Annotated in this window: 55 protein-coding genes (1 of these 55 running past the window's edge); 26 read left to right on the top strand and 29 right to left on the bottom strand. The window is 42.1% G+C overall.

The genetic code is table 11. The annotated features are described in order from the left end of the window. The 8 genes from ACROAE_RS06530 to ACROAE_RS06495 form a co-directional block, all read right to left on the bottom strand. Positions 1–894: the 5' portion of a DUF1329 domain-containing protein gene (locus ACROAE_RS06530; protein WP_432400185.1), read on the bottom strand. Its footprint begins 471 nt before the window's first position; 894 of the gene's 1,365 nt are visible here — the first part of the coding sequence; its start codon is at positions 892–894; its stop codon lies off the left edge, out of view. A gap of 13 nt (positions 895–907) precedes the next feature. Next, a complete protein-coding gene (locus ACROAE_RS06525; RefSeq protein ID WP_432400184.1) occupies positions 908–2,956 on the bottom strand; it encodes a DUF1302 domain-containing protein in 2,049 nt (682 codons plus the stop codon). Positions 2,957–3,272: 316 nt separating this feature from the next. Beyond that, on the bottom strand, positions 3,273–3,488 hold the full coding sequence (locus tag ACROAE_RS06520; RefSeq protein ID WP_432400183.1) for a DUF2835 domain-containing protein: 216 nt from the start codon (positions 3,486–3,488) through the stop codon (positions 3,273–3,275). Positions 3,489–3,583: 95 nt separating this feature from the next. Further along, positions 3,584–6,142 carry an aminopeptidase N gene (gene pepN / locus ACROAE_RS06515; RefSeq protein WP_432400182.1) on the bottom strand — a complete coding sequence of 853 codons (2,559 nt, stop codon included), beginning with the start codon at positions 6,140–6,142 and terminating at the stop codon, positions 3,584–3,586. A 165-nt stretch (positions 6,143–6,307) separates the two neighbouring features. After that, a complete protein-coding gene (gene prc / locus ACROAE_RS06510) occupies positions 6,308–8,359 on the bottom strand; it encodes a carboxy terminal-processing peptidase (protein ID WP_432400181.1) in 2,052 nt (683 codons plus the stop codon). 21 nt (positions 8,360–8,380) lie between these two features. Continuing rightward, on the bottom strand, positions 8,381–9,001 hold the full coding sequence (gene proQ, locus ACROAE_RS06505; RefSeq protein ID WP_432400180.1) for an RNA chaperone ProQ: 621 nt from the start codon (positions 8,999–9,001) through the stop codon (positions 8,381–8,383). 261 nt (positions 9,002–9,262) lie between these two features. Further along, positions 9,263–9,736, bottom strand: coding sequence for a GAF domain-containing protein (locus ACROAE_RS06500; RefSeq protein WP_432400179.1), 474 nt, complete (start codon positions 9,734–9,736; stop codon positions 9,263–9,265). A 49-nt stretch (positions 9,737–9,785) separates the two neighbouring features. Further along, positions 9,786–10,079 (bottom strand): YebG family protein, encoded by a 294-nt coding sequence (locus ACROAE_RS06495; protein ID WP_432400178.1) that lies wholly within the window; start codon positions 10,077–10,079, stop codon positions 9,786–9,788. 209 nt (positions 10,080–10,288) lie between these two features. Here ACROAE_RS06495 and ACROAE_RS06490 point away from each other — a divergent pair, with 209 nt between their 5' ends. The 3 genes from ACROAE_RS06490 to ACROAE_RS06480 are packed head-to-tail and all read left to right on the top strand — an operon-like array spanning position 10,289 to position 14,226. Beyond that, positions 10,289–10,918, top strand: a complete 630-nt coding sequence (locus tag ACROAE_RS06490; protein ID WP_432400177.1) for a paraquat-inducible protein A — start codon at positions 10,289–10,291, stop codon at positions 10,916–10,918. Next, positions 10,908–11,597: a paraquat-inducible protein A gene (locus ACROAE_RS06485; protein WP_432400176.1), complete on the top strand. Its 690-nt coding sequence runs from the start codon at positions 10,908–10,910 to the stop codon at positions 11,595–11,597. Before ACROAE_RS06490 ends, ACROAE_RS06485 begins: the two co-directional genes overlap by 11 nt. Then, on the top strand, positions 11,584–14,226 hold the full coding sequence (locus ACROAE_RS06480; RefSeq protein WP_432400175.1) for an MlaD family protein: 2,643 nt from the start codon (positions 11,584–11,586) through the stop codon (positions 14,224–14,226). The genes ACROAE_RS06485 and ACROAE_RS06480 overlap by 14 nt, the downstream gene beginning before the upstream one ends. A gap of 125 nt (positions 14,227–14,351) precedes the next feature. Here the strand turns inward: ACROAE_RS06480 and ACROAE_RS06475 are convergent, their stop codons facing one another. Continuing rightward, complete coding sequence (locus ACROAE_RS06475) at positions 14,352–15,578, bottom strand: nucleoside recognition domain-containing protein (protein WP_432400174.1); 1,227 nt, start codon at positions 15,576–15,578, stop codon at positions 14,352–14,354. Between the two features lie 122 nt (positions 15,579–15,700). Between ACROAE_RS06475 and rsmF the strand changes: the two genes are divergently transcribed. After that, positions 15,701–17,155, top strand: a complete 1,455-nt coding sequence (rsmF, locus tag ACROAE_RS06470) for a 16S rRNA (cytosine(1407)-C(5))-methyltransferase RsmF (protein ID WP_432400173.1) — start codon at positions 15,701–15,703, stop codon at positions 17,153–17,155. Between the two features lie 331 nt (positions 17,156–17,486). Here the strand turns inward: rsmF and ACROAE_RS06465 are convergent, their stop codons facing one another. From ACROAE_RS06465 to apbC, 9 genes are read right to left on the bottom strand one after another with little or no spacing between them, the layout of a single operon-like run. Continuing rightward, complete coding sequence (locus tag ACROAE_RS06465; protein ID WP_432400172.1) at positions 17,487–18,275, bottom strand: TatD family hydrolase; 789 nt, start codon at positions 18,273–18,275, stop codon at positions 17,487–17,489. A 55-nt stretch (positions 18,276–18,330) separates the two neighbouring features. Then, positions 18,331–18,657 (bottom strand): PilZ domain-containing protein, encoded by a 327-nt coding sequence (locus ACROAE_RS06460; protein ID WP_432400171.1) that lies wholly within the window; start codon positions 18,655–18,657, stop codon positions 18,331–18,333. Between the two features lie 47 nt (positions 18,658–18,704). After that, on the bottom strand, positions 18,705–19,697 hold the full coding sequence (holB, locus tag ACROAE_RS06455) for a DNA polymerase III subunit delta' (protein ID WP_432400170.1): 993 nt from the start codon (positions 19,695–19,697) through the stop codon (positions 18,705–18,707). 26 nt (positions 19,698–19,723) lie between these two features. Next, a complete protein-coding gene (gene tmk, locus ACROAE_RS06450) occupies positions 19,724–20,368 on the bottom strand; it encodes a dTMP kinase (RefSeq protein ID WP_432400351.1) in 645 nt (214 codons plus the stop codon). After that, positions 20,368–21,381, bottom strand: coding sequence for an endolytic transglycosylase MltG (gene mltG, locus ACROAE_RS06445; RefSeq protein WP_432400169.1), 1,014 nt, complete (start codon positions 21,379–21,381; stop codon positions 20,368–20,370). The genes tmk and mltG overlap by 1 nt, the downstream gene beginning before the upstream one ends. Continuing rightward, complete coding sequence (gene pabC, locus ACROAE_RS06440; RefSeq protein WP_432400350.1) at positions 21,378–22,205, bottom strand: aminodeoxychorismate lyase; 828 nt, start codon at positions 22,203–22,205, stop codon at positions 21,378–21,380. The genes mltG and pabC overlap by 4 nt, the downstream gene beginning before the upstream one ends. A 5-nt stretch (positions 22,206–22,210) precedes the next feature. Next, positions 22,211–22,795 (bottom strand): dCTP deaminase, encoded by a 585-nt coding sequence (gene dcd / locus ACROAE_RS06435; RefSeq protein ID WP_432400168.1) that lies wholly within the window; start codon positions 22,793–22,795, stop codon positions 22,211–22,213. Positions 22,796–22,818: 23 nt separating this feature from the next. After that, complete coding sequence (udk, locus tag ACROAE_RS06430; RefSeq protein WP_432400167.1) at positions 22,819–23,457, bottom strand: uridine kinase; 639 nt, start codon at positions 23,455–23,457, stop codon at positions 22,819–22,821. 9 nt (positions 23,458–23,466) lie between these two features. Continuing rightward, positions 23,467–24,600, bottom strand: a complete 1,134-nt coding sequence (apbC, locus tag ACROAE_RS06425; protein ID WP_432400166.1) for an iron-sulfur cluster carrier protein ApbC — start codon at positions 24,598–24,600, stop codon at positions 23,467–23,469. Positions 24,601–24,737: 137 nt separating this feature from the next. Between apbC and metG the strand changes: the two genes are divergently transcribed. Beyond that, positions 24,738–26,774: a methionine--tRNA ligase gene (metG, locus tag ACROAE_RS06420; protein WP_432400165.1), complete on the top strand. Its 2,037-nt coding sequence runs from the start codon at positions 24,738–24,740 to the stop codon at positions 26,772–26,774. A 197-nt stretch (positions 26,775–26,971) separates the two neighbouring features. Here metG and ACROAE_RS06415 read toward each other — a convergent pair whose 3' ends face one another. Together ACROAE_RS06415 and ACROAE_RS06410 are read right to left on the bottom strand one after the other, a co-directional pair. After that, positions 26,972–28,918: a monovalent cation:proton antiporter-2 (CPA2) family protein gene (locus tag ACROAE_RS06415; RefSeq protein ID WP_432400164.1), complete on the bottom strand. Its 1,947-nt coding sequence runs from the start codon at positions 28,916–28,918 to the stop codon at positions 26,972–26,974. A gap of 58 nt (positions 28,919–28,976) precedes the next feature. Beyond that, positions 28,977–29,729, bottom strand: coding sequence for a Nif3-like dinuclear metal center hexameric protein (locus ACROAE_RS06410; RefSeq protein WP_432400349.1), 753 nt, complete (start codon positions 29,727–29,729; stop codon positions 28,977–28,979). 337 nt (positions 29,730–30,066) lie between these two features. Here ACROAE_RS06410 and ACROAE_RS06405 point away from each other — a divergent pair, with 337 nt between their 5' ends. Next, positions 30,067–30,402, top strand: coding sequence for a hypothetical protein (locus ACROAE_RS06405; RefSeq protein ID WP_432400163.1), 336 nt, complete (start codon positions 30,067–30,069; stop codon positions 30,400–30,402). Between the two features lie 139 nt (positions 30,403–30,541). Here the strand turns inward: ACROAE_RS06405 and ACROAE_RS06400 are convergent, their stop codons facing one another. Continuing rightward, a complete protein-coding gene (locus tag ACROAE_RS06400) occupies positions 30,542–31,030 on the bottom strand; it encodes a glycine zipper 2TM domain-containing protein (RefSeq protein ID WP_432400162.1) in 489 nt (162 codons plus the stop codon). 52 nt (positions 31,031–31,082) lie between these two features. On the opposite strand from ACROAE_RS06400, the gene aat reads away from it, so the two are divergent. The 3 genes from aat to infA all read left to right on the top strand — a co-directional run bounded on the left by aat (position 31,083) and on the right by infA (position 32,796). Then, on the top strand, positions 31,083–31,790 hold the full coding sequence (gene aat, locus ACROAE_RS06395; protein WP_432400161.1) for a leucyl/phenylalanyl-tRNA--protein transferase: 708 nt from the start codon (positions 31,083–31,085) through the stop codon (positions 31,788–31,790). Then, on the top strand, positions 31,780–32,499 hold the full coding sequence (locus ACROAE_RS06390) for an arginyltransferase (RefSeq protein ID WP_432400160.1): 720 nt from the start codon (positions 31,780–31,782) through the stop codon (positions 32,497–32,499). Before aat ends, ACROAE_RS06390 begins: the two co-directional genes overlap by 11 nt. A 78-nt stretch (positions 32,500–32,577) precedes the next feature. Beyond that, positions 32,578–32,796 (top strand): translation initiation factor IF-1, encoded by a 219-nt coding sequence (gene infA / locus ACROAE_RS06385; protein ID WP_011496276.1) that lies wholly within the window; start codon positions 32,578–32,580, stop codon positions 32,794–32,796. Between the two features lie 273 nt (positions 32,797–33,069). On the opposite strand, the gene clpA is transcribed toward infA, so the two are convergent. Further along, complete coding sequence (clpA, locus tag ACROAE_RS06380) at positions 33,070–35,328, bottom strand: ATP-dependent Clp protease ATP-binding subunit ClpA (RefSeq protein WP_432400159.1); 2,259 nt, start codon at positions 35,326–35,328, stop codon at positions 33,070–33,072. A gap of 43 nt (positions 35,329–35,371) precedes the next feature. Then, positions 35,372–35,680 (bottom strand): ATP-dependent Clp protease adapter ClpS, encoded by a 309-nt coding sequence (gene clpS, locus ACROAE_RS06375; protein WP_188952464.1) that lies wholly within the window; start codon positions 35,678–35,680, stop codon positions 35,372–35,374. A 196-nt stretch (positions 35,681–35,876) separates the two neighbouring features. Between clpS and cspD the strand changes: the two genes are divergently transcribed. Beyond that, positions 35,877–36,083, top strand: coding sequence for a cold shock domain-containing protein CspD (gene cspD / locus ACROAE_RS06370; RefSeq protein ID WP_011637711.1), 207 nt, complete (start codon positions 35,877–35,879; stop codon positions 36,081–36,083). Between the two features lie 161 nt (positions 36,084–36,244). Here the strand turns inward: cspD and ACROAE_RS06365 are convergent, their stop codons facing one another. Then, on the bottom strand, positions 36,245–38,470 hold the full coding sequence (locus tag ACROAE_RS06365) for an NADP-dependent isocitrate dehydrogenase (RefSeq protein WP_432400158.1): 2,226 nt from the start codon (positions 38,468–38,470) through the stop codon (positions 36,245–36,247). A gap of 393 nt (positions 38,471–38,863) precedes the next feature. Here ACROAE_RS06365 and ACROAE_RS06360 point away from each other — a divergent pair, with 393 nt between their 5' ends. The 6 genes from ACROAE_RS06360 (at position 38,864) to ACROAE_RS06335 (ending at position 44,750) form a co-directional block, all read left to right on the top strand. Further along, positions 38,864–39,529 carry an rRNA large subunit pseudouridine synthase E gene (locus ACROAE_RS06360; RefSeq protein ID WP_432400157.1) on the top strand — a complete coding sequence of 222 codons (666 nt, stop codon included), beginning with the start codon at positions 38,864–38,866 and terminating at the stop codon, positions 39,527–39,529. 46 nt (positions 39,530–39,575) lie between these two features. After that, on the top strand, positions 39,576–40,121 hold the full coding sequence (locus ACROAE_RS06355) for an NUDIX hydrolase (RefSeq protein WP_432400156.1): 546 nt from the start codon (positions 39,576–39,578) through the stop codon (positions 40,119–40,121). Positions 40,122–40,360: 239 nt separating this feature from the next. Then, positions 40,361–41,479, top strand: a complete 1,119-nt coding sequence (gene mnmA, locus ACROAE_RS06350) for a tRNA 2-thiouridine(34) synthase MnmA (RefSeq protein ID WP_432400155.1) — start codon at positions 40,361–40,363, stop codon at positions 41,477–41,479. A gap of 3 nt (positions 41,480–41,482) precedes the next feature. Then, positions 41,483–42,115: a high frequency lysogenization protein HflD gene (gene hflD / locus ACROAE_RS06345; RefSeq protein ID WP_432400154.1), complete on the top strand. Its 633-nt coding sequence runs from the start codon at positions 41,483–41,485 to the stop codon at positions 42,113–42,115. Positions 42,116–42,154: 39 nt separating this feature from the next. Continuing rightward, complete coding sequence (purB, locus tag ACROAE_RS06340) at positions 42,155–43,525, top strand: adenylosuccinate lyase (RefSeq protein ID WP_432400153.1); 1,371 nt, start codon at positions 42,155–42,157, stop codon at positions 43,523–43,525. An 85-nt stretch (positions 43,526–43,610) separates the two neighbouring features. After that, the gene (locus ACROAE_RS06335) at positions 43,611–44,750 is read left to right on the top strand and encodes a JmjC domain-containing protein (protein ID WP_432400348.1); all 1,140 of its coding nucleotides are present in this window, start codon (positions 43,611–43,613) and stop codon (positions 44,748–44,750) included. Positions 44,751–44,814: 64 nt separating this feature from the next. Here ACROAE_RS06335 and ACROAE_RS06330 read toward each other — a convergent pair whose 3' ends face one another. Continuing rightward, the gene (locus ACROAE_RS06330) at positions 44,815–45,255 is read right to left on the bottom strand and encodes a DUF4826 family protein (RefSeq protein WP_432400152.1); all 441 of its coding nucleotides are present in this window, start codon (positions 45,253–45,255) and stop codon (positions 44,815–44,817) included. 284 nt (positions 45,256–45,539) lie between these two features. On the opposite strand from ACROAE_RS06330, the gene ACROAE_RS06325 reads away from it, so the two are divergent. The 4 genes from ACROAE_RS06325 to ACROAE_RS06310 all read left to right on the top strand — a co-directional run bounded on the left by ACROAE_RS06325 (position 45,540) and on the right by ACROAE_RS06310 (position 50,056). Further along, positions 45,540–46,571, top strand: coding sequence for a Glu/Leu/Phe/Val dehydrogenase dimerization domain-containing protein (locus ACROAE_RS06325; RefSeq protein ID WP_432400151.1), 1,032 nt, complete (start codon positions 45,540–45,542; stop codon positions 46,569–46,571). Between the two features lie 386 nt (positions 46,572–46,957). Next, on the top strand, positions 46,958–48,697 hold the full coding sequence (locus tag ACROAE_RS06320; protein WP_432400150.1) for a GNAT family N-acyltransferase: 1,740 nt from the start codon (positions 46,958–46,960) through the stop codon (positions 48,695–48,697). Between the two features lie 217 nt (positions 48,698–48,914). Continuing rightward, positions 48,915–49,301, top strand: coding sequence for a CBS domain-containing protein (locus tag ACROAE_RS06315; protein WP_432400347.1), 387 nt, complete (start codon positions 48,915–48,917; stop codon positions 49,299–49,301). Positions 49,302–49,711: 410 nt separating this feature from the next. Continuing rightward, positions 49,712–50,056, top strand: a complete 345-nt coding sequence (locus tag ACROAE_RS06310) for a hypothetical protein (protein WP_188952444.1) — start codon at positions 49,712–49,714, stop codon at positions 50,054–50,056. Between the two features lie 20 nt (positions 50,057–50,076). On the opposite strand, the gene ACROAE_RS06305 is transcribed toward ACROAE_RS06310, so the two are convergent. Next, positions 50,077–51,198 (bottom strand): energy transducer TonB, encoded by a 1,122-nt coding sequence (locus ACROAE_RS06305; protein WP_432400149.1) that lies wholly within the window; start codon positions 51,196–51,198, stop codon positions 50,077–50,079. Positions 51,199–51,465: 267 nt separating this feature from the next. Between ACROAE_RS06305 and ACROAE_RS06300 the strand changes: the two genes are divergently transcribed. The 4 genes from ACROAE_RS06300 to ACROAE_RS06285 are packed head-to-tail and all read left to right on the top strand — an operon-like array spanning position 51,466 to position 53,745. Continuing rightward, entirely contained in the window at positions 51,466–52,203 is a 738-nt protein-coding gene (locus ACROAE_RS06300; protein ID WP_432400148.1) for a DUF1538 family protein, read from the top strand. 21 nt (positions 52,204–52,224) lie between these two features. Then, positions 52,225–52,992, top strand: coding sequence for a DUF1538 domain-containing protein (locus tag ACROAE_RS06295; RefSeq protein WP_432400147.1), 768 nt, complete (start codon positions 52,225–52,227; stop codon positions 52,990–52,992). A gap of 4 nt (positions 52,993–52,996) precedes the next feature. Continuing rightward, entirely contained in the window at positions 52,997–53,347 is a 351-nt protein-coding gene (locus tag ACROAE_RS06290) for a P-II family nitrogen regulator (protein ID WP_432400146.1), read from the top strand. Further along, a complete protein-coding gene (locus ACROAE_RS06285) occupies positions 53,344–53,745 on the top strand; it encodes a CBS domain-containing protein (RefSeq protein ID WP_432400145.1) in 402 nt (133 codons plus the stop codon). The genes ACROAE_RS06290 and ACROAE_RS06285 overlap by 4 nt, the downstream gene beginning before the upstream one ends. Before the next feature lie 7 nt (positions 53,746–53,752). Here the strand turns inward: ACROAE_RS06285 and ACROAE_RS06280 are convergent, their stop codons facing one another. After that, a complete protein-coding gene (locus ACROAE_RS06280) occupies positions 53,753–54,628 on the bottom strand; it encodes a LysR family transcriptional regulator (RefSeq protein WP_432400144.1) in 876 nt (291 codons plus the stop codon). A gap of 141 nt (positions 54,629–54,769) precedes the next feature. Here ACROAE_RS06280 and ACROAE_RS06275 point away from each other — a divergent pair, with 141 nt between their 5' ends. Together ACROAE_RS06275 and ACROAE_RS06270 are read left to right on the top strand one after the other, a co-directional pair. Beyond that, complete coding sequence (locus tag ACROAE_RS06275) at positions 54,770–55,084, top strand: putative quinol monooxygenase (protein WP_160052919.1); 315 nt, start codon at positions 54,770–54,772, stop codon at positions 55,082–55,084. Between the two features lie 3 nt (positions 55,085–55,087). Beyond that, positions 55,088–56,110 carry a Gfo/Idh/MocA family protein gene (locus ACROAE_RS06270; RefSeq protein ID WP_432400143.1) on the top strand — a complete coding sequence of 341 codons (1,023 nt, stop codon included), beginning with the start codon at positions 55,088–55,090 and terminating at the stop codon, positions 56,108–56,110. Here ACROAE_RS06270 and ACROAE_RS06265 read toward each other — a convergent pair. Together ACROAE_RS06265 and ACROAE_RS06260 are read right to left on the bottom strand one after the other, a co-directional pair. Beyond that, positions 56,072–56,476 (bottom strand): NUDIX hydrolase, encoded by a 405-nt coding sequence (locus ACROAE_RS06265; RefSeq protein ID WP_432400142.1) that lies wholly within the window; start codon positions 56,474–56,476, stop codon positions 56,072–56,074. The genes ACROAE_RS06270 and ACROAE_RS06265 overlap by 39 nt on opposite strands. 240 nt (positions 56,477–56,716) lie before the next feature. Further along, positions 56,717–57,373, bottom strand: coding sequence for a Bax inhibitor-1 family protein (locus tag ACROAE_RS06260; RefSeq protein WP_432400141.1), 657 nt, complete (start codon positions 57,371–57,373; stop codon positions 56,717–56,719). Between the last annotated feature and the right edge of the window lie 298 nt (positions 57,374–57,671).

Genomic DNA, 57,671 nt, shown 5'->3' with positions numbered 1-57,671 from the left:
TGAAGGAGAACCGTTAAACATATCGAAGTCATCTGTAGTTCTTAATCCATCTGATACTGTGCCTGGCGTATCAAATGCTACATTTGGCGCTTTACGAACACGGCGTTGCCCAGTGTTGTAAGTCCATGCTTGACGAGGTAATGCCTCTTGGTCCATGGTTTCTTTTACTAGCAAAGCAGTACCCGCTAAACGAGCAGGTTGTGTAACCACTTGTTTAAAATAAAACAAGGTATTGGTTTCTTTAAGTTTATCCAACGTGATGTCTGGACGAGTATACTCAAAACGAATTTCTTCAGCATTTTCAACAAGCGTATAAGAACCGCTAGACGTTGGTGCTGCTTGGCTACGATAAGTCTCTACATCCACACCACGATAACGCAAAATATGGTTCCAAATCACTTCTAAACCCGTTGCTGGAATAGGGAAAGGGACGCCAATTGTTGCACCAGAAATACCATTACCTTGTGAAACTAATTCAGCATTAACGGCATTCTTTTTGGTTGCATCGTAAACATACTGAGGTACAGATGCACTACGATGTGTTTGATACACATTCATTTTGTACGTATCAGGATAAAGCTCAAATAGCTTATTTTGGCCTGGCGTTAAAAACTCAGCATATTGCGCTTTATTCGCGTTAGAGATGGTGAATAGTATTTTATCTTCAGGAAATGGATCAGGATGATGCATTCCTTTGGTATAACCCGCAACAGGCTTAGTAATACCACCGTCCCAAGCGGGGATTGAACCATCGGCATTCGCCGCTTTTTCAGCCCCTAAAGGAGTCAAGGTTGTGCCTAATTTGTCAGCGTCAGCTTGTGATACTTTCGCCAGCGCAGCAGGTGCACCGAGTGCCATAATCACTGCTGCCGATAATATCGTCAGTTTCTTCATTATAATTATCCTTTTAAATCGAATACTTGACGTTTAAAGAGATGTAATCTCTGTCAGTCATCGCATTTGTTGTTCCTACACCACCAAAGAAGTTGTTGTAAGAAATGTCCGCGCCCCAACGACTTTGATAATCAAAGTTTAGACCTATCGCTACTGACTTTCTGTCCTCTGTAAATAAGAACATAGGATCAGGCGTGATACCCTTAACATCATGAGAGAAAATGATGCGTGGATACATGTTTACCCCAGCAAACACGTTGTTAAAGTCAGCTTTAGCCACTAGACGGTAACCCCAAGCAAAATCTGTTGGGAATGGATTCGTTTCTGGGCCATTGTGTAACGCTTCAATAATGCCCGGCATATCTGGATTACCACCAGAACGTGCCGTACCTGGGCCACTTAAACGCAACTCATCAAACCCTGGCATGTCATGGATCCAAACACCGCCCACTTCTGCTAGCATGGTTAAGTTATCTAAACCTAATGTTGGGCCAAATAAATGAGTGAACGTCATTTGTGCCTGAGTGGTATCACGAGTGATATACCCATCAACAGTTTCTCCAGGTAAAGGAACATCCATTTGAGAAATGCCGTCTAAATCTGGACGTAAACCCGCATTTGCTAGCTGTTGAGGCATTGCAGCAAACAGTAATTCGACATCATCGATTTGTAATGGTTCGTCAACACGATGCGCAATTTCACCCGCAACAGATGTGTCACCGACTAACGTGTTAAAGCTGAAACCATATAATTGAATATCTTCAGGATAAACAATTTGTGATTTAGTGAACGTTTCCATGCTCAGCAGTAAATCGCGGTCGATGTTTCCACCACTCGCGGCTAATCGACCATAATCACGACCAATCGCTTCTGCAGTAAAGTTAGAGGCTGAACCGCTGATGATTGGACGACGGCTATGGTAGTTCATGTAGTACAAACCGAACTCAGTTTCGCCTAATTCTGGAGAGTAATAACCTAATTTAATACCATATTGGCCATCATCACTTGGATCTGCAGCATCTTGCACCAACGCAACTTTAGTTGAATATGCCGTCATGTAGGCCGCATATGCAGGGTTAAACCCTGTCGCTGCTGCCGCTTCGTATAAACGAGAATATTCAGATATTAAGAAGTCTTGATTAATATCAGGGTTAGAGTTAAACCCTAACTGTGCATTTTGACTGTAGCCACCAAAACCGGCAAAGTCATTGGTTGCAAAGTTGGACCCTGGTGTAGGAACCCAAATACCCTGCCACTCATATTGATAGAAAGCTTCAACGTTGAGGTTTTCAGTTAACCCTAAAGAAGCCCATACCATCCCTTGAGGACGAAATGCTTCTTTAAGTTCTGAACCTGGTGCATTAAGGATGTTTAAATCAACCGCGTTGATTTCAGCAATACCATGAGAGATCAGTGCACTTTCACCCCATGACACTACCTGGCTACCGACGCGAACACTTAATGGATTAGCACCGTCATTTAAATCCCAGTTACCATAAACAAACGCATCTAATAAGCGAATGTCTTTACATTGCACTTCTGATGCTTCGCTATCTTCACATGGGTCAAACTTTTGGCCCGTTAACGGGTCATTAAAATCGTAAGTGCCGTCGTTTAATTTACGGTCATAAAAATACATTCCACGAAGGAATACACCGTAATTTTCGTATTTCAGTGATAACTCATGCAGACCTTTTACAATCTCAGAGGTAGTATCACCTTTGGCATATAATAAATTACTTAAATCGTTGTTGCTCGAGTATGAACCAGACTGGTCCCAAATTTGAGCCGATGTGTATTTGGTTGAACCAAACGCACCACCAAAAGCAGAATAGCCAGACCAATCAAATTGGGGTTGGTTTACCTTGCCAATTTGACCACTCCAATCGCGGTCAGATACGCGCCAACTTGCACCTGCTGTCCATGTTGAGTCAAATGTTCCTTGAACATCACCCCAATCAAACGAAACTGCTGAGGCTGAAGTGCTCATACCCAAACATAATGCCGACACCACCCCCAAAGCGAGAGCCGACTTGTTAAATCTTTTTTTAACAATATTCATTTTAGTTCATCTCCGTAACCTGTTGGATTAGTTGTTATAGGAATTAAAACCAACATCTTGTTAGCCCACAGGCAACACCATTGTTACAGCATTTAACTATATTGAGCAAGGTCAAAAAAAAGAAAATGTTTAAGAAAATGAACGATGTCCGGTTCAATAGCATCGAAAAAAACACGCTTATATTTGAATTGAGATAATAGAAATGTTTACAAAGAATGAACCACTAATGAAAAAAGTTTATTTTCATACACTTATAAATAATCATCTTATTCACTTTACCATAACATGAATCAATCAAACGTTTGGAGTATATACTCTAAATTTTATTCAGTGATTTAAAGCTCCCATCATTATTTAACAATAATTTGAACTTACCTTGTATCCCTTGAGGGGTTAGAAATGTTCTAAAATACTTACCATTGATGTGCAACACTCTTCCATGCTGATCACGCACTTCTACTTTTTCAGCAAGCCCTTGGTAGTACGGTAAAAAAGCGTCGTAACTTACATTCAAAGAAAAGTATAATTCCATTGTTTTCTCCACAAAAAAGGAGAGCAAGCTCTCCTTTCTTATTGTCTAATCTGTCATCCGTTAATCTTAATAAGATGACAGTAAAACGACAACTATTAAGCCAACGATTTAGTGACTTTTTCGTATAAATCTTTCGATAAATCGGGCAGATTTTTGAGCTCTTGCAAACACTGCTTCATTAACTCCTGCCTTTTAACGTCAAATTTAGCAAATTGGATTAACGGAGTAATCATTCGCGAGGCAACTTGTGGGTTACTTTTATTCAATTTAACTAAGATTTTAGTTAAATAGCGGTAACCTTCGCCATCTGCACGATGGAATTGATACGTATTCGCTGCTGCAAACGCACCGATTAATGAACGCACTCTATTGGGATTAGAGAAACTAAAGCTATTGTGTTTAGTTAGCTGTTTAATGTGCTCAATCACATCATCACTATTGATAAGCGCTTGCAAGGTGAGCCATTTATCCATGACTAATGGCGTAGAGTGCCATTTCGATTCAAAGTCACTTAACAAAGCAGGCAAACAAGCTAGTTGTGCGGTGGCCGCTGCCTTTAATGCACCAAGGCAATCAGTCATATTTTGCGCTGCATAATATTGTTTTTCGACCAAGCTCTCATGCACATCAGATACCTGACACAGTAAACTTAGCGCTATATTCTTAAATGCACGAGCACCTGCATCATCGATATTAGCCAGCTCGCGATAGCGTACTAATAATTCATCTTCACATGCGGTGGCTAACTCTTCGACGACAAATTCTCTGGCTTTTGCAAGGGCGTCTAAATCAACAGTATCAACTTGTTCTATTAGCGCTGAAGCAGATGGGATAGATAAGATTTCAGCTACAAGCGCTTGATCAATATTAACATCTAAAATAATACCCCTAAATGCTTCGATAACTCGACTGTCGACGGTCATCACTTGCTGCTGTTGCAACTGGGCAATGTTAGCCCAAATCGTTTGACTGACTAATTGCACCGATGCTTCCCAACGCGCAACTTCACTTGTTGCATAGCGCATTAAATGCACTAGCTTTTCAATGGTAAAGTCATAAACTAATTTAACAGGGGCTGAGAAATCCTGTAACAAAGAAGGTGTTGGTGCAGAGCTTATTTCATCGAACACAAATGTTTGAATGGATTTAGTGACATCCAATACTTTATTAACTAACGAGTTCCCTGCACTGTCTAACAACTCAATACTAAATGGGATGTGTAACGTTTGACCTTTTACCCCTTTAGAGACAACCTGTTGAGCAACCGTTAAATGATATTCACCTTTATCAGCATCAAACTTATCGGTTACCGTCACCACAGGTGTACCCGCTTGACTATACCAACGTCTAAATAGGGTTAAGTCTTTACCGCTGGCATCTTGCATAGCATTGACAAAATCATCGCAAGTGACAGCTTGACCATCATGGCGCTCAAAATAACACTTCATTCCAGCTTGAAAGCCCTCTTCGCCTAGAATGGTGTGCATCATACGGATCACTTCAGCACCTTTGTCATATACCGTTACAGTATAAAAGTTGTTCATTTCGATGACACTTTCTGGACGAATAGGGTGCGACATTGGTCCTGCATCTTCAGCAAACTGTTGGTTTTTCATGACACGAATCGCTTGAATACGGTTCACTGCGCGTGAACCAACATCTGAACTGAATTCTTGGTCACGAAATACCGTTAAACCTTCTTTTAAGCTTAATTGAAACCAGTCGCGGCAAGTGACGCGGTTACCCGTCCAATTGTGAAAATATTCATGACCCACAACCGACTCAATACCGTGATAGTCATCATCCGTGGCACTGGCTGTGTCGGCAAGGACGTATTTAGTGTTAAACACATTCAAACCTTTATTTTCCATCGCGCCCATATTGAAGAAATCAACAGCAACAATCATATAAATGTCTAAGTCATATTCTAAGCCAAAGCGTGTTTCATCCCACTTCATCGATTTTTTTAATGATGCCATTGCATGATCAGCTTTGTGCAAATTACCTTTATCAACAAAAACTTGAAGTTTAACTTCGCGCTCTGATTGCGTAGTAAAGCTGTCATTTAATACATCAAAATCGCCCGCGACAAGGGCAAACAAGTAACTCGGTTTCGGAAATGGATCATGCCATTTAACAAAATGACGTCCAGAGCGCGGCATTTCGCCTTTGTCGACCAAATTACCGTTACTTAATAAAAAAGGAAACGCTGATTTATCGGCCTCAATACGAACGGTATAAATGGCTAGCACGTCAGGGCGATCTAAAAAGTAGGTAATGCGGCGGAAACCTTCAGCTTCACATTGAGTGCAATAAGCGCCATCAGACATGTACAAACCTTCAAGGCTTGAGTTTGCTTCAGGATCTAACAAGGTAATCACTTCTAGCTCAAACTCAGCTTGATCTGTGGTAATAAATAACTGGTTATCATGCTGGCGATAATTTGCAGCCACACCGTTCAATTTAACCGAGCTTAATGATATTTGCTCACCTTCTAATACCAACTCGTGTTGGTGATCACCATTACGGATCACTTTACTTGTCGCTGTCACTTTGGTGTTTTTGCCATCTAAAATGACATTAAGATCAACATGGGTAATGGTGAATACTGGCTTGGCATAATTTTTTAGGTGTTTTTCTTGTGCTTGGCTCATACAGGATCCTTTTCGAACAAACTCATTGATGTCGCAGTGCTTATCGTACCGTTAAACAAATATAACCAGGCAGTTACACCGTTCGTTAAATTCGGTAAAACATATCGATATTAATTTTATTAAGAAAAAACGCGCCTAAGCGCGTTTTTGTCATTACGTTGTGACTTATTTAGTACTAGCGTTAGCCAGTTTTTCTGCATCAGCCATATCTAATGTGATATATGCCGTTTCATCCAAAAATGCATCAGGTAACTTACTGTCATCCGTTGTTTCAATGTCATCAAGCGATTTAACTACTGGCAAACCTTGATGAGTACGACGAGCATTCTCACGGTCTAAAGCGCGTTTATCATCAGACTCACGTGAAGCAATACGCTCACTCTCAACCAGTGAAATCGTTTTGTCATCATGATGCTTTTTAAACTCGTTAATATCTTCATAGATATAACTAAACTCTGTATCTGTACTAATACGTGCTTTATGCTTCACGTCTAAGTTACTGATTAAGTTTGGTGTAATATTACCTAGTGTGCTGTATTGCGCTACGGGTACTTTGTCCCATGGCAATGCATTTTTCTCTTCAGACTCACCATATTCACCTGGCTCTAGAGCACTAGGGAAACGAACGTCTGGCGTTACACCTTTTAACTGAGTACTGCCGCCATTAATACGGTAAAATTTAGCGATGGTATACTGTACATGGCCGATTGGCTTTTCGTACATATCATAAATTCTGCCTAAGCTTTTGTGCTGCTGGACTGTGCCTTTACCAAACGTTGACTCCCCTACAATAAGGGCTCTATCGTAATCTTGTAACGCCGCAGCAAAAATTTCAGAGGCTGAAGCACTGTAACGATCAACCATCACAGTCAACGGGCCGTTATATGCACTCTTACCATCGTTATCTCGGTTTTGATTGACACCGCCATTAGCATCACGGATCTGAACAACCGGCCCCATATCAATGAATAAACCGGTTAATAACGTGGCCTCAGTGAGGGCTCCACCGCCATTACCACGAAGGTCAATAATGATGCCTTCAACGTTGTCTTGTTCAAGTTTGGTAATTTCTTTGGCAACATCTTGCGATAAATTCATGTAAAAACCAGGAATTTGGATCACACCGACCTTGCGATTGGCATATTGGCCGTCTTTTGGTTCAACCACTTTAGAGGTTGCCGCTCGATCTTCTAAACGTATTTTGTCGCGTGTAATGGTGACTTCAAAAGGTTTAGCATTTGCGCCACCCTTTTTAGGTAAAATCTGTAATACAACTTCACTGCCCTTTGGGCCTTTAATCAAGTCGACTACATCATCTAAACGCCAGCCAATAACATCAACAATATCTTTATCTTTTTGACCGACACCGACAATTTTATCTTCAGGAGATAATTTTTCACTGTTTGCTGCAGGGCCGCCAGCGACAAGACTTTTGATGACGGTGTAGTCGTCATCCATTTGCAGCACTGCACCGATACCTTCAAGGCTTAAGTTCATTTCCATTTGGAAACGTTCAGCATTGCGAGGCGATAAATAGCTGGTGTGGGGTTCAACACTGCGAGCAAACGCATTCATCACACTTTGAAACACGTCTTCGCTTTGTGTTTGGCTTAAGCGTTTAATCGCATTGTTGTAGCGTTTTTCTAACACTTCAACAATTTCAGGCCATGTTTTACCGGTTAACTTTAGATTTAACGCATCGTACTTAACGCGTTGACGCCATAATTCATTAACTTCAGCGTCATCTTTTGGCCAAGCCGCTTCTTCGCGATCAAACTCATAGGCATCGCCTGCTTTGGTAAAATCAAACTCTTTATCTAAAAGTGTTAATGCATAAGCGAAACGTTCATAACGACGTTTTTGCACCAAATCATACATGGTGAATGCAGGGCTTATATCACCCGAAGCCACCATATTATCAAATTGATTTTTGTATTGGTCAAAACTAGCGATATCTTCTGCTGTGAGCACATTACGACGATAGTCAAGTTGCTCGAGAAAACGTCCGTAAATTTGTTCAGAAAAAGCATCGTCAAGATTAAAACGATGGTAGTGCGAGCGAGTAAATAAAGTCGTTACTCGCTTGCTAGCCACTTTGTGTTGTGGCTCTTGTGCTAGCTTGGGTAACTCGCTGATTTGAATCGTTGGTGATATTGCCCACGCCGAAAAGCCGACAAATAAGCTGGCAATCGACACGGCCAAGGTAAGTTTTCGCATCAACAAGTACTCCTTAAATTTCTATAATAGTATGTGCTCTACACGTACTTTGATGGTCAAGCCAGTGTCTAACTGAACATGCACATCTTCTTTGTTAATATCAGTTACTACACCAGGAACCGGTGTCGCGCCTAACTTAACATTCACTCGTTGCTTTTGTTTTAACTCTTCAAGCTTTGCAGGCTCAAGTTTAACAACAGGCGCAGCGACAGGTGCTGGACGTTCTTTTTTCACTGGAGCACGTTTAGGTGCGGCTTTCTTCACTGGCTTCTTTGGGGCATTTTTAGGTGCTTGAGCTTGACGCTTAGCTTTAGCCTTTTCTTGGCTTTCTTTTAGCGTCGCCTGAGCATGGTCAATATGCTCTTGCTCTAACTCACCACATTCACTGCCATCTAAATCGATACGCTTTGCACCGGTTTTAACACCTTTTAGGTAGCGCCAGCTACTTGTGTAACGACGAAGAGCAACACGTAATTGTGTTTTACTGACTTTAGAATCATCAGCTAACCGTTCAGCCAAATCTTGAAACAAACCAATCTTTAATGGCTTAGTTTCACCTTCAGCAATAAAGCATAAAGGAAAGGTTTCATATAAATACGCTAAAATTGCGTTGGTGTCGGTCAACTTGTCTGTTGATTCCATTTTTACTTCCACGTTAATAAAGGGACTGGTTCAGCGGCATTAATTGCCATGCAGTCGTTCATCTTTCGCCAAGCTTCATCGTTAAAGCTCAACGTACAAATTATCACTATCCGCCTGTTTGCTAAAGTCATTGAAACAAACCTTAACAATTTAACCGAATTGACTATCAGCTTAAATCATCGCTAACAATGAAATCCAGTACAAATGCGTGCAGCTGCGTATTATAAAGCCCGCCGCAGCGAATGCGACCATGATTTAGTCTTATTTGTTCGCTATTTGAGCAAATAGGCAAGATTCGAAACTTTTTACCATCATTTCTAGGCCAATTTGATCATCTTCATCGAAACGATTCAATAATGGGCTGTCGATGTCTAGAACGGCCACAACCTCTTCGCCGCGGCGAACCGGGATGACAATTTCTGAATTACTCGCCGAATCGCACGCAATATGACCATCAAATTGATGCACATCTGCAACACGCTGGGTTTCATTTAAAGCCGCTGCGGTTCCGCATACGCCCTTACCCATCGCAATTCGAGTACAAGCCACTTTACCTTGAAACGGGCCTAATACTAATTGGTCAGCACGCTTAATGTAAAATCCCGCCCAATTAAGGTCTGTTAAATTATCATTAAGTAATGCTGAAAAGTTAGCCATGCCCGCAATTAAATCGTCTTCGCCTTCTAACAATGCTTGGGCTTGGCGGTTTAATGTTTGGTAAAATTCGGTTTTCATTCTTGTTCCTTAACTCTGGCGCTCATGCTCACTATGGGCATTAACGTCGTTATTCCGCTGATGTATTTTTTGCAGACGCTTTTTTTACTTTTGCTGCAGGAGGGGTTTTAACCTGTACTGTGCCTTTTAGCAAGTTAGAAAGCTCATCTTTATTGTTTGCTAGATAAAATGCGAGTTGTTCGCACTTATTTTCATCAAGCCCTAAATCTGCTTGCGTTAAAAAAGGAAGTAGGTTATCGGCAATATCAAGCATCTTATCGTAGGCGTCAGCCTCCTTTTTCGATGTGAATGTCATCTTTTCCACCCCTTCTCTGACCACGACAAATTGGGTAATCACTGCCATGATATTATCCTCACTGTTTTTATATACAGTACATAGAATCTCATACTATTAACTTATGATGCAAGTGTTCTGATTATTCTGATATTATCAGGCAATGCAGATAGATTGTGTGCTGTATTTTATCAGCCGTCATTTGAGTCAAAAAGATGACCTAGCAAGTGTTTGCTTCATTTATAACACCGTGTATGACTATGGATTAAAAACTTTTGATGCATGAACTAGATGACCACGATTCCATCATCTTATGCCGGTCTTGTGATCTGGCAGTCACAAAGCGTGCATTGCCTTCAAGTGCAAGGGCTATTTGCCCGCGTTGCGATACGGTATTATATGACTCACCTTATTGCTCTATTAATGGCATGCTAGCTTTATGCCTTGCTGCATTGTTTATCTTTATCCCCGCGAATTTATTACCAGTATTGGAAATTCACTTTTTAGGCAGTATCCGCACCACCACAGTAATAGAAGCCGCCATTGCCGTATGGACACAAGGATATTGGGTGGTGGGATTAGCCGTATTAGTCGCCGCTGTGATTGCGCCTGCAGTGTTAATTTTATCAATTTTAACGCAAGTTATTATCGTAAAGTTAAAACTACAGCGATCTTTTTGGCAACGCATTTATACTACATTACTCAAAAATCAGGGGTTAATTGCACAAATGACCATGCTTGAAATTTATGTCATCAGTTTTTTAGTGTCAGCATTTCAATTATCCGATTTTTCAGATGTGTATTTTGGTATGGGCACGTTTAGCTTTACCATGTTATTTGTCATTATTTTATTTTTACAACGAGAATATAATCTTGAACACATGTGGAGTTATGTCGATGAACATTGATCAATCATCAACATCTGAGCAGCCCGTTGAGGTCGTTACACAGCAGGGGGTAACTGCACCTACACATCTACAAGGTAATCAGTTAGGGTTATGTTTATGCTCCGTGTGTAAAAAGCTCAATGTCACGAGCAATAGCCATTGCCGTCGCTGTTTTAGTCCGTTATCGACACGTAATTACGCCAGCGTACAACAAAGTTGGGCGTTGCTTGTTACCGCCACTATTTTATTAGTGCTAGCCAATATCTACCCTATTACGCTGTTAACAAACCGTGGAGTTGTGACCAATGACACCATCTTTAGCGGCATAAGCCATCTCGTCCAAACAGGCATGTTTCCGATTGCTATTATTGTGTTTACGGCCAGTATTTTAGTGCCCTGGTTAAAAATATTTGGCCTGGCGACATACTTAGCCGCTATTAGCTTTAACTTACCTATTTCAAAAAGAAAATTAATGGTTGGTTTTCATATTATTGAATGGATTGGCCGTTGGTCGATGCTCGACTTATTTGTTATTTCATTAACCGTTGCACTCGTTAATATGGGGCAATTACTTGATGCTAAACCTGCGCCTGCAGCGACGGCTTTTGCGTTAGTTATTTTACTAACACAACTGGCCGCTAAAGTGCTTGATACTCGTTTACTCTGGGACCGCTTGGAAAAAAAACATGACACAAATTGAATCACCTAAAGTTGTGAAGAAAAAATTATTCTCGCCAATCTGGTTATTGCCCGTGGTCGCGTTAATTTTAGGCGCCTGGCTTGGCGTTAAAAGCATCAAAGAGTCTGGCATTGAAATTGTAATCCATTTCCCGAGTGCAGCAGGCATCGACATTGGTAAAACCTTAGTGAAATACCAAGGGTTAACTGTGGGTAAAGTGTCTGATATCGGGATCGATGACGATTTGAAAGGTGTTAACGTTAAAGTTGTGATGGACTACCGTGCTGATCCATTTTTAAATCAAAATACTTTGTTTTGGCTTGTAAAACCTAAAGCAAGCATTACCGGTGTTGAAGGCTTAGATACCTTATTTTCAGGTAATTATATTGCTATTCAACCTGGTGATGGCCGCTCGGCTACAGAGTTTGAAGCTCAGCGCGAAGCGCCGGCAATTTTACCGGGTAGCGAAGGTATTATGATTGAGCTAAAAGCCCCAAAACTCGGCTCTATTGATGTGGGTTCACCGGTGTTCTTCCGCCAAGTGCCTGTGGGTAGTGTGGTCAGTTACCGCCTTGACGGTAATAAACAAATTATCATTAGTGCATTTGTACAAGAGCAATACACTCACTTAGTGCACAAAGACTCCCGCTTTTGGAATGTGTCTGGATTAAAGATTGATGCATCACTGGCAGGCATTAAAGTTAACACTGAGAGTATTGCTTCCATTTTAGCCGGTGGTATCAGTTTCGACAGTGGCTCAGAAACAATTAAGGCGAAGAACGGCGATACTTACCCATTATTTCAAGATGAACAAACCGCTATAGGTGGTGTTATGTTCACACTATTGACTGCTGATGCTGAAGATATTAGCGAAGGGACTGCCATCGTATACCGGGGCATCACTGTCGGTAATGTTGACAAAAAACAACTGACAAAAAACGGAGTAGAATTATCCGTTCGTGTTGATCATCACTATAAAGAACTCATTACCCCTGATAGCCGTTTTTGGTTAAGCGGAGCTGAGCTGTCGCTTAAAGGCATGAAAAATGTTGGCCGATTAATCACGGGGAGTGTCATTAGTGTATTACCGGGTACTCAACCGCAAACAGAAACAATGCAATTCACCCTTGCCTCACAAGCCCCTGACCTACTCAGTGCTGATAAACTGGCTTTAACTGTCGTGGCTTCCACTCACACAGGGGTGAGCAATGGCGCGCAAATACGTTATAAGCAATTGCCCATCGGCCAAGTGGTTAGCGTTAACTTAAGTGATGACTTTACAAGCGTTGAATATCAAATCGAGATTCTGCCTGAATTTAAGAATCTCGTCACTCAAGGCAGCTTTTTTGTGCCAGAAAGTGCATTGGCCATCAATGCCTCCCTTGATGGAGTTAATGTAACGACGCGAGACTTAACCACTATGTTAGAAGGCGCTATTAGCCTTGTTCCTGCTAAAAGTAAGGCTTTGGTTGAAGCAAACAGCACCTTAGCGTTACATGAGTCTTTAGCAACCGCGCAATCTTTATACGCGCAACAACAAATGACCCAGTTAACCTTAAACAGTATTGATGGTGCTGATTTAGTGGAAGGCTCGCCTATTTATTACAAAAAGATGCAAATTGGGGCCGTTGCTAAAATCAATTGGCAGGCTAAAACAGATAAATTCAATATCGATATTAACATCGACAAAAAGTTTGCACCGCTAATCAAAGCCAATACGGTGTTTTGGCGAAACAATGCCGTATCCATCAATGCAAGTCTTGCTGGTGTGAATATAGATGTAGCGCCACTTAAAGGTGCTATTAATGGCGGTATAACCCTTGGGCATTTAGACGGTAATACTGCAAGCGAAACCAAGACGAATTTACGCTTATACGATAACCAGTCTTTAGCGTTAATGCAGGCCAAAGTGATTGACCTCACCTTACCTGTCAGCGCGAAAGTGACACCCAAAGCGGCGATACGATACCAAGGCCATCAAATAGGTGAAATATCACACGTTAAACTTGACCCAAGCTTAACAATACTTAATGCCAAAGCTTATCTTTATGGTGATTATGCGGCTCATTTTAGTCGCGTAGACAGTGAGTTTTTTATTGTAGAGCCGCAAATATCACTTGCGGGTATCAACGCACCTGAAACCCTACTCACTGGTCCTTATATCGGGGTAATCCCAGGAAAAGAAACGTTAACCACTGATGTATTCACGGCTAAAAACCATGCTCGCTTAGATGCAAACGTACCAACTGATGCTGTGAGATTTCAGCTAGTCGATACGCAATTAGGTTCAATTAAAGTGGGCACACCTCTGTTTTTCCGTGGCATTAATGTCGGGCAGATTGATGGATATCAATTAGCGGATAGCGGTGTTGATATTACGTTATTTGCACATGTGAACGCCCAATACGCTCATCTTGTCAATAAAAGCAGTCAATTTTGGGATGCCTCTGGGATCAAATTAGATGTTGGCTTATTTTCGGGTGCACAACTAGAAACTCAATCACTTGAAACGATTCTAGCTGGCGGGATAGCCATTGCGACACGAGATGTCACTACTGATTCAAACACCTTGTCTGTCAATGACCGTATCCTCTTGCAACATAACATGCTTGAAGAATGGGCCGAGTGGCAACCGACGCAAACCAAATGATAAGTTTAGTTTGATATAAATGACAAAAAGGCCGATATCACTATCGGCCTTTTTATTTAATCGTTATTAGTAATTTAATCATTATTACTTATTAGCAATTTGTAAATTACTTACTATCGCGTTAATTAACCATAAAACCAATAACACACACCGATTGCCGCACTAATACCGGCCATATCCGCAGCAAGGCCACAACTGAGCGCATGACGTCCATTACGAATACCGGCAGAACCAAAGTATACCGCTAACACATAAAATGTGGTTTCCGTGCTTCCTTGTAAAATGGCCGCCAAACGCCCCGCAAAAGAATCAACGCCATGATGGTCCATGGTTTCTAACATCATTGCCCGCGCACCAGAACCACTAAACGGTTTCATAAACGCGGTGGGCATAGCATCAATAAAGCGTGTATCCCAGCCTAAACCACTCACCACGGATGCTAACATCTGTAGCGCATAATCTAATGCGCCAGAAGCCCTCAATACGCCAATGGCCAGTAACATTGCGATAAGGTATGGAATTAAGGTTATCGCCTGATTAAAGCCTTGTTTTGCTCCCTCGACAAACTCATCGTAAACGGCAATTTTTCGATAACCCGCCGCAAGGATAAAACTGAATATCAAGATGAGCAAAATACCATTGCCAAGCACCATCGACATTTGACCTATGGCATCTGCAGACAAGGTCACTAAATAAGCGATACCAGCCATTAATGAGCCGATAATAAGCCCTGCATACGCTAAAATAACACTGTTAAACAGTGAGATTTTTTGCACAATGGCAACGACTAATAATCCCACTATTGTTGATGCACTCGTTGCCAATAGGATTGGTAAAAACACATCTGCAGGGTTGGCCGCCCCTTGCTGGGCACGATATAAAAAAACGGTAACAGGTACCAATGTCACCGAAGACGTATTTAACACCAAAAACAAAATCTGCGCATTTGTCGCGACCGTTTTAACCGGATTTAAACTCTGTAAATCGTGCATCGCTTTTAAGCCTAAAGGCGTTGCTGCGTTGTCTAATCCTAAAATATTCGCAGTTAAATTCATGCTAATACTGCCATACGCCACGTGGCCACGAGGCACTTCTGGCATGAGTTTAGACAGCAATGGCTCAAATACACGTGCAAATAGCCCGACGACTCCGGCCTTTTCGCCAACCTGCATTAAGCCCATCCATAAAGCCAATACCCCAATTAACCCGAGTGAAATATCGGCAGCAAGCTTAGCGCTGGCAAATAATGCCGTAACCGACTCACTTAACACCTCAGTGTTGCCACCAATCAATTGAATAACAATTGAAAGTGCTGCGACAATAAAAAATAAAAGCCAAACCCTATTTAGCACACATAACTCCATGACTCAGTGGTGAGTTTTTGTTTAATATACAGTAATCATTGCGAAACGGGGGCAACAATTCCGTGGTATGATCAGGCTAATTCCGCAATAAATAATGTAACGTAGTTAATATGGCCCAATTAAACCCAAACTTTATCAGTCACATCGAAAAAGAATTGCCTGCTCATCTGTCTATGGATGATTTTATCGCCATTTGCGATATTCCACTGCGCAAATCAATCAGGGTTAATACGTTAAAAATAACGACCCCTGCATTTGTTGAGATAATGACTCAGACGGGTTGGCAATTACAGCCAATTCCATGGTGTGATGACGGTTTTTGGATTGACGGTAAAGATGATGTGCAGCTGGGTAACGCCATCGAACATATCCAAGGCTTGTTTTATATTCAAGAAGCCAGTTCGATGTTACCGCCTACAGCCTTATTTGCTGACAATACCTCTGCAGAATTAGTCTTAGATGTCGCTTCAGCACCAGGGTCTAAAACCACGCAAATAGCAGCCTTAATGCAAAATAATGGCTTATTAGTGGCTAATGAATATTCTGCAAGCCGCGTAAAAGTGCTCCATGCCAATGTACTGCGGATGGGCGCGAGCCATACTGCTCTGACTCATTTTGACGGCTGCGTATTTGGCGAATATTTATTTGAATCGTTTGACGCTATTTTATTAGATGCACCTTGCTGTGGTGAAGGTACGGTTCGTAAAGATCCACTGGCATTAAAGCATTGGGACATTGAAGACGTTACAGCCATTAGTGAAACCCAAAAAGCGTTGATCGAATCTGCTTTTTTGGCATTAAAACCAGGTGGCACGCTAGTCTATTCAACTTGTACGTTAAGCCAGTTAGAAAACCAACACATCTGTCAGTATTTGCAGCAGACTTATCCTGATGCCGTTGAGTTTGTCTCACTGAAAAATCTGTTTGATGGCGCAAACAAAGCCTGTACTGAAGAAGGATTTTTGCATGTTTGGCCGCAAATTTACGACAGTGAAGGCTTTTTTGTTGCAAAAATGCGTAAAACGAAATCGGTTGAACGCATAAAAAAACAGCCGAAGTTACAAAAAAACTTTCCGTTCACTCTTGCTGGAGATAAGCAACAAGTAGAATTAAGACAATACTTTAGCGATAGTTTTGCAATCGAACTCCCCGTAGATGACATCATCATGCTGCGCGACGATGAATACTGGTTATTTCCAGCCATGTTTATGCCATTTATTGGCAAGATGCGCTTTCAGCGTATTGGACTTAAACTCGCAGATGTCATGAAAAAAGGCTATAAAGCCAAACACGAAGCCATTATTGCATTATCAAGCTCAGCGCAATACTTGCCTCGCACTGTTGAATTATCCGCGCCTCAGGCACAAGATTTTTTAATGGGCAGAGATATTGCAACAGACTCTTTTAATGACGCATTACAGCAGCAATTAGCCATTACTGCCCACGGGGAAATGTTGGTGAGTTATCACGACGTTGTATTAGGCGTGGTTAAACATTTAGGCCATAGACTAAAAAATAATTTACCAAGAGAGTTAGTACGCGACAAAGTCAATTTAACCTTATAACCATGTTGAATTATGAGACTCTTGGTACTGATGTAGATTTAGAAGTAGATGTAGATGTAGATGTAGATGTAGATGTAGATGTAGAAAATATTTTCACTACTGTTATGCAAAATAAATAAGCCTGACTATAATTTATTTTACAGCCCATTGAGAATTTGGCATTTCAATGTACCTAAGTAGAGCAAACCATTTATAAGTTCAACAACTTGATGGTATACCATACTCAGCCAATGAAATGCCTCAACAGTAGCGCAAGGCTCTTTATTGAGCCCTTCCCCTAGGCCCAAAACAATTGGATAGTTTTGGGTCTTTTTTTATCTGCCATTAATGGCTATCGCCCAATCAATTTGGCAGCATCTTTAAACAAATTGAAAAAGTTATCAGTGGTGTATTGTGCTAGCTCATCGAATTTTTCACCGCGAAGCTCAGCCACAAACTCTGCTACGTCACGAACGTATGCTGGTTGATTTTCTTGACCACGATGTGGTACTGGAGCTAAATAAGGAGAGTCTGTTTCAACCAGTAACCTGTCTTTAGGCACCTGGCGGATAACACTCCGTAATTCCCCAGCATTTTTAAACGTTACAATCCCTGAAACTGAAATATAAAAACCTAAGTCGATAGCCGCTTTGGCCATTTCCCAGTTTTCAGTAAAGCAATGTAACACGCCACCAACTTTGTCAGCATTACCTGCTTTAAGCATATTAATGGTGTCTTCTCGAGCATCTCGAGTATGGACAATTAATGGTTTATTCACTTCAACGGCTAAGGCAATTTGTTGCTCAAAACATTGCTGTTGCAACGTCTTAGTGTCATTAGAATAAAAGTAATCTAAACCGGTCTCACCAATGGCCACGACTCTTGGATCGGTCGCAAATCGTTTGATGTCTTCAATATTCAAGCCTTCTTGCACATCAAGTGGGTGAACACCAGAAGAGAGAAACACATTATTAAATGCAGCAACTTTATCGCGCATGGCTTCAAAGCCTTGCTGACGAACGTTAACACATAATAAATAGTCAACACCTTGTGCTTTGGCGTTATCCATAATGGTGTGAAGGCTTTCAGTATCAGGAGCCGCTTTTAAGCGGTCAAGGTGACAATGGGAATCAATTAACATGGGTATTCTTTCACAACGATGTCAGTAACTAAATCAGATGCGCAAGAATACCTAGCTACATGGTGCAGGTCAAATCACTCGAGGACAGTTCGCTTGATAAAAGTTTTTCAATATGGTGTTTATGACTTTCTACATCCGACTTTATTTTCACACCAATACCCGCAGGACGCCCGCCTGAAGCACCTATCGGGTTAATCCACACCACTGCGCCTTTAAATTCATTGGCTTGCGTTGCATTTGGCAAACGGTATGAGATTGTTAGCTCTTGGCCTAAAAAATGGCTTTCTGTGGTCGCAATGAATAAGCCTGCCGGTTTAATAAACGGCATATAAGCACGATAAAGTTTGTGTAATGTATCGTAGTTAACTACAAGATCAACCATATATGAATGCATTCTTTTCGTAAAATGTTGATATAAAACCTAGCTAATCAATGTGTTAATTGTTTATAAGCTAGGACATATTGTTGACACAACGCCTGAGTATTCACACTAGGCATTGTTTCCAGCTTTTGGCACATTTGCATTATGCGCCCAGCAAGCTCTAATAATTTAGCTTGCACTAACGGGTTCAATTGCTGCGAGTCACTCACTTGCGTTTGTAATTGAACCTTACTATTACTTTTTAACACATATTGGCGTAAGTACAAATACAAAACATTAAGTGCATCAACAATTTGTTGTTCAGACAAGCTCAAAAGACTATGACATAAATGTCCCGTTTTTAAACTCTGAGCCCAATCTTGGCGATACGCCAGTAACTGTTGATAATGTTTACTGCGTAAACTACTGGCCAAGGATAAAGGACCACCCACTACGTTAATACACCAGGTTACATCATGAATTTTGCCTTGTGAATTTGGCGCGGGTAATAAATCTTGCTCTGCCAGCCATTGTTGAATATCGGCTTTTTGTGGTGAGATAAATGCTAACGTTTGGCAACGGCTGGTTATCGTGGGTAATAACTGCGATTTACGATTAGTTTGTAAAATTAGCACCACGCCTTCACCGGGCTCTTCTAAGGTTTTTAACAGGGCATTGGCGGCAGCAATGTTTAATCGCTCAGCATGAGTGATGACAGCCACTCTTGCCCCACCTTGCTGTGCTGTTTGCGTCAAGGCCTGGCAAAGTTGACGGATTTGATCAACTTTAATTTGATTTCCGTCTGGCTCTATAATGTGCAAATCAGGGTGGGTACCCGAATGCAGTAGCAAACAACTCTTACACTGACCACACGCCCCTACTGGCGTTAATTGTTGGCATAACACCGTTTGTGCACAAGCATTGGCAAGCACAATACCGCCCAAGGCATTGTCGACATTCAGTAAATGAGCATGGCTGCTTTTACCGCGATAATGCACATCAACAAAACCTTGATGGGCATCAGCTAACCACGGCAATTGTGCCAGTTGATAATCGCTCATTTCAGCATAGTCCTTATCAATATCCGCTAGTTATTATTGTGCAATAAAGGTAAACGCTGTAGCAATTGACTGCGAATATCTTGATGGACTTTATCCATGCTTTGGCTTGCATCAATGACCACAATAGAGTCGTCTTGGGATGCGAGCTGCAAATAGGTTTGCCTTGCTCGTTCAAAAAAATCGATAGCTTGTTGCTCAATTCTGTCTAACTCGCCACGATTGGCCGCCCGAGTTAACCCCAGTTTTGGGTCGATATCTAAATACAAAGTAAAATTTGGGGTAAAGCCAGCTAAACAAGCATCACTCACCGCTTTGACTAACGGCATTAACCCACGCCCGCCACCTTGATAAGCGAGCGATGATAAATTATGACGGTCACCTAACACCCATTGCCCTTTAGCAAGAGCTGGCTTAATCACATTAGCAATCAGTTGCGCGCGAGCGGCATAAATGAGTAAACACTCAGCCTCGTCGCACAGAGGATCGGTTTCATCGGCAATTTTTACCAGATCGCGCATTTTTTCAGCCAATGGTGTACCACCAGGCTCACGAGTACACACAGGGGCTTGTCCGGTATACTGTTGGATTAAATCGTTAACTAATGCAATTGCGCTTGATTTCCCAGCCCCTTCAAGGCCTTCAATTACAATAAATTTTCCTGTTTGGCTCATCATTTTCTTTTTCTCTGAAATTCGTTTACTGCGCGGTTATGGGCTTTAAGAGTGGCTGAAAAAACATGGCTACCATCATTACGCGAGACAAAATATAAATAATCGACTTTAGCAGGATTGGCTGCGGCAAATAATGAAGCACGACTTGGCGCGGCGATAGGTGTTGGCGGTAAACCATCGATTTTATAAGTATTAAATGCAGTGGCTTCTCGTAAATCTTTACGGGTAATATTACCCTTGTAGCGCTCGCCCATACCATAAATCACTGTTGGGTCTGTTTGTAAACGCATGCCTTTTTTTAGGCGATTATTAAACACCGCAGAAACCCAATTTCGCTCTTCAGGCTTACCGGTTTCTTTTTCGATAATTGACGCGATGATCAGCAACTCGTAGGGAGACGTTAACTTAAGATCGTCATCTCGCCCGTCCCACGCTTGTTTAAGGCTCATTTGCATCATGTCATAACTACGTTGTAATACCGCTTGTACGTTGTCATCTGCATGATAATGAAACGTTTCAGGATAAAACTTACCTTCTGGTAACCCCGATGTGTCGCCATTGGCGATTAACACCTGGTTAAAGTCATCACTTCCTACCACTAAATGCTCGCTTCTGGCTAACGCTTGCTGCCATTCTTTAATGGATTTACCTTCGATAAGTGTAACGGTAAATACTGCCTCTTGGCCTAAACGTAATCGTTTAAACACACTCTCTAACGTATCCCCTGGGATTAATTGATAATACCCTGTTTTGATGCTGGCTAATTTAGGCTCAAGTTTCACCAGATATTTCACCTTCCAACTGTCAACAATCAACCCTTGTTGTTCAAGTTGTTGCGCAAGTTTAATCACAGACGTGCCAGCAGCTACATTTAGAGGTTGTAATTCAGTGATGGGTAATGGCTGCTTTTGAAATGCAATTAAGTCTGTAGCAAACCAATATCCGCTGATACACAGCACGGCAAATAACGGTATTAAACTTGCCAGTAATCGAGTTGTTATTGTTTTTTTCATGATGATAAATTTACACTCAGAACGTGCCTGAATCGCGATGTGTGCGTCCAACGGCTAAATTGAAATTGGTCAATGGTGTTAACATCTACAACACCAAATAAACTGTTTGTAATAAAAATATGATCTGCGCTGCAAATATCGACATATTGCATCGCCTGTGCGGTAACCGAAACGCCCTCTTGTAACAGCCGGTCTATCATTTGTTCACGCATGACACCACTCACACCAGCATGGGTTATTGCAGGTGTAAAAGCCTTGCCTTGCTTTATAGCAAAAATATTCGCCATCGAAGATTCAATCACCCAACCATCAGTGTCACACACCAACCAATCTTCGGTGTTAGCGATTAAGGGTTGTGATTTTATCAATACTTGCTCAAGCCGATTAAGGTGTTTAATCCCTGCTAATAAAGGCTGTCGTGCAAGAGAAATAGGTGATGATGCCAGTGCGATACCGTGTTGTTGCCAGTGTTGATAATGTTCTGGAATAGCATGTACTGAAACCACTTCGGTGACATTGGCCATATCAGGTGCTTGATAACCTCGCCCACCGACACCGCGAGTGAGTAAAAGCTTGATACAGTGACCTGGATACGTGGCGGCTAATAAACTGAGTTGATCGACAAGTGGCTGACTTGCTTGCCATTGAATCCCAATTCGCTGACAGCTTTGTTGCAAGCGTTGCAGGTGAGAGTCCAAAAACAAAACCGCCGCTGCCTGATGGGCAGAAGCGGTACGCATTGTCGCAAAAACACCATCACCATAGGCCAGTCCTCGGTCAAAAGGGCTGATGGAGCCTTGTTTTACTTGGTTAACCCAAACCAGCGCCATTATTTGTCCTGGCTGATCCGGCTAGCCACGGCTTCTTGCTGATCTTTATATTTGGCACTCTTACGAGTGTTATAAGGACGCGCAACGGCGGAGCTTAAGCGTTCAAAATTAAGGGCGCCAATGGTCATTCCAGGACGCAATGCTAAGGGTAACTTACCACTGTTATAGCATTCTAAAACAATTTTACCTTGCCAACCCGGGTCAATACGGTGCGCGGTTACATGCACCATTAACCCTAAACGCGCTAAAGATGAGCGACCGTCTAACCAACCGACAATATCTGCCGGTAGTGTGACGTTTTCTAATGTCACTGCCAGAGCCAGTTCACCAGGATGGAGGAAAAAGGCTTCATTTTCAGCAATTTCAATTTTGTCACTCATCACACGGTCAAGTGCTAATTGCATTTCTGCACTAGGGCCACTTAAATCGATGTAAGGGGCTGTATGGTCTTTAAATACGCGAAACTGGCTACCTAAACGCACATCAACACTGACACCAGAGATGGCCTCAATACTAGGGCGCGGCTCGATAACAATGGTGCCATTATCTAAACACTGTTCAATTTCAATATCAGTTAAACGCATGCAACACCCTCTGCTTGGTACGGTTACTTAGCTAATAAATGTTGAATTCTAGCTTTTAAAATATCAGTCGCAATCCGGTTTTTACCGCCACGAGGTACGATAATATCAGCGTATTGTTTTGATGGCTCAATAAACTGTAAAAACATAGGACGTACGGTACGCTTATATTGAGAGATCACCGATTCCATCGTTCGGCCACGCTCAGCAACATCACGGGTTAACCGACGTAAGAAACAAATGTCCAGGGGTGTATCCATAAACACACTAGCGTCCATCAATTCACGTAACTTAGGATCAGTTAATAACAAAATGCCTTCCAAAATAATCACTTTTTTAGGCTGCATCGCGAGTGTTTCGCTAGTGCGAGTATGCTCTGTGTAACTATAACAAGGGATATTAACGGCTTCACCTTGTTTAAGTTGGGTTAAATGTGTCGCTAATAACTGATGGTCTAACGCTTTTGGATGGTCATAGTTTGTTTTAACCCGTTCATCCATGGTCATATGACTTTGATCACGATAGTAGGCATCTTCGTTTATCACCCCAATTTGGTTTGTGCCTAAGTCTCTGCACAACTCTTCAAAAATAGTTTTGGCGATTAAACTTTTACCCGACGCCGACGCACCGGCAATCCCAATAATGACACACTGCTGAGAATTCATCTCTTAACCTTACTCGTCGTCTGATATGCTAATTTTTACGGTTGATGTAACTTGTTGAAGTGCTAATTTCGCCCCTAATTTGCGGGCGATTTCGCGATATATCCCTGACACTTCACTTTCTGGCTCACTGATTACACTGGGTGTGCCGTTGTCCATAGATTCACGAATATTGATATGCAGTGGCAATGAGCCCAGTAAAGGAACATTGTATTTTTCGGCGATTTGGCTGCCACCATGAGTACCAAATGGGTGCTCTTTATGACCACATTCAGGGCAAAGGTGAAAACTCATGTTCTCGATAATACCTAATACCGGGATATTGACTTTACCAAACATGGTAATGCCTTTTTTAGCGTCCGCTAAGGCAATATCTTGTGGGGTAGTGACAATAACAGCGCCACTCACAGGGACTTTTTGCGATAACGTTAATTGAATGTCACCGGTTCCTGGTGGCATATCGATAATTAAATAATCAAGTTCTGGCCATTGGGTTTCATTTAGCAATTGCGCTAACGCACCCGCAGCCATTGGGCCGCGCCATACCGCGGCTTCATCACCACTGAGCATAAATCCAATCGATTGTGCTGAAATGCCGTGAGCTAATGCCGCGGTCATGTGCTTACCGTCTGGAGACTGTGGTCTGAAATTTGGTATGCCTAGCATTAACGGAATTGAAGGGCCGTAGATGTCGGCGTCAAGAATGCCCACTTCAGCGCCTTCTGCCTTTAACGCTAATGCTAAATTGACTGCTGTGGTTGATTTACCTACACCACCTTTACCAGATGCAATCGCAATCACTTGTTTTACATTTGGAATAGGAGCTATAGAGGGTAAAGCTGAGTAAACTCGGGGCTGGAAATCAATTTCGCATTCCACTTCATCAATGGCATCTAACACCGCTAAACGGTTCGTTATGGCCATCACTGTATCGCGATATTGGGTCATGCAAGGATAAGGATAAACTAAGCTGAGCTGTAAACGTTTTCCTGATATTGATAGTGCGGTAACGCACTGTGCCGAAACTAAGCCTTTTTTCAAATAAGGATCAACAAAGGCCTCTAAAATATCTAACACTGGTGACAATAATTCATCACTTAATTGATAGTTTGTATGCGATTTAACCAAAACAATGGCTCCGAACATGAAATTTTTACAAGTGTATCAGAACTTGGTAAAAAAATAGTGATTAATACACTTTTTAAGTCATGTTTTGATGAAAAATGTCACTCAATCAGGTACGATTAAGCCATATTTTTGGTGTAATTTGATATAGAGACAAAATGACGACATCACAGCGAAAAATACTGGTCACAAGTGCCTTACCGTATGCCAATGGTCCGATCCATTTAGGTCACATGCTTGAATATATCCAAACGGATATCTGGTCGCGCTTCCAAAAGTTACGTGGGCATGAATGTTATTACATCTGTGCCGATGACGCTCATGGTACGCCAATCATGCTGAAGGCTCAGCAGATGGGTATTACACCAGAAGAAATGATTGCTCAGGTGCAAAAAGAGCATGAACAAGATTTCGCTGATTTTAATATTCAATTTGATAATTTCCACAGCACTCACAGCGACGAAAACCGCGCGTTAGCCAACGATATTTATCTTAAGCTACGTGATGGCGGCTACATCAAAACCAAAACCATTTCGCAATTGTATGACCCTGAAAAAAACATGTTCTTACCAGACCGTTTCGTTAAAGGCACTTGCCCGAAATGTAAGTCTGAAGACCAATACGGCGACAACTGTGATAATTGCGGCGCAACCTACAGCACCACAGATTTGATTAATCCTAAATCAGCCGTGTCGGGTGCGACACCGATTATGAAAGACACCGAACATTTCTTTTTTGACCTACCTGCATTTGAAGGCATGTTGAAAGAATGGATTCAATCGGGTTCATTACAACAAGAAATGGCCAACAAACTGGGCGAATGGTTTGAGCAAGGCTTGCAACAATGGGACATCTCTCGTGATGCACCTTACTTTGGTTTTGAAATACCCGATGCGCCAGGTAAATTCTTTTACGTCTGGTTAGATGCGCCAATCGGTTACATGGGCTCGTTTAAAAACTTATGTGACAAACGTGACGATCTCAACTTCGATGATTTCTGGAGCCTTGATTCTACGGCTGAGGTTTATCACTTCATTGGTAAAGACATTGTTTACTTCCACAGCTTGTTCTGGCCAGCCATGCTAGAAGGCGCAGGTATTCGCAAGCCGACCAGCGTATATGCGCACGGTTATGTGACGGTAAACGGTTCAAAGATGTCAAAATCAAAAGGCACGTTCATTAAAGCACGTACTTATCTTGATAATTTAGATCCTGAATATTTACGTTATTACTATGCCGCTAAATTAAATAGCCGTATTGATGACTTAGATTTAAATCTAGAAGATTTTGCTCAGCGCGTTAACTCTGACCTAGTCGGAAAACTGGTTAACCTTGCCTCTCGTACCGCAGGTTTTATCAGTAAACGCTTTGACGGTAAGCTTGCTAACGTCGCTGACACGAGCCTAACCGAGATGTTTTTAGCTAAAAAAGAAACCATTGCCGAGTTTTATGAAACCCGTGAATTTGGTAAAGCCATGCGTGAAATTATGGCATTAGCTGACATTGCAAACGGTTATGTTGCTGACGCCGCACCATGGCAGTTAGTTAAGCAAGACGATAAACAAGAAGAAGCACATCAGGTTTGCAGTAATGCATTAAACTTGTTCCGTATATTGGTGACCTACCTTAAACCGGTGTTACCAAAACTGGCACAAGATGTTGAAGGTTTCTTACAACTGACTTTAACGTGGGAAAACCTAGCGCAAGATTTATCTGGTCATGAAATTGCGCCGTTTAAAGCCTTAATGCAACGTATTGAGATGAAAAGCATCGAAGCCATTATCGAAGCGTCTAAAGAAAACCTGCAAGTGACTCAAGCGCCAGCGCCGACACAAGCAGTTGATCAATTAGCGCAAGACCCTATTAGTCCTGAAATCACCTTCGATGACTTTGCAAAAATTGATTTGCGTATTGCCCGTATCAGCAAAGCTGAACACATTGAAAAGGCAAATAAGTTACTGCGTCTAGAACTTGATTTAGGTGGTGAGACTAAACAAGTGTTTGCAGGGATTAAATCAGCCTACGCACCTGAAGATTTAGTCGGCAAGTTGACTGTGATGGTGGCTAACCTTGCACCGCGCACCATGAAGTTTGGTGACTCCGAAGGCATGGTATTAGCAGCCGGACCTGGCGGTAAAGACCTGTTTATTTTAGAGCCACACGAAGGTGCACAACCGGGTATGCGCGTAAAATAGTATCATTGTGACCATAAAAGTATGTTTGCTGTTTAGTCCTTATGATAGATATATTCGAGGACTAAACCGATAAATTAAAAAGACCGCTCCGGCGGTCTTTTTGTTAATTGGCTAAAGTGATTAGCTTATGAGATTGGTTAGCCCGATATATACACCTATCAGCAATTGTAGACAGATGTGACAGATCAGACTCTGACTTAAGTGGTTGCTTGAGTATCATTTTTATTTTCAACATCGGTTATCACTTCAGCGGTATCATCATTGTGTAGATTTGCGATATCAGTATCATCTTGATGAGCAGCATTATCTTCATCCATGGCTTGCTTTAAGCGTTCTTCATACAACATAAATAACTTAATAAAGTCATTACTAAAACGCTCCCCTGCTGATTCTTTTAGCCAAAAATCATAAAGACGCTTTGATGCTTCTTTTTCTACACGTTTGTAAGTAGCTTTGCGCCTCATGGCATATTCTTCACTGTGCCCAAGTAACTGCAAAGACGATACACTCAGTTCGAGTGCAGAATGGTGCGTTTCTGACTCAACCACATCTGCCCCAGCCTCTTTAAGCAAGTGTCCATGCCCTCTGTCGAACGCTCTGGCGACAATTTTGAGTTTAGGATAACTATGATGCAAATATTTCACTAACTCTACACTGCTCTCTCGGTTGTCAATCGCCACCACAAATAAAGAGGCATCTTCAATGCCCGCCGTTTTCAGCAAATCTGGGCGCGTTGCATCTCCGTAATAGGCTTTCGTATTGATCCGCCTGATGGTATCCACTTGTGATACCTGATAATCCAGCACAACGGTTTTAATATTATTTGAAATAAGAAAACGGTTTACCACTTGGCCAAAACGGCCAATACCGGCAATAATCACGGTACCCTCATCGTCTATATTATCTTGTTCACGTTGATTGGTTTTAACTTGAAAACGCGGGTAAATCACTTTATCAAATAAGATAAATAAGCCTGGGGTTAAAAACATCGACAAGGCAACGACGATAGATAACGTCTGTGCTAAGTCAGTTGGGATAACATGTTGCTGCACACTGAAGCTTAATAATACAAAGCCAAACTCTCCAGCTTGCGCAAGGCTTAATGCAAATAACCATCGGTCACTGCCTTTAATTCTAAATATTAAGGCTAATACAAACAGCACGAGTGCTTTTATAAGCATCACACCTAACGTGATTAATATTATTTCGCCAAAATCAGCAAATAACACGGCAAAATCGATACCTGCGCCTACAGTGATAAAGAACAGTCCTAACAATAGCCCTTTAAAAGGCCCAATATTGGCTTCTAACTCGTGTTTAAACTCACTGTTGGCTAATACAACACCCGCTAAGAATGTCCCTAAAGCCGGAGAAATCCCCACTAAACTCATTAACGCCGCGATACCAATCACCAGCATTAATGCCGCAGCGGTAGATATTTCACGTGCGCCAGACTCTGCGACCATTTTAAACAGTGGCCGGCTCAGGTAATGTCCGCCCAGCACCACAACGGCAATTGCCAGTAACAGCACTATGGCATAGGCCCAACCCGGTAATGATGCCACCAAACTAAGCTGTTCATGCTGCTCACTCAAGTTACTGGCTGCTGCCTGGGCTTTTTCGACTAATTCAGGTAATGCCAATAAGGGAATAAACGCCAGCATCGGAATAACGGCAATATCTTGGAACAGCAACACCGAAAAGGCATTTTTGCCTGCATGCGTTTTATTAAGACGTTTTTCTGACAGGGTTTGCAATACAATCGCTGTCGACGATAACGAAAAAATTAATCCTATTGAGAGTGCAATACTGGTTTGATAACCGGCATAAATCGCGCAGGCCATTACCGCAACCACTGAGCCACCGACTTGTAATCCTCCTAGGCCTAAAAGTCGATTACGCATCGCCCAAAGCATTTTCGGCTCAAGTTCTAAACCGACCAAAAATAACATCATCACGACACCAAATTCGGCAAAGTGTTGAATGGTATTGGTTTCGTTGCCCACTAAACCGACTATCGGACCAATGACTACACCAGCAATTAAATAACCTAACACTGAGCCCAAACCAAGTTTATTGGCCAATGGAACGGCAATGACAGCCGCAGTTAAATATATAAAAGCCTGCAAAAAGTATTCAGTCATTCACTATCCTTATCAAACAAAGCATAACGTTAGGCAACTTAACAGCATTACATCACCACTAAACAGGATTAGTGATGTCGATGAAATGGTGGGTTAAATCAAACTTACTGGCTAAATGTTGACCCAATGCCTGAATGCCAAATTGTTCTGTTGCATGATGGCCTGCCGCAAAATAATGTATTCCTTGTTCCATCGCGGCATGGTAAGTACGCTCTGATACTTCTCCACTAATAAAGGCATCCACCCCCATTTGTGCGGCTTGATCAATATAATCTTGCGCTCCACCGGTACACCACGCCACTGTTGAAATAGGTTTGCTGTTATCGCCAATATGCAATGGTTCACGCTTAAGCACGTTATTGAGTAATTGGCAAAACTCACTTGCCGTAACAGGATGTTCTAGGTGTCCATGCCACAGTAAATCTTGCGCTATGGGTTCATATACTCGCGGGCTTAAAATCCCCAATTGATATGCTAACTGAGCATTATTACCAATGCCATGATGCGCATCTAAGGGTAAATGATAACCAAATAAACTGATGTCGTTATCCATTAAAGCCTTAATACGGCGGTATTTCATCCCGGTAATAATTTCAGGCTCATTTTTCCAAAAAAAACCATGGTGAACCAAAATCGCATCAGCATTAACCGCAGCAGCTTGTTCTATCAGTGCCTGGCATGCCGTTACACCGGTCACGATGGTGCGAATAGTTGACTTACCTTGCACTTGTAAACCGTTGGGGGCGTAATCTTTAAAAGCAGAAACATTTAAAAAGCTGTCTAAATAGGCGGCTAAATCTTGGCGGGTGATCGCTGACTGACCTGGATAATGTGTGGACATAATATTCCTATAAAATTGAGACATCGTCGTTTCAAAAGATCTTAATGACACCGCACATAAAAATAGCGATGTAGACAAAAAACAGTATTAATTTTGAGAAAAATGCATAGCCATATTGTATATCCGCAATCGGGGTTTGTGTTACTCATGCTCGAGCATTTAAACTATTTCAGTGATAAATGCTGATAATTCCTACTTTTTGAGCATTAAACCGACAACTAAAGTCACATATTGGACTTTTGTAGTGTTAACACTTTAAAATTAGTCACAACCTTCATTTAACATGATAACAAATAGGTTATTAACTATGACAACATTGACTAAAGAAGAGGTCATCAGCCAACTGCAACTTGCCCTTGAAAAACAATCAGGCAAAGCAGTATCGATTGAGCAAGCTGGTAGCTGGTATAAAATTGACGGCGCTAAATCGGTTCGTTTTAGCGAGCTTGAAAGCATGCATGCAGAACACTGTGCAACACATGCTATTGCAGCTGTAAAACCTGCTACTCAAATCCAAGCTGCAGTAAAAAAACAACCCAGTAAAAAAGCGAAAACAACATCAGGTGGATTGACCCCTAAACAGTTGTGGCGCTTAAAGCTTGAAACGACGGCAGGTAGTCAAACATTACCGCGTGGATTCTAATTATTTACGAGGTAAACGTTACCTGTAAATAAGAATCAAAACAAAAGGAGCCGCGGCTCCTTTTGTTTTCGCTTACGTTAATACCTCTGCAATCACAGTGTTCACTGCAGGTTATAGGATGTAACTCTCTGCTACATCACTACATCGCTAAATCGACACGAACGTAACCGGTTAAATAAACGACCCTCACCTCATCACCGGCATTGAAACTCATGCCAGGGTCCAGGTCTTGGATTACCATCACTTGGTTGCCATCTTCTTGGGTTATCATTAATTCTACTAATTTATTTTCTAGATAATAAGCTGAACGCCCATGTTGACTGCCTAAACCGCCGCCAATAAGCGCGCCCAGAACTGTCGCAACATCTTGGCCAGAACCGCCACCAAATTGATGACCAATCACACCACCAATTAAGGCACCGCCAAAGGTTTTCCAACCACTGTGGCTGTCTTCTACCAATTGTTTTTCGCTCACATGCCTAACACTTTCAATTGTGCCATACAGGACTTTCTCAACAGGAACGGCTTGATTACGCTCGTAAGCGGCTTGTGCCTGGCTATTAAATAAGCAAAATGTCAGCAATACTGCAAAAATGCTCTTTCCTGTGACGGTTATGATTTTAAACATCGCTATTTTCCGCTAAGTTAACGACAAGGTATGCCAATTAATATACTCAATTGTGAACTCACTGTCTTATTTAAATGAATCTATAAGCTTTCCGCCGCCAGAGCATGCACTCACTGATCCTAATGGTTTATTGGCCATAGGGGGTGACTTGCAACCGAAGCGTTTACAACAAGCTTATTACCAGGGTATTTTTCCGTGGTTTAACGCACAAGACCCTATTCTATGGTGGTCTCCAGATCCTCGCGCCGTATTTATACCGACACATCCTTTTGGCAGTAAAAGTCTGCTTAAGTTCCTTAAAAAGTCGAGCTGGCGATACACTATCAATCATGCATTTTTAGATGTATTAGCCGGCTGCGCTGCGCCGAGAAGTGCTCAAGATGGCACCTGGATTACAGCTGAAATCCAAATGGCCTATTATGAATTACACCTGCAAGGTAAAGCGCATTCAATTGAAGTGTGGGATGGTGAACAGCTTGTTGGCGGTTTGTATGGTATCCCTGTCGGAGGCATATTTTGCGGTGAATCGATGTTCCATCGGCAAACTAATGCATCAAAAGCGGCATTTGCTATACTCAATCAACACGTAGTTAAACATGATTTTCGTTTGATTGACGCGCAAGTCATGAACCCGCATTTAATCAGTTTAGGCGCCAAAGCCTTGCCTAGATGTGACTTTTTAACTTTATTACGCCAACATCGAGAACAGTCAATATCAGCGTCTATTTGGACTCCACAAGAGGTGTTAATTGAATTCTAAATCCGTCAACGTAGGCATAAGTCAGCCTTTTGATTGTAATTATATCGAAGGCAATAAAGAGCAGTTATTGATCATTCAAGAACCGCATATTGACGGGGCATTATTTGAACAATTACTGGGCATGGGCTTTCGTCGAAATGGCAATTCAATTTATAAACCCCGCTGCCCAAGCTGTAATGCTTGCCAATCTATACGTCTAAATGTGCACGATTTTGTGCTTTCTAAACGTCAAAAAAGAACCTTGAAGAATAATCAAGATTTACATTGGAAAGTAAGCTATCAAACACGTCCTGAGCACTTTGAGCTTTATCAGCGATACATAACCGAACGCCACTACGATGGGCCTATGTTTCCGGCCTCACAGAGCCAGTACGACGACTTTTTACTGTCTGACTGGCTACCACCTATGTTTATCGAAGTCTTTGATAAGGAGCAATTGATAGGGGTTGCTGTCACCGATAATATGGCGCATAGCTTCTCTGCAATTTACAGTTACTTTGATCCCGACTATGCCGAAAGGTCATTAGGATCCTTGATGATTTTAATTCAATGTCAATTAGCAAAATCGATGGGTAAACGATTTTTGTATTTAGGCTATCAAATTGATCAAAATCGGAAAATGCGTTACAAGCGCCAATATCGACCTTATCAAATATTAACACCACAAGGTTGGCAAATTGGCGAAGAACTTGAACCTCTTTCTTGTTAACGGCCTTTACAGTTAGGCGATTTTGGGGCATGATACGCCCGATTTTTCAAATTTGAAGGCTAATGGGATAACTTATTAATGGCGAAAGAAGACAACATTGAAATGCAGGGCACTATCCTTGAGACCTTGCCAAACACAATGTTCCGCGTAGAGCTTGAAAATGGACATGTGGTGATAGCCCACATCTCTGGCAAAATGCGCAAAAACTACATCCGTATTTTAACGGGTGACAAAGTCACGGTTCAGCTGACTCCTTATGACTTATCAAAAGGTCGTATCGTCTTCCGCGCACGTTAATCGCTAGCCTCAACATTGTAAAAGCCGACTGTCAGTCGGTTTTTTTGTTGTTGAGTCTAATGACATGCTACCAATCGTATTCATTATCTAGTCAGGCAGAAACATCCAACCGGATCCATGCCGCGTAAAAAGTGTAATGCTTTTTACGGATTACATAATTAATGTGATGGGTATCATTAACGTCGATACATCTCGCGGACAAAAAGCTCGCAGATAAAAAAAGATGACCAAACGGTCATCTTTTTATTGCCAAATTAAAAGCATTACTGACGCTTAAGACACTTTTTCAGTGGCCTCACAATCAATATTAATCTCACCGTCTTTGACATCAATATGAGCAATACCACCACGCTCAAGTACACCAAATAAGATTTCGTCTGCCAGTGGACGCTTAATGAGTTCAGTAACAACACGAGACATAGGGCGTGCGCCCATTGACTTGTCATAACCCTTTTCAGCTAACAAGGTACGCGCTTCGTCAGTAACATCTAACGTTACACGTTTATCATCAAGCTGTGCTTGCAACTCAACTAAGAACTTATCAACCACTTTTGCAATGACGGTCATGTCTAAATGATTAAACCACACAATCGAATCTAAGCGATTACGGAACTCAGGTGAAAACATTTTATTGATTTCAGCTAATGCATCTTGAGTATGATCTTGTTGTCTAAAACCAATCGACTTACGGATCGTTTCTTGTACGCCCGCATTCGTGGTCATGACTAAGGTGACATTTCTAAAATCGGCTTTTCGGCCGTTATTATCGGTCAATGTACCGTGATCCATGACTTGTAATAACAAGTTGAATACATCTGGATGTGCTTTTTCAATTTCATCCAGTAGTACCACACAATGCGGATTTTTAATCACAGCATCAGTGAGCAAACCACCTTGGTCGTAACCTACATAGCCCGGAGGAGCACCGATTAAACGCGATACGGTATGACGCTCCATATACTCAGACATATCAAAGCGAATGAGTTTCAGGTTAAGACAGTTAGCCAATTGATTGGTGACTTCGGTTTTACCGACCCCAGTTGGGCCAGCAAACATAAAACTACCAACAGGCTTTTTCTCTGAACCTAAACCGCTGCGCGATAAGCGTATGGCAGCGCTAAGGCTCTCAATCGCTTTGTCTTGCCCAAAGACCACCATCTTAAGGTTGCGTTCAAGGTTACGTAACATATCCTTGTCAGTAGACGATACCGACTTCTCAGGAATACGCGCCAATTTCGCGATGATTGCTTCAATCTCTGCCTGACCAATGGTCTTTTTACGTTTACTTTGCGGCATCATCACCATGCGTGCGCCAGCTTCGTCAATAACATCAATCGCTTTGTCAGGTAAATGACGATCGTTGATGTGTTTCGCCGACAAAATAGCCGCACTGCTGATTGCAGCTTGGGTATAACGTACGCCATGGTATTCTTCGTATTTAGATTTAAGCCCCATCAATATTTTGGTGGTTTCGGCCACTGACGGCTCATTAATATCAATTTTTTGGAAGCGGCGTGCTAAAGCACGATCTTTCTCAAAAATACTTTGATATTCTTGGAACGTCGTCGAGCCCATACAGCGCAACTTACCACTCGATAACAAGGGCTTTAATAAGTTAGAAGCATCCATAACACCACCAGATGCCGCACCTGCACCAATTATGGTATGGATTTCATCGATGAATAAAATAGCATGTTCATCAGCAGACAATTCTTTTAATAAACTCTTAAAACGTTTTTCGAAATCGCCGCGATATTTAGTGCCCGCTAACAAGGAACCCAGGTCAAGTGAATACACAGTGGCATTCGCCATCACTTCTGGAACTTGTTCATTCACAATAAGATATGCAAGACCTTCAGCAATGGCCGTTTTACCCACTCCCGCTTCACCGACTAATAACGGATTATTTTTACGGCGACGACACAATGTTTGAATGGCTCGCTCGATTTCAGCATCACGCCCAATTAATGGGTCAATCGAGCCTTCTTTAGCCAGTTGGTTGAGGTTAGAAGCAAATTGCGCCAACATGCTGCGATCTTCACTATTTTCAGATTGATCATCAATGCGATCTTGATCTGACGACTCGCCAGAATCTTCATCTTTACCCATGCCATGTGAAATGAAATTAACTACATCAAGACGAGTAATTTCACTGCGGCGTAACAAATACACAGCTTGTGATTCTTGCTCACTAAAAATAGCCACTAACACATTGGCACCAGTCACTTCGTCGCGACCAGAAGATTGCACATGAAATACTGCCCGTTGAAGTACGCGCTGAAACCCTAATGTAGGCTGGGTTTCACGCTCTTCAGATGACTCGGCAATAATGGGTGTGGTTTGTTGAATGAAATTAGCCACTTCTTCACGGAGACGATTGACATCCGCACCGCAGGCGATGAGCGCCTCGTATGCTGCAGGATTATCAATAAGCGCTAATAATAAATGTTCTACCGTCATGTATTCATGACGTGAATCTCTAGCTTGCTGAAACGCTAGGTTCAAGGTGACTTCCAGATCTTTGTTCAGCATAAGCACCCCCTAAATTTAACCACAGACTGTAAGAAAACGATTTTTATGCTTTCTCTAATGTACACAGTAACGGATGTTGGTTTTCTCTTGCAAACTGATTTACTTGAAATACTTTTGTTTCGGCTATCCCAAAAGGGAAAACGCCACACAATCCTTTGCCCTGGTGATGTATCGCCAACATGATATCAACAGCTTGCTGCTCGTTTTTCTCAAAGAAGCGTTGTAACACTTCAACTACAAAATCCATCGGGGTGTAATCATCATTGTTTAGCACCACTTTATACATATGGGGTGGTTGTAGCTCAGATTCAACCTTTTCCTCAATATGTTCTACACTGCCTAATTTTGCCATTGTTTAATACTAGCCTCTCGTTTGGTTCCCGACCACTTGATATTATTAAATTAATTAAATGTTGTGTTTATGTTAATTTTCGCTTGACATCTTTTCGTACAAATTTCATTCTGTTTGGTAGGCGGCGAATACTAGACCGCTGGATAATAAGTTTTACTATCTTACTGGTAAGTAGACAACAGAAGGAAGTGGAAGTATGGCAAACGGAACTGTAAAGTGGTTCAACAACGCCAAAGGATTCGGGTTTATTTGCCCTGATCAGGGTGGCGAAGATGTATTTGCGCACTATTCAACAATCGAAATGGAAGGTTATCGTACCTTAAAAGCAGGTCAACCTGTTTGCTTCGAAGTTGAAGAAGGCCCTAAAGGAATGCATGCTTCAGCCATCTCTCCTACAATATAGTAGGTGAGACTATAAAACAAAAAGACAGGGATTTTAATCCCTGTCTTTTTTATTGCCTAAAATTTAAGCTCAACGATCAATTTATTTATTATTGAGCTTTATCTTTTAGATAACCGGGTCATAACTACGTTGACGCAATAATGACCCGACACAATTAACCATTAACCAATAATAAATTGGTTTAATGTTGGACTTGGACGCATGGCTTTTTCAGCTTTTGCCGCATCTAAACGATAGTAACCGCCTAAATCAACTGCTGGACCTTGTGAACCATTTAACTCAGCTAAAATAACCGCTTCGTTCGCCGCTAACGATTGTGCTAAAGGTGCAAAATGTTCAGCTAACTGAGTGTCTACGGTTTGCTTAACTAAGGCATTTGCCCAATACAAACCAAGGTAGAAGTGACTGCCACGGTTGTCTAACTCACCCACACGACGAGATGGCGACTTGTTGCTGTCTAAAAACTCACCAATCGCGACATCCAACGTGTCAGCCAATACTTGTGCTTTAGGGTTGTTTGCCGTTTGGCTTAAGTGCTCTAAAGAAGCTGCAAGCGCTAAAAACTCACCTAAAGAATCCCAACGTAAGTGGCCTTCTTTTTCTACCTGTTGAACGTGTTTAGGTGCACTACCACCCGCGCCCGTTTCAAATAATCCGCCACCATTCATTAACGGTACAATTGAAAGCATTTTAGCACTTGTGCCTAATTCAAGAATTGGGAACAAATCCGTTAAATAGTCACGCAATACGTTACCGGTAACAGAAATCGTATCTTCACCTTTAATGATACGCTCTAAGGTCACGCGAGTTGCATCAACAGGAGACATAATTTGAATGTCTAACCCAGAAGTATCTTCTGCCGCTAGGTATTTAGTCACTTTTTTGATTAATTCAGCATCGTGTGCACGAGCGCTGTCTAACCAGAAAATCGCTGGAGTATTGCTTAAACGTGAACGTCTAACCGCTAACTTAACCCAGTCAAGAATTGGTGCGTCTTTTACTTGACACATACGGTAAACATCGCCAGCTTCAACGTTGTGGCTCATTAGCACATCGCCAGCTTGGTTAACCACATTCACAGTACCCGCAGCGCCGATCTCGAATGTTTTATCATGGCTACCATATTCTTCAGCTTTTTGAGCCATAAGACCTACGTTAGGCACGCTGCCCATTGTCGTTGGGTCAAATGCACCATGCTTCTTACAAAAAGCGATAGTTTCTTGATACACACCAGCGTAACAACGATCTGGGATCATTGCTTTAGTGTCTTGTAACTGGCCGTCTGGGCCCCACATTTTACCCGATGAGCGGATCGCTGCAGGCATAGAAGCATCAATAATGATGTCACTTGGTACGTGTAGGTTAGTGATGCCTTTGTCTGAATCAACCATTGCTAATGCAGGACGTGCAGCATATACCGCAGCGATGTCAGCTTCAATTTCGTTACGTTTTGCATCAGGAAGTGACTTGATTTTGGCATACACATCACCAAAGCCGTTATTTACGTCAACACCTAGTTCAGCAAATAATGCACCGTGTTTAGCAAATACATCTTTAAAGAACACTTTAACAGCGTGACCAAAGAAAATAGGGTCAGACACTTTCATCATGGTGGCTTTTAAGTGAAGCGATAATAAAACATCTTCTGATTTAGCCGCTTCAATTTCACGAGTATAAAAATCAACTAATGCTTTTTTGCTCATGACAGCTGAGTCAATCACTTCATCAGCAAGTAACGCTAGGCCACTCTTAAGCACAACTTCTTTACCGTCAGCTTGTGTCAGTACGATATTCACTTTATCGGCTGTTGGTAACGTTACAGATTGCTCGCTACCGTAAAAATCGCCTTCATTCATGTGTGCTACGTGAGATTGTGAATCACTTGCCCATTTGCCCATTGAATGTGGATTTTTCTTAGCGTAGTTTTTAACAGAAGTAGGCGCACGACGATCAGAGTTACCTTCACGCAATACTGGGTTTACCGCACTGCCTTTAATTTTGTCGTAACGCGATTTAGCTTCTACTTCAGCATCAGTCTTTGGCTCATCCGGATAGTTAGGGATGTCATAACCTTTAGCTTGTAACTCAGCGATACACGCTTTTAATTGCGGAACTGACGCACTGATGTTTGGTAATTTAATGATGTTGGCTTCTGGCTTATTCGCCAATTCGCCTAATTCTGTTAACGCATCAGCAATTTTTTGCTCTGCGGTTAAATTTTCAGGGAAGTTAGCAATAACACGACCTGACAAAGAAATATCACGCGTTTCTACTTTTACGCCTGCTGCGTCAGTAAAGGTACGGATAATAGGCAATAAAGACAGAGTAGCAAGTGCTGGGGCTTCATCAGTTTCTGTGTATATGATCGTTGGAGTGTTATCTTTCATTTTTTTTCCTACATTATTGTAAATTAATAATTTATTAGAATAAATTGTGTAAGCATTTGACGGGCTTTGGTGGATAACACTCACCGGAGTGAACCTTGATTTGCAACTACAGCACACACCCTGTGTGAATTAAGTATGTGAAATCCCCTATCCCATTTTTTATTATGTTTTGACGCCATCGCCGCGCTTACTTTGAATAAAAACAACCGCCGCGAATGATAAATTAGGTACAGATCACAATTTTTAGGCGGACATCATAGATCATTCTGGGCAATTTTCAAATTCCACTAATAGCGAATACACAGTAAACTAAGATTAAATATTTTAAAATCGCTCAAGATTCACTCAACAATTGCTCACTCGTATTCAACAAAGGATATTATCCAAACCTTTATGTCAAATGTCGGTAAATTCAGCTCATTCAAAAAAAGCACCGCTAAAACCACCGGTTCAGCAGGTGCTAACCACTCACAACATCGCGGGGCACAGCGTAAAGCAAGCACCAAGCCAGCGGCTAAACACCCTGTTATCGTGTTATTTAATAAGCCTTTTGATGTATTGTGCCAATTTACTGATGAAGCAGGCCGGCAAACGCTAAAAGACTTTATTCCGGTCCCTGATGTATATGCCGCTGGACGACTAGACCGTGACAGTGAAGGATTATTACTGCTCACTAACGATGGCAAGCTGCAAGCGAAGTTGACTCAGCCCAATAAAAAAACCTTTAAAACCTATTGGGTGCAAGTCGAAGGCGAACCAACAGACGCAGCAATCAAAGCATTGTGTGATGGCGTTGAGCTTAAAGATGGTATGACCCTACCCGCTATGGTCAGAGTGATGGACTCACCCGACATTTGGCCACGAGTGCCCCCCGTACGCGAGCGCAAATCCATTCCAACAACCTGGCTTGAAGTACAAATTTGTGAAGGACGTAATCGCCAAGTCAGGCGGATGACAGCCCATGTAGGTCACCCAACCTTAAGATTAATCCGTTATAAAATAGGTCAATGGTGTCTAGATGATTTGCCTACTGGGCAATATTCACAACTCAGTCAATAGGCGATTCAACCTAACGGTAATCGCATTATCATAAGGATTGGCATAAATGACTCAACGTTACAAACCGAATACCACTGTGGCTTGCGTTATTTACAGCCAGGGTCAATTTTTACTGGTTGAAGAACACATTGATGGACAGGTTAAATTTAACCAGCCTGCCGGTCATTTAGAAGCCAATGAGTCACTGATTAATGCGTGTGCTCGTGAGATTGCAGAAGAAACTGGATTGACAATAATGCCGCAAGCCCTTGTCGGTATTTATCAATTTAGTGCCAACCAAGACCTTGCCTTTGTGCGTTACACTTTTTGTATTGAACTTGATACGCCCATCGAATCGATTCCACAAGACTGTGCGATAGTGCGCACTCACTGGTTATCATATTCGCAAATTACTCAACGCTCTGCACAGTTACGCAGCCCACTGGTGCTCAAAAGCATCGATGATTTTATTGCGCAAGCGGGTTTACTAGATGAGTCGCCTCCCGCAACGCGAGACAATCGCCCGCCAATAACAGCTAAACGTGTTAGCCATCATTTTCCATTATCATTGCTTAACGCTGATTATTTGCACACCGATAAGTCAGTGGGTTAAGCCTAATTGACAGTCGTTCAAGATAGCCCAACGCTCGAATGCATGGTAGAATATGCGCCGCACAAATGTGATGTTTACACGCTTTCATGTACCAATAGCACCATAAGCGAAAGGCTTATCTGTGTAATTTATGACTGTGTTTAACGGCTATTCAGGTTGAGTCATTGGTATCACTGGCTTGAAACCACTGCATAACGCCACCATATACATACTCTCTATATTCAACGGTTTTAGGATTTATGACATCAATCAACCCAACTTCTCAAGGTAAAAAAGTCATTGTCGGCATGTCCGGCGGTGTGGACTCTTCTGTTTCGGCCTATTTGCTTATCCAGCAAGGCTATGAGGTTGAAGGTCTGTTTATGAAGAACTGGGAAGAAGACGACACCGACGAATATTGCGCTGCAGCAGATGATTTAAGAGATGCGCAAGCAGTATGTGACAAGCTTGGTATTAAAATGCACACCGTCAACTTTGCAGCCGAATACTGGGACAACGTGTTCGAGTATTTCTTAGCTGAATACAAAGCCGGCCGTACGCCTAATCCAGACATCATGTGCAACAAAGAAATCAAATTCAAAGCATTCCTAGAATTTGCCGACGAGATTTTAGACGCCGACTATATCGCCATGGGCCATTATGTTCGTCGCCGAGACAACAGCGATGGCAGTGTTGAAATGCTCCGCGGTGTTGATGGCAATAAAGACCAAAGCTATTTCCTATATACACTCAGCCATGAGCAAGTGGCGCGCAGTTTATTCCCTGTCGGTGAGCTTGAAAAACACGAAGTACGCGAAATAGCCAAAAAAATGGGCTTAATCACTCACGACAAAAAAGACAGCACCGGCATTTGTTTTATTGGCGAGCGCAAGTTTACTGATTTCTTAGCCACCTATTTACCGGCACAACCAGGTGACATTGAAACCGCCGAAGGCGAAGTCATAGGCACTCATCAAGGGTTGATGTACCACACCCTTGGTCAACGCAAAGGCTTAGGCATTGGTGGACTTAAAAATAGCAACGAAGACCCATGGTACGTAGTAGAAAAAGACCTACTGCGCAATGTATTAGTGGTTGCACAAGGTGCTGAACACCCGCGTTTAATGTCGCACGGTATGACCGTGAACCAATTACATTGGGTTGACCGAAAAGGCCCTGCTAATAACAGTAAAATCACAGTTAAAACCCGTTACCGTCAACGCGATGTTATCTGTACATTAGTTTATAACGATCCTGACAATATTACTGTCATGTTCGATACACCTGTTGCCGCTGTCACGCCTGGACAATCCGCAGTATTTTATGATGGCGATATTTGTTTAGGTGGCGGCATTATCGATACCTTAGTTCGAGGATAAACCGTGAGTCAAACTCCAGACAGTCTGCTGTTCGAACGTACAATGGCCTTTGCCGGTATTTTACAGGCAATTGGTCAGGTTCAGTATTTAGCGCGTCACGGTGAAAGTGATAAAGAAGCGTTAGCCGCGACCCTCAATACCATTTTGGTCACAGAACCCGAAGCCACTGCCGATGTGTATCAAGACAAAGGTATTTTAAATAAAGGCTATCAACTGATCCAAAATCAATTGGGTGATGGCAGCAATAAAGATGTCGAAACCACCCGCTATTTAGTCGGTGTATTGGCGCTTGAACGGAAACTTGCGCGCTCACCAAATGGTTTAGGCATGCTTGCTGAACGCATTAATCAAATACACCGCCAATTGAGCCACTTTGAGATTACCGATGAACAAGTCGTGTCTAACTTTGCCAGCATATACAGCGACATCATCAGTGAATTAGGTCCAAAATTACAGATTTCGGGTAACCCGGACTGCTTAAAGCAGCCCCTAGTTCAACATAAAATTCGAGCTTTATTACTCGCTGCTATGCGCAGTGCGGTATTATGGCGCCAATTAGGCGGTAAACGTCGCCATTTAGTGTTTGCCCGTAAAGCAATATTTGATACCGCAAGAAAAAGCCAAAATAACAATTAATCGACTCACCCTACAACAAAGTTCATCAAGGAGCTTCAAATGGATCTTTCCGCACTAACTGCTATCTCTCCGGTAGACGGTCGTTATGGTAGTAAAACCGCCTCATTAAGAGGGATTTTCAGCGAGTTCGGTCTTACTAAGTACCGTGTTCAAGTTGAAATTAACTGGTTAAAGTTATTATCTAGCTGCCCAGAGATTGAAGAAGTTCCCCCGTTTAGCGAAACCGCCCTTGCCTTACTCGATAGCATCAAAGATAACTTTAGCGAACAAGATGCATTGCGCGTTAAAGCAATTGAAAGCACCACCAACCACGACGTAAAAGCGGTTGAATACTTTATTAAAGAACAAATTGCCGATAACGCTGAATTAGTCGCGATTGACGAATTTGTTCACTTTGCTTGTACCTCAGAAGACATTAACAATCTATCTCACGGCTTAATGCTAAAAGAAGCGCGTGAACAGGTATTGGTACCGCATTGTCAGCAAATTATTGATGCGATTAAAAAGTTAGCGCATGACAACAAAAGCGTGCCATTAATGTCACGTACTCATGGCCAACCTGCATCACCATCAACGTTAGGCAAAGAAATGGCTAACGTTGCTGTGCGTCTTGAGCGTCAATTAAACCAAATCAACGCTGTTGAAATTATGGGTAAAATTAACGGTGCTGTGGGTAACTACAACGCACACATCTCTGCCTACCCAGAAGTGAACTGGCATGAATTGTCACAACGCTTTGTGACTAGCCTTGGCATTAACTGGAACGCCTACACTACACAGATTGAGCCACATGATTATATCGCTGAATTGTTTGATGCCATTGCCCGCTTCAACACCATTCTAATCGATTTCGATCGTGATATTTGGGGTTATGTTGCATTAGGACACTTTAAACAGCGCACTATCGCTGGCGAAATTGGTTCATCAACCATGCCGCACAAAGTGAACCCAATCGACTTTGAAAACTCTGAAGGTAACTTAGGCATCGCTAACGCATTAATGCAACATTTAGCCGCTAAATTACCGGTATCAAGATGGCAACGTGACTTAACTGACTCAACGGTTTTACGTAACCTTGGTGTCGGTATGGCGCACTCGCTCATTGCTTACCAAGCGACCTTAAAAGGCATTAGCAAATTAGAAGTGAACGAAGCGCAGCTGCTTGCAGAGCTTGATAAAAACTGGGAAGTATTGGCAGAGCCAGTACAAACAGTAATGCGTCGTTACGGCATCGAAAAGCCATATGAAAAACTGAAAGAATTGACACGTGGTAAGCGTATTGATGCCGCGCAACTTGCGACATTTATCGATGGCCTTGAATTGCCAGCGCACGTTAAAGTTGAACTGAAAAAAATGACTCCAGCAAACTACATCGGCCGTGCAGAAGCCTTTGTTGATGAGCTAAAATAGTCTTATAAGCTTATACATACCATTAGCGGTCGCATCTGTGACCGCTTTTTTATTGGACAAACATTCTCACGACCTGAGGTCAATGATGTACACATTAAATATTGATACCCAAGCCTTTATTAAACAGCATTGGCAACAGAAACCCCTTGTTATCAAGCAAGCATTTGTCGACTTTGAAGACCCTATTGCGGCAGACGAACTAGCCGGTCTCGCCTGTGAAGAAGAAATATCATCGCGCGTGGTTGTCACTAAAGGTGAGGATTGGGACGTGGTACAAGGTCCATTTGAAGACTACGACCAATTTGGCGAAGATAACTGGCAGTTATTAGTTCAGGCCGTTAACCATTGGTATCCAGCATCACAGCCATTAGTCGAAGCATTTCGCTTTTTACCCGACTGGCGCTTTGACGACCTAATGGTGTCTTTTGCTACACCGGGCGGCGGCGTAGGACCACATATCGATAACTATGATGTATTTATTATTCAAGGTGATGGCGAACGTCGTTGGAAGGTAGGTGATAAAGGCCAGCATAAACGTCGTGGCGATAACCCTAACTCACCATTAGTTGACGATTTTGAACCGATTATCGATGTGGTATTACAAAAAGGCGATGTATTATACATTCCGCCAGGTTACCCGCATTGCGGCGAAACAGTCACTTTGGCCCTTTCATACTCAATTGGGTTTAGAGCGCCAAGCCAACAGGAATTATTAACTGAATTAGCCGACAGCCTTATCGACAACAATTTAGGTAATAAACGCTTTACCTCTGTGGATGAGCCTGATGCACCCGGCATCATTAGCCAAACGCATCAACAAGGCATTATGGATTTATTAGTGCAATTAGCACAAGATCCTAAAGCCTATCAAACCATGTTAGGTAAGTTGCTAAGCCAAAATCGTTTTGAGTTGGATATCTGTGAAGATGAAGAACCATTGAGCAGCGATGACTTATTGGACGCCATTGAACAAGGCGCTATTATTCAACGTATTGGTGGCTTAAAAGTATTACGTCTCGAGCAAGACACAGAGTCAAGATTGTTTATCAACGGCGAAGTGTTTGCGTTACCAGGCGTTAATGAGTCCACACTGCAATTACTCGCCAATGAAGTCAGCATCATGCCTGAGCAAGCCAGCGAGTTAACAGAAGACACAACCTTACTTGATGTGCTGACACAACTCGTAAATCAAGGGCTATTTTATCTTGCTGAAGATGAATGCTAAGCGCTTAAATTTGTATTAAACAAAAAGGCACCTAGGTGCCTTTTTGTTATTCAGGATTTGCAAGTTAACCCCAAAGTTTCTCGTCTTGGTGCATTTTGTACAGGCTTTCTGCACGAGACACTAATAGCTGAGCAAACTTCATCTGCGTCGCATCTTTAGTCACGCCTGATTTATGCAGGTTTTCTGCTTTTAATTGCCACATCATTGAGAAATGACGAATGGCATCGCGAGCCGTCGCTGCCACTTTGACATCGACATAGTCAGATGGCAAATCACCCGACATCACCCAAAAAGTTTGTTTTTTAGGTTGTTTGGATTCCATCTTCCAAATAGCTAAATAAGGTGCAAGATAGCGGCTTTCGGTGGTAAGCACATTATTTGGGATCACGCCTTTCTCAGCTAAAAAGCGATTGGCTTTTTGAAATTGAGTACGTACCCACTCTTGTCTTAGTGCTTCTTGGTCTGGTGCTGGCTGTGCTACCTGCTCTGCAACTTCTTCAGTCATAATACTTCCTATCTTATTGTTATATTACAGGTTAGAACAATAATTCACCTGTTATCCAATCTTAAAAACATCAATGTAACATACGTTACTTTACGTTTACGTAAAGTGGCAAGCTAAATTTCCACATCAATCACAAAAATAACTAAATCATGCTTTGTTGAGAGTATCGCTAAATGCTATCGTGCTGCAATAAATATAACAAGCAGTCGTTTGTGTCTTGGATACTCAATAATACCAAGATACATGAACTTTACTTTAACATGCTAGTAAGCGGAGATAACAACGTGGCAGTTTTTAATCATGTTTCGTTCGATGAACACGAACAAGTGGTATTTTGTCATGACAAGCAAAGTGGCTTAAAAGCCATTATTGCTGTTCACAATACTAACCTTGGGTCGGCTGTAGGTGGTTGCCGTATGTGGAACTATGAATCAGATGACGAAGCGTTAACTGACGTATTGCGTCTCTCACGTGGCATGACCTATAAAAATGCCCTTGCCGGCTTAACCATGGGTGGCGGTAAAGCTGTTATCATCGCCGATCCTAAAACCACCGATCGCGAAGCACTATTCTTAGCCTTTGGCCGTTTTGTTAACAGTTTAGGCGGTAAATACTATTCAGCTGAAGATGTTGGCGTGTCAACATCTGACATTATGATAGCCAGTCGAGAAACTGAATTTGTAGCAGGTCTTGAAGGCAAATCTGGCGATCCATCGCCGTTAACCGCATTAGGTACCTATTTAGGCATCAAAGCAGCGATTAAGCATCAGCGTGGAATTGACAGCTTAAAAGGCATTAAAATCTCTGTGCAAGGCGTCGGACACGTTGGCTATTACTTGTGTAAGCATTTACACGAAGAAGGGGCTGAGTTGATTGTCACTGACATTCATCAAGCGTCGCTTGACCGTGTCGCGACTGAATTTCGTGCAACTGTCGTTGCCCCGCAAGATATCTATACTCAAGACGTTGATGTGTACGCGCCATGTGCATTAGGTGCCACCTTAAATGACACAACCTTACCATTACTAAAAGCGACCATCGTTGCAGGTTGTGCTAACAACCAATTAGCAGAAGTGCGTCATGGTGAAAAGCTCAAGCAAATGGGTATTTTATACGCACCCGATTATGTGATTAACGCTGGCGGTATTATTAATGTGTCATTTGAGAAAAACTATGACGCTGCTGCATCTAAAGCCAAAGTGGAGCAAATCTATCATACGCTATTAACTATTTTTAGCCGTGCAGACGCCGAAAACCGCACCACAGGTTCGGTCGCCGATGAAATGGCCAAAGCCATTATCGATGCTGCGAGATAGTGAGGCGAAATAGCAAGACAAAATAGTGAAATCGAAGCATCACAGGCTTTATTAAGCAAGCTTGTGGTGTTCACACTGCCGAACTAACAAAAAGGGAAATGCATTGGCATTTCCCTTTTTGCTGCTTAAACACTCACATATATCTCTGATTTGTCATAAATCGTTCACCTAACTGTCAAGTCGCTGCCCTACCTTAAATTAACACTGACTCAACTTATTTATTGAGGCAAATGGCAGATGGTCAATAACAGTAATCAAAACACCCAATCACTGATACAGCGTCAACCATTATCACGGCTAGCTCAAAATCAATGACATAGCGACATGCAGAGCAACAAACATACACACCCTCAAAAACAGTACGTAGCATAACTAAGGGCTAGACTATGATATTTTCCGTCGATAATGTGCTAGAAAAAAACCTACCCAATGTGCACAACAAACCGTGGTTAGCCAAGCCCACTAAAGCTATGTTGCGTTATTTACTCCACGAAAAGCAATGCAATGACATTGCCAATGAACACGCACATTTATCAGGTGTAGACTTTGTTGAGCAAATCTTAGCCAGTTTACACTTTACCTACAGTGTGCCCAATAACGAAGTTGAAAATATCCCACACGAAGGTCGCGTGGTGATATACGCCAATCACCCCATTGGTTCTCTTGATGCCCTCGCCCTTATTAAGCTCATCAGCCAGGTTCGCCCCGACATCAAAGTGGTCGCTAATGAATTGTTAATGGCCATTAAACCGCTGCATTCTATTTTATTGCCCGTACGTAACATGACAGGCGGCACGCCCAAGCAACATTTGGATGAAATACACCACCACCTTAAAAATGAAGGTGCGGTACTGATATTCCCATCGGGTGAAGTGTCGCGCTTGCGCCCAACCGGCGTCACCGATTTACATTGGCACAGCGGTTTTTTAAAAATGGCCCGCGCCTGTAATGCGCCATTATTACCCGTGTTTGTTGATGCTAAAAACTCAGCCACCTTTTATGGCGCTTCAATGATTTACAAACCCCTTGCAACCTTGCTGTTAGTCAAAGAGATGTTTAAACAAGTCGACCAAGTCATGCCAGTGCGTATTGGGCAACTGATTGCCAAAGAAGTCGTTAACAATCAAGATTTCCCCCTAAAAACTAAAGTGAAATTACTTAAAAATCATTTATACCGTATCGGTAAAAATCGTAGCCCATTATTTACCACCCAAAATGCCATTGCTCACCCTGAAAAACGCAGCGAACTGCAAAGTGAATTATCTCAATGCGAACGACTCGGACAAACTCAAGACAACAAGCAGATCTACCTTTATAAGCATCATCAAAGTAGTGCAATAATGCGTGAAATTGGCCGCTTACGTGAGATTGCCTTTCGCGCCGTGGGCGAAGGTACAGGCAAAAGGCGCGACACAGACAAGTACGACAATCATTATTTACACCTTGTACTGTGGGATAAAGATGATTTAGAAATTGTCGGTGCTTATCGTTTTGCCAGTGCTAAAACACTCCGTGAAACCCTAGGAAAAGACTCACTCTACAGCGAGTCATTATTTGACTATAAACAGGCATTCCAACCTTATTTAGAGCAAGGTTTAGAACTTGGGCGCAGCTTTGTACAACCTAAGTACTGGGGCCGACGCAGTTTAGAATACCTATGGCAAGGAATAGGTGCATTTTTAGTGAGTAATCCACAATATCGCTATTTATTTGGGCCGGTGTCGTTAAGCGATAGCCTGCCATTGCAAGCAAAGGAAATGTTGGTGTTCTTTTATCAGCAACAGTTTGCATCAAGCGAAACCTTAGCATGCTCATTTAATTCCTATCAATTTACCCCAGACAGAATTAACCAACTTGATCAGTTATTTAATGGATGCGATTACGCAGAAAATTTTAAAATACTTAAAAGGACGTTAGCGAATATGGCCGTATCGGTACCCACATTATTCAAACAATATGGTGAGCTTTGCGACAATCAAGGCGTGAAGTTTTTAGACTTTGGCATCGACCCAGAGTTTGGCGACTGCATTGATGGCTTAGTTCTGGTGGATATTCATCAACTCAAACCCCTTAAATACCAAAAGTACCTGGCAGGCCATTTACCACGAGAACAAGCCGCATCATAACCTTAGATACTTTTTGGTCCGTTTGTTGGTTGTTATTTGATTGTTACGCTATTATTTATCTGATATAAAAGAATAAATGAGTGGGGAATCATCTATGACAACATCGACAGACACATCAAACAATTCATTGAGTAAAACCTTGAATGAAACAGTAGAGGACACGTTCAATGAAACAGAGGATCAATCATCACACCATCGTATAAGCGTGGCAGATATTATGATCACCCGTGTTGTGACTATCGAAATGTATGACAGGCTTTCAGTCGCCAAAGAAATATTCGACAATGTCAGCTTTCACCATTTATTGGTTATCGATGAAGATGACAAATTAGCCGGCATTTTGTCTCACCGTGATTTTTTAAGGGCTCTTAGTCCCAATATTGGCACCGCTGCAGAATTGATACGAGATACCGAAACCCTACAAAAACGAATTCATCAAGTGATGAGTCATAATCCGGTTACCATAGCCCCTCATTGTGATATTAACCTTGCCAGCAAACTGATTCTAGACCATGACATTGGCTGTCTGCCGGTATTAGAGAACAACCACATTGTGGGGATCATTACCTGGAAAGACTTATTAAAAGCCTATTACACCGCTTAAAAAGACCCACAACCGATAAAGGCACTTTGCTTAATCACTAACACGACCTTTAAAACCAATAAGGTTAAAGTGAATTGGCTAATGCCTAATTGACCATCCTCATTCACAGTCACATTGCGACTCGCTACCTCATATTCGCCCACATCTTACCCAATGCTTAATCACTGACGTTTTGCAATACTCCATGATAAAAATAAATATTCTCATAGCCAGCAACAACATAGCTTTATTTCGCAAATTGTTCATATTTTTGTGCTGGAAATTGTCACATTGCTCTGCTTTATTAGTACTTAATGCAGTTTTTTTCAGTTGCATGACTGACTCAACAAGTTCAAAGATGAAAATGTTAAGGCTGTTTTGAGTGATGGGTATAGGTAAACACGCGGTTATCATGTGAAAGGATGAGCATTATGATTAAATTTTCTTACCACCTAAATCAAGACAATATCGAATTACAAGCCAGTAATTGGTGTGGTCTAGAACGAGTTTTTATCAACGGCAAAGTGGTGTCGCGCAAATTTAACTTTGGTTTACAGAGTATGCATGATGTGTTGCTCGATAACGGTAAAAAGTGCCGTTTCCAACTCATAGCCGATCCGCAAACGTCGTTAATATCGTGCAGAATCTACAAACAAAACCAACTGGTGACCATTTTAAAACAAGGTAAAAAACAGCTACAAAAAAGCCAGTTCATGATTGAATCTGGCTTTGTGATTGTGTGCGTGGGTATGTTGAGTATGTATTTATTGAGCTAACTCACAACTCTATAGACTCATTAACCTAGGGTAAAGTCTAAGCGCACTGTTGAAGTGCCCTGCGCCGGCTTACCATCCACAAATTTAGGTGCATAACGCCACTGGCTTAACGCCTCAATTGATTCTTTTTCAAATTGACTACCACCTTTAGAGTCAAGCACTTGAGGCGATTGCACAAAACCTTGCTCATCTACGGTAAATTGTAGTTTTACCCAACCACTTTTACCCCGCTTTGCATAAGACATAGGGTAATCTGGTGGCGTTCTAAATAAAGGCGTTTGCTCTTGTTGCTCGTTCCATGGCGTCATTTTACCAATGGCAATACAATGCTCAGTGGCTTGATCACTTTGGCCTTGCTTTTGATAAATATCAACTAACAAGGCATGAGCACGCAGCTCATGAGGATGGCTGTAAGGTAATGCTTGATATTGTTTTATCACTTCAACTAAAGCATAAACAGCTTTAGTGTGTTTACCCATTGCTTCATTTAATGCCCCATAAAGATAAGTCGCATTAACACGTTTTATCGCGTTTTCTGGAAGCTTACTGACATAGATATCATAGGCGTCAAAAGCAAAACCTCTAACTGTACGAGTATAAAACTCCGTGCCCGTTAGGCGATAAAAAGCCAAAGTTTTCACTTCAGCTATAGTGAGTTCATTATCCGCTTCTTGAGCAATATCAATCGCCTCAAACAACACTTTTTTGGCATAAGCATCATCTGCGGTGGTTTCAGCTAAGCCCACAAGTGGATCGATAAGGGCAATATCATTTTTAGGCAATTTTTGACGATATACCGCTAAAGCTGACTCAAATAATTGTTGCGCTTTTATCACCTGTTCATCTTGAATCACCCTGCCATTATTGTTCTGCTTCGATTGCACAACAATGGCATTTCCCCAGTTCATAGCTAATTTGGCACTATCAATGCTGTCTGCGCCGAATTTTACTTCGCCAAGTTCGTAAGCTTGTTGGGCATAGGTGATGATATCGGCTTGGCTATTAGCCTCAACAGCCTGGTTGTATTGTTGATATGCTGATGAAAAATCAACCGACCCAGTGACCATGTCCGTAGGTTGAGCGTAGGCCATGTGGCTTGCACACGCGGCGATAATGGATAAGCGTAAAAGTGTTTTTTTCATGGTTAAAGTCCTTTTTAGTTTTACCTAAGATCCTTTATTACACAGGGTATAAATCAGTAATCAAAGATGTACGGCACAGTTTGCCTGACTTTTATGACCTGAGTCAATTTAATGAAAATCAGTGTAAACAATATGTTGCGAAATTACTATCAAGAGTCACACTTAATAAAGCGTTTACTATTTATATCACTGGATATTAGTGCCAACACTGCCAACATAAGTGCCAAACATGATCAGAACCCATCACTTTACCCCTCAGGAGTATAGATGTCTGCCATCGCAAAATTGCTCCAAGCCATGTTGAGTAGCTTTAAAGACCTTGTCCCCATTATATTGGTGGTCAGTTTTTTTGAAATATTTGTCCTCCGCCAAGCTCCCGCAGAGCTTGGGTCTATTCTTATTGGCTTAGTCTTTATTGTCTTGGGATTAACATTTTTTGTGTTTGGTTTAGAAATGGGCTTATTCCCCATTGGTGAATCATTAGCAGAAGCATTAGCACGAAAAGGCAGTATATTTTGGTTAGTAATTTTCTCATTCTCATTGGGGTTTGGCACCACATTAGCAGAACCGGCGCTAACAGCCGTAGCCAATGAAGCGGCTCAAGTTGCCGCAAATGCCGGTGCGATTGAGGCTAATAAGCAGGCCATGAGTTCCTATGCTATGGGATTGCGTATCACGGTTGCGATTTCGGTAGGTTTAGCCATTTTACTTGGCGTGATCCGTATTCTTAAAGGCTGGCCTATTCATTACATCATCATTGGTGGTTATGTACTTGTGATGATCCTTACCAGCTTTGCCCCAGCCAATATTATCGGCATCGCCTACGATTCAGGTGGTGTCACCACATCAACCATTACCGTGCCTTTGGTGACTGCATTGGGCGTCGGCCTTGCCAGTGTGATTAAAGGCAGAAACCCGATGTTAGACGGCTTTGGCCTCATTGCATTTGCCAGCCTTAGCCCTATGATTTTTGTATTAATTTACGGCATGGTGTTTTTAAACTGATGCGTGCGATAAGGAGCCAATTTGTTTACTGAGCTGATTAGCACATTTTTGCTCACTGCACGCGATGTCATCCCTATTGCAGTGATTTTGTTTGGCTTTCAACTTGGCGTACTCAAGCGCCCTGTCACCCAATGGCGTAAAGTGTTACTGGGATTTGTCTATGTGATTATTGGCCTGACCTTTTTCTTAGTCGGTTTACAACTCGCACTGTTCCCCATTGGCGAAAGCATGGCAAACCAATTAACCACCAGCGAGTTTTTACACCCCGATGGCAGCAAAGCACCGTTTATTTGGCAGGATTATTTTTGGGTGTATGTTTTTGCAGCTGCAATTGGCTTTAGCACTACCATTGCCGAGCCGTCACTGATTGCCGTAGCAATCAAAGCCAACCAGGTATCAGGTGGCACCATTGGTATACAAGGCCTGCGAATGTCTGTGGCATTGGGTGTCGCCATTGGCATTACTTTAGGGTGCTTTCGCATTGTAGTAGGCGATCCCATCCATTACTACATTATGGCCGGTTACGTCATCGTGGTTATTCAAACTTTTTATGCCCCAAAAATGATTGTACCTCTGGCGTATGACTCAGGCGGCGTGACCACATCAACCGTAACAGTGCCTTTGGTTGCGGCACTAGGCCTTGGGCTTGCCACCAACGTTGAAGGGCGTAATCCACTTATTGACGGCTTTGGTTTAATCGCCTTTGCCAGTTTATTTCCGATGATCACCGTAATGGGTTACGCCCAAATCGTTGATTATTTATCCAAACGAAAAGCGATTAAGGACTAAATCTATGCGTTTTAAACTAATCGTCGCCTTTGTCGACGAAGATTGTACCGACGCAGTACTCGATGCAGCCAGGCTTGCAGGAGCCACTGGCGCGACGGTAATAAACCATGCTCGTGGTGAAGGATTAGAAAAAAAGAAAACCTTTATGGGCCTCACCTTAGATGTACAACGCGATGTGATTTTATGGTTGGTTGAAGAACATATGTGCCGCAAGATACTCGAAACGATATCTAAAGTAGGCGAATTTGACACTAATTCAGGTAAAGGCATTGCGATTCAAATTGATGTTGAAGATGCCGTCGGTGTGGCTCATCAAGTTGCTAAGCTAAGTAAAGACATTGAGGATCAAATATGAGTAGCATTATCCCTACCCGTAATCGCGATGTGATGAATAACCGTTACGCCATGGTTGACGGTATGCACACGGTTGCAGAAGCAATCCAAGTGGCCATCAATAAAAATGTCAGTATTTTGGTGGTCGATAAACGCAATGAACATGACGAATATGGCATGGTTCTCATGAGTGACATCGCCCGAAAAGTGTTGGCAAAAGACAAATCACCCGAGCGCACTAATATATACGAGATCATGATAAAGCCGGTATTTTCTGTACCTGCTGATATGGATGTACGTTATACAGCACGCTTATTTGAGCGCTTTAACATTAACAAAGCGCCCGTGGTCGAAAGTGGTCACATTTTAGGTTTCGTCACTTATGATGACATTGTACTAAAAGGCATGATCAAGCGCTAAACTGACGTTATTGTTCAGCAATGTGCTTAACGATAAACTCAATTAACGAGCGCATTTTTAACGGCAAATTTTTATCTTTGTACAACAAATGAATTGGCATGGCTTCTGGTGGGGTTAAACTCGCAATATTGACTAAGAGGCCAGCATCTATCGCCTCTTTAACAACAATACTGGGTTGTAACACCACGCCTAAACCATCAACGGCAGCTTGAGTCAGTACCACACCACTGTTTGACGACAGCCTAAACTGTCGCTTGCCAAAAACTTGTTGATGCGCCACAGATAACGAACCATTGCTTGAATAGCTAAACCCAAGACAGTGATGCTCACGCAAATCTGCATTCGATGTTATCTCAGCGTGCTGCGCTACATATTGCGGCGATGCACAAAACTGCATGTGATAATTCATAATATGGCGACCAATCAAAGCTGAATCGCTAAGCTCACCAATCCTAACCAATAAATCGACACTGTCTAACATTGGGTCGACAAGGTTATTGTCTAAACGTAAGTCAACATCGACTTGCGGATACGCTAACAAAAAACGATTCACAATGGGCGCCAGTACCGCATTACCAAAACTCACCGGTGCATTAATCTTAATGCTGCCACTCACTGTGCCTGTCATGGATTGTAAGGTATTTTCAGCGGCAGTAATGGCTGCCAAAATGCTTTTACATTCTTGATAATATAATTGGCCAGACTCACTTAATGCTTGTTGTCGTGTGGTGCGGTTGATTAGCTTAACGCCTAAATAGCCTTCTAACTGATTAATATGCTTGCTGACCATGGTGCGGCTGATATTAAACTGATGCGCAGCCGCAGCATAATTACCTTGCTCAGCTACGCAGCTAAACACTTGCATCGCGGTTAATTTATCCATCGCCACTCCACTCATTGATCCCAAATACTATAAATTGATACCAAAGATTATAAACCTATAGTGTTTTCTGTAAACACCAATGACTGGTATTGCCGTTAACAAAACTGGTTTACGATGAGCCATCATTATTGAGGAGTTGTTATGGATTACAAATTAGATCAAGCAGGCATTTTTATTACCGCTGAAATTCACATTAAAGATGACGTACCGTTGGCCCAAGGCCTTGCTGCAATCCGTCAATTTTGTGCAGACATGAATAGCGAACCAGGCTGCTCACTTGCAATGGCAACTCAACATAAAACTCACCCAAAGCAATTTGTATTTTGGGAGCGTTATGATGATCAAGCCGCATTTGACGCTCACTTTGCCGCGCCTCATACTCAAGCCTTTATTAAAGCAGGACTCACCGAACTCAAACAAGCCTTTGACTATCAACGCCTAGCAACCGAGGAATAACCGATGAGTAAAATAATTAACTGGGGTATTTTAGGCACCAGCTTTATTTCTGGCGTGATGGCTGATGCGATAAAAGCACAAGGTCAAAGTCAGATATATGCCGTCGCTGGCCGTAACACCACAACGTTAGCCGAGTTTGCAGCGCAATATAACATCGCACATCAATTTACTGATTTTGATGCATTAATTAATGATCCGCTGGTAGATGTGATTTACATCGCCCTGCCTAATCACTTGCACCATGAGTATGTGATTAAAGCAGCCAATGCGGGTAAAGCTATCTTATGCGAAAAGTCCCTGTCGGTCGATATGCCATCAACCATTGCCAGCCTTGATGCGGTTAAGCACAACAAAGTGTTCTTTTTAGAAGGGCTAATGTATCTTGCGCATCCTTTTATGCAGCAGTTATGTCAAACCTTAGCATCTGGCGTGATTGGTGACGTAAAAAGTATTCGTGGTCAGTATTGCGCGGCTATCAGCCAATTTGTTAATCCGGCCAGTCTTGGCGCGTTGTTTAACCTTGGTTGTTACCCTGCATCATTAATGCAATTAGTCATGCAGCAACAATTTGGTAATAGCATCAGCCAACATTATCAATTGCAAGCAACTGGGCGACGTGGGCAAGATGGCAATATTTGTGAATCTACGGCTATTGTGACTTATACAAACGGCGTGCAATGTCATTTACACACAGCTGAAGATTATGGCTTACACGCAGGATTTACCATTTTAGGCAGCTTAGGAAGTATTGAGTTCACCTCAAATCCCTGGTTACCAGAAGCTCAAGGTAATCATTTTTCAGTAAGGTTATATGAGCAAGATGCTGACGTTGTGAATGTTAAAGCCAAAGGCAATGGTTTTTACTACCAGGTAGAAGCGGTGCTAGCGGCGCTAGACAGTAAACAACACATAGTGCCAAGACCATTAGCACAACTGCAAGACTCGCACGATATCATGAGCATGTTAACCACCTGGCATCAAGCGGCTTTAGAAAGCAGCGCTGAAAACCTGACCGTTAAACGCTAGACAATCGTTAATTCGTTGTTGTTGCACTGAAGATAAGTCAGCAACAGCGAAATATGCGTATTCGCTGTGTTCATCGCTTAGACTAATCACCGCCTCTTTGGTTAACTCACAACGAAAGATAAACGCTTGCGACTGGTAAGCACTGTGAAAATACACCCCAGATAAATAATTCACCTTCACCAAACAGCTTAACTCTTCTTGGCATTCTCGCAGTAATGCCTGATGAATGGTTTCATTAGGATCAAGCCCGCCTCCCGGTAAGCCCCAATGCTTGTCACCGTAAGTGGCTTTTAATAACAAAACGTCCCCTGCCGCATTGGTGATCACCGCATGCGAGCTCAATCTAAATAAGTCATTAAATGCCATGATGTTGGTACCTAAAATTCAGTGGCTAAAAATCAGGGGCTAAAATTGAACTGAACAACGTTATATAAACGAGTTAACACCTGGTAATACCATTGCAGAGGGCGTCAAAAAAAACCAACTGCAATGGTATCAATATGGAGTGACTACTGTTCTAGGCGCTTACCTGCTCCATTTAAACGCTGATATGAAACGCTGATATCAACAAGCACAATAACGATTGATATCAATCGTTATTGTGGACTATTTTCGACCGAGAATTCTGAGTATTCGTAAAAATAAATTGATGATGTCCATATACAAGGCCGCAGCGCTATCAACGGCGTTATCAAATGTTTTAGGGATTGCATTAGCACGAGCCCAATCATAACCAATATAACCACAAAAAATCAGCGCGACAATCCAATCTAAAATGCCGTGATGGGTATTAAAAATAAATATTTCAATGAGTTCCACTACAATCACACAAATCAACGCAATGGTTAACCCACCCGCTATCTTGTTAAAAAAGGCAGGATACATTGAGCCTAACAGCATCATCACAAACGTTACCATGCCGGTAACCCTAATGGCCTCTTGAACAATATCTGGATTATATTGGCTCACCACAAGATTAATAATCAGCCCAAACGGTACCACCACAAAGTTATAGCCAATAAAGCTCACAATAGGCTTATCTGATTTGCTAAAAAGATAAATACCAAAAAAACACGAAGCAAAATACCCAATAAAAAAGATTATCGGATTAATGCTACTGATTGATTCAACTGAAATATTCAGCACCATAAGCCAATTGATGGCAAAACCCCATAACAGCGTTAAGCCAATGACAAAATTGTAAGTAGACCCACTGATTATTTTGTCATTGGTGTGAGTTCTGTTAAATACATCGACTTCCATTTTACATCCTTATAAATTGAGATTTGAATTGAGTTTGTACATGCTCATCGTAACAATAACTTGTTATTGGACATTTCCGAGTTAGAACATTCATTCTAATTCGTGAGTTTCAGGTTAAAATGTCTATGTGTAACGAGACTGTAGAATTTCTATTTTAGAAAAACAGTCTCAAAATATCTAGCGTCAATTAACTTGGCCGGTTCCGCGTCAATTATCTTGGCCGGTTGACACCGAATTTTATTTGCTCTTATTGAGCGCTGTTTTGCGTCGGTAACTTTCACCTTCGCAATGAATAATC

Source organism: Shewanella sp. MF05960, assembly GCF_050849305.1.
Lineage (GTDB): Bacteria > Pseudomonadota > Gammaproteobacteria > Enterobacterales > Shewanellaceae > Shewanella.
This window is presented reverse-complemented; position numbering and strand designations above follow the sequence as displayed.

Bases quoted from the DNA above. Each gene is read 5' to 3' on its own strand.
- ACROAE_RS06525 (WP_432400184.1), bottom strand. From the start codon at position 2,956: ATGAATATTGTTAAAAAAAGATTTAACAAGTCGGCTCTCGCTTTGGGG.
- ACROAE_RS06520 (WP_432400183.1), bottom strand. From the start codon at position 3,488: ATGGAATTATACTTTTCTTTGAATGTAAGTTACGACGCTTTTTTACCG.
- pepN (WP_432400182.1), bottom strand. From the start codon at position 6,142: ATGAGCCAAGCACAAGAAAAACACCTAAAAAATTATGCCAAGCCAGTA.
- prc (WP_432400181.1), bottom strand. From the start codon at position 8,359: ATGCGAAAACTTACCTTGGCCGTGTCGATTGCCAGCTTATTTGTCGGC.
- proQ (WP_432400180.1), bottom strand. From the start codon at position 9,001: ATGGAATCAACAGACAAGTTGACCGACACCAACGCAATTTTAGCGTAT.
- ACROAE_RS06500 (WP_432400179.1), bottom strand. From the start codon at position 9,736: ATGAAAACCGAATTTTACCAAACATTAAACCGCCAAGCCCAAGCATTG.
- ACROAE_RS06495 (WP_432400178.1), bottom strand. From the start codon at position 10,079: ATGGCAGTGATTACCCAATTTGTCGTGGTCAGAGAAGGGGTGGAAAAG.
- ACROAE_RS06490 (WP_432400177.1), top strand. From the start codon at position 10,289: ATGCATGAACTAGATGACCACGATTCCATCATCTTATGCCGGTCTTGT.
- ACROAE_RS06485 (WP_432400176.1), top strand. From the start codon at position 10,908: ATGAACATTGATCAATCATCAACATCTGAGCAGCCCGTTGAGGTCGTT.
- ACROAE_RS06480 (WP_432400175.1), top strand. From the start codon at position 11,584: ATGACACAAATTGAATCACCTAAAGTTGTGAAGAAAAAATTATTCTCG.
- rsmF (WP_432400173.1), top strand. From the start codon at position 15,701: ATGGCCCAATTAAACCCAAACTTTATCAGTCACATCGAAAAAGAATTG.
- ACROAE_RS06465 (WP_432400172.1), bottom strand. From the start codon at position 18,275: ATGTTAATTGATTCCCATTGTCACCTTGACCGCTTAAAAGCGGCTCCT.
- ACROAE_RS06460 (WP_432400171.1), bottom strand. From the start codon at position 18,657: ATGGTTGATCTTGTAGTTAACTACGATACATTACACAAACTTTATCGT.
- holB (WP_432400170.1), bottom strand. From the start codon at position 19,697: ATGAGCGATTATCAACTGGCACAATTGCCGTGGTTAGCTGATGCCCAT.
- tmk (WP_432400351.1), bottom strand. From the start codon at position 20,368: ATGAGCCAAACAGGAAAATTTATTGTAATTGAAGGCCTTGAAGGGGCT.
- mltG (WP_432400169.1), bottom strand. From the start codon at position 21,381: ATGAAAAAAACAATAACAACTCGATTACTGGCAAGTTTAATACCGTTA.
- dcd (WP_432400168.1), bottom strand. From the start codon at position 22,795: ATGCGTTTAACTGATATTGAAATTGAACAGTGTTTAGATAATGGCACC.
- udk (WP_432400167.1), bottom strand. From the start codon at position 23,457: ATGAATTCTCAGCAGTGTGTCATTATTGGGATTGCCGGTGCGTCGGCG.
- apbC (WP_432400166.1), bottom strand. From the start codon at position 24,600: ATGTTCGGAGCCATTGTTTTGGTTAAATCGCATACAAACTATCAATTA.
- metG (WP_432400165.1), top strand. From the start codon at position 24,738: ATGACGACATCACAGCGAAAAATACTGGTCACAAGTGCCTTACCGTAT.
- ACROAE_RS06415 (WP_432400164.1), bottom strand. From the start codon at position 28,918: ATGACTGAATACTTTTTGCAGGCTTTTATATATTTAACTGCGGCTGTC.
- ACROAE_RS06405 (WP_432400163.1), top strand. From the start codon at position 30,067: ATGACAACATTGACTAAAGAAGAGGTCATCAGCCAACTGCAACTTGCC.
- ACROAE_RS06400 (WP_432400162.1), bottom strand. From the start codon at position 31,030: ATGTTTAAAATCATAACCGTCACAGGAAAGAGCATTTTTGCAGTATTG.
- infA (WP_011496276.1), top strand. From the start codon at position 32,578: ATGGCGAAAGAAGACAACATTGAAATGCAGGGCACTATCCTTGAGACC.
- clpA (WP_432400159.1), bottom strand. From the start codon at position 35,328: ATGCTGAACAAAGATCTGGAAGTCACCTTGAACCTAGCGTTTCAGCAA.
- clpS (WP_188952464.1), bottom strand. From the start codon at position 35,680: ATGGCAAAATTAGGCAGTGTAGAACATATTGAGGAAAAGGTTGAATCT.
- cspD (WP_011637711.1), top strand. From the start codon at position 35,877: ATGGCAAACGGAACTGTAAAGTGGTTCAACAACGCCAAAGGATTCGGG.
- ACROAE_RS06365 (WP_432400158.1), bottom strand. From the start codon at position 38,470: ATGAAAGATAACACTCCAACGATCATATACACAGAAACTGATGAAGCC.
- ACROAE_RS06360 (WP_432400157.1), top strand. From the start codon at position 38,864: ATGTCAAATGTCGGTAAATTCAGCTCATTCAAAAAAAGCACCGCTAAA.
- ACROAE_RS06355 (WP_432400156.1), top strand. From the start codon at position 39,576: ATGACTCAACGTTACAAACCGAATACCACTGTGGCTTGCGTTATTTAC.
- mnmA (WP_432400155.1), top strand. From the start codon at position 40,361: ATGACATCAATCAACCCAACTTCTCAAGGTAAAAAAGTCATTGTCGGC.
- purB (WP_432400153.1), top strand. From the start codon at position 42,155: ATGGATCTTTCCGCACTAACTGCTATCTCTCCGGTAGACGGTCGTTAT.
- ACROAE_RS06335 (WP_432400348.1), top strand. From the start codon at position 43,611: ATGTACACATTAAATATTGATACCCAAGCCTTTATTAAACAGCATTGG.
- ACROAE_RS06330 (WP_432400152.1), bottom strand. From the start codon at position 45,255: ATGACTGAAGAAGTTGCAGAGCAGGTAGCACAGCCAGCACCAGACCAA.
- ACROAE_RS06320 (WP_432400150.1), top strand. From the start codon at position 46,958: ATGATATTTTCCGTCGATAATGTGCTAGAAAAAAACCTACCCAATGTG.
- ACROAE_RS06315 (WP_432400347.1), top strand. From the start codon at position 48,915: ATGATCACCCGTGTTGTGACTATCGAAATGTATGACAGGCTTTCAGTC.
- ACROAE_RS06310 (WP_188952444.1), top strand. From the start codon at position 49,712: ATGATTAAATTTTCTTACCACCTAAATCAAGACAATATCGAATTACAA.
- ACROAE_RS06305 (WP_432400149.1), bottom strand. From the start codon at position 51,198: ATGAAAAAAACACTTTTACGCTTATCCATTATCGCCGCGTGTGCAAGC.
- ACROAE_RS06300 (WP_432400148.1), top strand. From the start codon at position 51,466: ATGTCTGCCATCGCAAAATTGCTCCAAGCCATGTTGAGTAGCTTTAAA.
- ACROAE_RS06290 (WP_432400146.1), top strand. From the start codon at position 52,997: ATGCGTTTTAAACTAATCGTCGCCTTTGTCGACGAAGATTGTACCGAC.
- ACROAE_RS06285 (WP_432400145.1), top strand. From the start codon at position 53,344: ATGAGTAGCATTATCCCTACCCGTAATCGCGATGTGATGAATAACCGT.
- ACROAE_RS06280 (WP_432400144.1), bottom strand. From the start codon at position 54,628: ATGGATAAATTAACCGCGATGCAAGTGTTTAGCTGCGTAGCTGAGCAA.
- ACROAE_RS06275 (WP_160052919.1), top strand. From the start codon at position 54,770: ATGGATTACAAATTAGATCAAGCAGGCATTTTTATTACCGCTGAAATT.
- ACROAE_RS06270 (WP_432400143.1), top strand. From the start codon at position 55,088: ATGAGTAAAATAATTAACTGGGGTATTTTAGGCACCAGCTTTATTTCT.
- ACROAE_RS06265 (WP_432400142.1), bottom strand. From the start codon at position 56,476: ATGGCATTTAATGACTTATTTAGATTGAGCTCGCATGCGGTGATCACC.
- ACROAE_RS06260 (WP_432400141.1), bottom strand. From the start codon at position 57,373: ATGGAAGTCGATGTATTTAACAGAACTCACACCAATGACAAAATAATC.